General features: G+C 40.8%; 46 protein-coding genes and 2 pseudogenes. 29 read left to right on the top strand and 19 right to left on the bottom strand.

Annotated features, from left to right (window positions below; genetic code table 11):
- The 6 genes from lepB (HWQ36_RS13785) to HWQ36_RS13810 all read left to right on the top strand — a co-directional run.
- On the top strand, positions 1–291 hold a 291-nt coding region (lepB, locus tag HWQ36_RS13785; protein WP_292703434.1), incomplete at its 5' end, for a signal peptidase I.
- A 105-nt stretch (positions 292–396) separates the two neighbouring features.
- The gene (gene lepB, locus HWQ36_RS13790) at positions 397–1,002 is read left to right on the top strand and encodes a signal peptidase I (RefSeq protein WP_292703436.1); all 606 of its coding nucleotides are present in this window, start codon (positions 397–399) and stop codon (positions 1,000–1,002) included.
- A 304-nt stretch (positions 1,003–1,306) separates the two neighbouring features.
- A complete protein-coding gene (locus tag HWQ36_RS13795; RefSeq protein ID WP_292703437.1) occupies positions 1,307–2,089 on the top strand; it encodes an MOSC N-terminal beta barrel domain-containing protein in 783 nt (260 codons plus the stop codon).
- A 600-nt stretch (positions 2,090–2,689) separates the two neighbouring features.
- Positions 2,690–6,250 carry an ATP-binding protein gene (locus HWQ36_RS13800; RefSeq protein WP_292703440.1) on the top strand — a complete coding sequence of 1,187 codons (3,561 nt, stop codon included), beginning with the start codon at positions 2,690–2,692 and terminating at the stop codon, positions 6,248–6,250.
- Complete coding sequence (locus HWQ36_RS13805; protein WP_292703443.1) at positions 6,247–8,082, top strand: EAL domain-containing protein; 1,836 nt, start codon at positions 6,247–6,249, stop codon at positions 8,080–8,082. The genes HWQ36_RS13800 and HWQ36_RS13805 overlap by 4 nt, the downstream gene beginning before the upstream one ends.
- Before the next feature lie 269 nt (positions 8,083–8,351).
- Positions 8,352–9,758 (top strand): response regulator, encoded by a 1,407-nt coding sequence (locus tag HWQ36_RS13810; RefSeq protein ID WP_292703446.1) that lies wholly within the window; start codon positions 8,352–8,354, stop codon positions 9,756–9,758.
- Here the strand turns inward: HWQ36_RS13810 and HWQ36_RS13815 are convergent.
- The 4 genes from HWQ36_RS13815 to HWQ36_RS13830 all read right to left on the bottom strand — a co-directional run bounded on the left by HWQ36_RS13815 (position 9,755) and on the right by HWQ36_RS13830 (position 15,243).
- Positions 9,755–10,090 (bottom strand): XisI protein, encoded by a 336-nt coding sequence (locus HWQ36_RS13815; protein ID WP_292703448.1) that lies wholly within the window; start codon positions 10,088–10,090, stop codon positions 9,755–9,757. The genes HWQ36_RS13810 and HWQ36_RS13815 overlap by 4 nt on opposite strands.
- A complete protein-coding gene (locus HWQ36_RS13820; RefSeq protein WP_292703452.1) occupies positions 10,078–10,494 on the bottom strand; it encodes a XisH family protein in 417 nt (138 codons plus the stop codon). The genes HWQ36_RS13815 and HWQ36_RS13820 overlap by 13 nt, the downstream gene beginning before the upstream one ends.
- 325 nt (positions 10,495–10,819) lie before the next feature.
- Positions 10,820–12,394 carry a response regulator gene (locus HWQ36_RS13825; RefSeq protein WP_292703455.1) on the bottom strand — a complete coding sequence of 525 codons (1,575 nt, stop codon included), beginning with the start codon at positions 12,392–12,394 and terminating at the stop codon, positions 10,820–10,822.
- Positions 12,395–12,435: 41 nt separating this feature from the next.
- Positions 12,436–15,243 (bottom strand): PAS domain-containing protein, encoded by a 2,808-nt coding sequence (locus HWQ36_RS13830; RefSeq protein WP_292703458.1) that lies wholly within the window; start codon positions 15,241–15,243, stop codon positions 12,436–12,438.
- A gap of 109 nt (positions 15,244–15,352) precedes the next feature.
- Here HWQ36_RS13830 and ldpA point away from each other — a divergent pair, with 109 nt between their 5' ends.
- The 4 genes from ldpA (at position 15,353) to HWQ36_RS13850 (ending at position 20,055) form a co-directional block, all read left to right on the top strand.
- Entirely contained in the window at positions 15,353–16,525 is a 1,173-nt protein-coding gene (gene ldpA / locus HWQ36_RS13835) for a circadian clock protein LdpA (protein ID WP_292703460.1), read from the top strand.
- Between the two features lie 156 nt (positions 16,526–16,681).
- Positions 16,682–18,415: a R3H domain-containing nucleic acid-binding protein gene (locus HWQ36_RS13840; protein WP_292703463.1), complete on the top strand. Its 1,734-nt coding sequence runs from the start codon at positions 16,682–16,684 to the stop codon at positions 18,413–18,415.
- A gap of 754 nt (positions 18,416–19,169) precedes the next feature.
- Positions 19,170–19,451 (top strand): hypothetical protein, encoded by a 282-nt coding sequence (locus HWQ36_RS13845; protein ID WP_292703466.1) that lies wholly within the window; start codon positions 19,170–19,172, stop codon positions 19,449–19,451.
- Between the two features lie 235 nt (positions 19,452–19,686).
- The gene (locus HWQ36_RS13850) at positions 19,687–20,055 is read left to right on the top strand and encodes a hypothetical protein (protein WP_292703468.1); all 369 of its coding nucleotides are present in this window, start codon (positions 19,687–19,689) and stop codon (positions 20,053–20,055) included.
- A gap of 135 nt (positions 20,056–20,190) precedes the next feature.
- On the opposite strand, the gene HWQ36_RS13855 is transcribed toward HWQ36_RS13850, so the two are convergent.
- The 4 genes and pseudogenes from HWQ36_RS13855 to HWQ36_RS13870 form a co-directional block, all read right to left on the bottom strand.
- On the bottom strand, positions 20,191–21,384 hold the full coding sequence (locus HWQ36_RS13855; RefSeq protein ID WP_292703471.1) for a Coenzyme F420 hydrogenase/dehydrogenase, beta subunit C-terminal domain: 1,194 nt from the start codon (positions 21,382–21,384) through the stop codon (positions 20,191–20,193).
- A gap of 83 nt (positions 21,385–21,467) precedes the next feature.
- Positions 21,468–21,752, bottom strand: a pseudogene (locus HWQ36_RS13860) (hypothetical protein); the annotation flags it as partial.
- Positions 21,753–21,833: 81 nt separating this feature from the next.
- On the bottom strand, positions 21,834–22,457 hold the full coding sequence (locus HWQ36_RS13865; protein WP_292703474.1) for a TenA family protein: 624 nt from the start codon (positions 22,455–22,457) through the stop codon (positions 21,834–21,836).
- Positions 22,458–22,513: 56 nt separating this feature from the next.
- Entirely contained in the window at positions 22,514–23,284 is a 771-nt protein-coding gene (locus tag HWQ36_RS13870) for a pentapeptide repeat-containing protein (RefSeq protein WP_292703477.1), read from the bottom strand.
- 360 nt (positions 23,285–23,644) lie between these two features.
- Here HWQ36_RS13870 and HWQ36_RS13875 point away from each other — a divergent pair, with 360 nt between their 5' ends.
- Positions 23,645–23,911, top strand: coding sequence for a type II toxin-antitoxin system HicA family toxin (locus tag HWQ36_RS13875; RefSeq protein WP_292703480.1), 267 nt, complete (start codon positions 23,645–23,647; stop codon positions 23,909–23,911).
- A complete protein-coding gene (locus tag HWQ36_RS13880; RefSeq protein ID WP_292703483.1) occupies positions 23,895–24,107 on the top strand; it encodes a type II toxin-antitoxin system HicB family antitoxin in 213 nt (70 codons plus the stop codon). Before HWQ36_RS13875 ends, HWQ36_RS13880 begins: the two co-directional genes overlap by 17 nt.
- 292 nt (positions 24,108–24,399) lie before the next feature.
- On the opposite strand, the gene HWQ36_RS13885 is transcribed toward HWQ36_RS13880, so the two are convergent.
- Together HWQ36_RS13885 and HWQ36_RS13890 are read right to left on the bottom strand one after the other, a co-directional pair.
- Positions 24,400–25,461: an L-histidine N(alpha)-methyltransferase gene (locus tag HWQ36_RS13885; RefSeq protein WP_292703485.1), complete on the bottom strand. Its 1,062-nt coding sequence runs from the start codon at positions 25,459–25,461 to the stop codon at positions 24,400–24,402.
- Positions 25,442–25,717 (bottom strand): hypothetical protein, encoded by a 276-nt coding sequence (locus tag HWQ36_RS13890; protein WP_292703489.1) that lies wholly within the window; start codon positions 25,715–25,717, stop codon positions 25,442–25,444. The genes HWQ36_RS13885 and HWQ36_RS13890 overlap by 20 nt, the downstream gene beginning before the upstream one ends.
- Before the next feature lie 90 nt (positions 25,718–25,807).
- On the opposite strand from HWQ36_RS13890, the gene HWQ36_RS13895 reads away from it, so the two are divergent.
- The 4 genes from HWQ36_RS13895 to HWQ36_RS13910 all read left to right on the top strand — a co-directional run bounded on the left by HWQ36_RS13895 (position 25,808) and on the right by HWQ36_RS13910 (position 30,515).
- The gene (locus HWQ36_RS13895; RefSeq protein WP_292703492.1) at positions 25,808–27,616 is read left to right on the top strand and encodes an ABC transporter ATP-binding protein; all 1,809 of its coding nucleotides are present in this window, start codon (positions 25,808–25,810) and stop codon (positions 27,614–27,616) included.
- A 79-nt stretch (positions 27,617–27,695) separates the two neighbouring features.
- The gene (locus HWQ36_RS13900; RefSeq protein ID WP_292703495.1) at positions 27,696–29,495 is read left to right on the top strand and encodes an ABC transporter ATP-binding protein; all 1,800 of its coding nucleotides are present in this window, start codon (positions 27,696–27,698) and stop codon (positions 29,493–29,495) included.
- Between the two features lie 216 nt (positions 29,496–29,711).
- Positions 29,712–29,966 carry a TIGR03643 family protein gene (locus HWQ36_RS13905; RefSeq protein WP_292703497.1) on the top strand — a complete coding sequence of 85 codons (255 nt, stop codon included), beginning with the start codon at positions 29,712–29,714 and terminating at the stop codon, positions 29,964–29,966.
- Positions 29,967–29,981: 15 nt separating this feature from the next.
- A complete protein-coding gene (locus HWQ36_RS13910; protein WP_292703500.1) occupies positions 29,982–30,515 on the top strand; it encodes a dihydrofolate reductase family protein in 534 nt (177 codons plus the stop codon).
- Positions 30,516–30,651: 136 nt separating this feature from the next.
- On the opposite strand, the gene trxA is transcribed toward HWQ36_RS13910, so the two are convergent.
- On the bottom strand, positions 30,652–30,999 hold the full coding sequence (gene trxA, locus HWQ36_RS13915) for a thioredoxin (RefSeq protein ID WP_292703503.1): 348 nt from the start codon (positions 30,997–30,999) through the stop codon (positions 30,652–30,654).
- Positions 31,000–31,245: 246 nt separating this feature from the next.
- Positions 31,246–31,563: a hypothetical protein gene (locus tag HWQ36_RS13920; RefSeq protein WP_292703551.1), complete on the bottom strand. Its 318-nt coding sequence runs from the start codon at positions 31,561–31,563 to the stop codon at positions 31,246–31,248.
- Between the two features lie 804 nt (positions 31,564–32,367).
- On the opposite strand from HWQ36_RS13920, the gene HWQ36_RS13925 reads away from it, so the two are divergent.
- A complete protein-coding gene (locus tag HWQ36_RS13925; protein WP_292703505.1) occupies positions 32,368–32,577 on the top strand; it encodes a hypothetical protein in 210 nt (69 codons plus the stop codon).
- Between the two features lie 205 nt (positions 32,578–32,782).
- Here the strand turns inward: HWQ36_RS13925 and HWQ36_RS13930 are convergent, their stop codons facing one another.
- On the bottom strand, positions 32,783–33,094 hold the full coding sequence (locus tag HWQ36_RS13930; RefSeq protein WP_292703507.1) for a hypothetical protein: 312 nt from the start codon (positions 33,092–33,094) through the stop codon (positions 32,783–32,785).
- Between the two features lie 587 nt (positions 33,095–33,681).
- Between HWQ36_RS13930 and HWQ36_RS13935 the strand changes: the two genes are divergently transcribed.
- Complete coding sequence (locus tag HWQ36_RS13935; protein WP_292703509.1) at positions 33,682–33,975, top strand: hypothetical protein; 294 nt, start codon at positions 33,682–33,684, stop codon at positions 33,973–33,975.
- A 300-nt stretch (positions 33,976–34,275) separates the two neighbouring features.
- Positions 34,276–35,946, top strand: a complete 1,671-nt coding sequence (locus HWQ36_RS13940; RefSeq protein ID WP_292703510.1) for an ABC transporter ATP-binding protein — start codon at positions 34,276–34,278, stop codon at positions 35,944–35,946.
- 242 nt (positions 35,947–36,188) lie between these two features.
- On the opposite strand, the gene HWQ36_RS13945 is transcribed toward HWQ36_RS13940, so the two are convergent.
- A complete protein-coding gene (locus HWQ36_RS13945) occupies positions 36,189–37,121 on the bottom strand; it encodes a hypothetical protein (protein WP_292703512.1) in 933 nt (310 codons plus the stop codon).
- A 799-nt stretch (positions 37,122–37,920) separates the two neighbouring features.
- On the opposite strand from HWQ36_RS13945, the gene HWQ36_RS13950 reads away from it, so the two are divergent.
- Positions 37,921–39,714 (top strand): FAD-dependent oxidoreductase, encoded by a 1,794-nt coding sequence (locus HWQ36_RS13950; protein ID WP_292703515.1) that lies wholly within the window; start codon positions 37,921–37,923, stop codon positions 39,712–39,714.
- A gap of 107 nt (positions 39,715–39,821) precedes the next feature.
- Positions 39,822–40,049, top strand: coding sequence for a hypothetical protein (locus tag HWQ36_RS13955; RefSeq protein WP_292703518.1), 228 nt, complete (start codon positions 39,822–39,824; stop codon positions 40,047–40,049).
- Positions 40,050–40,746: 697 nt separating this feature from the next.
- On the opposite strand, the gene HWQ36_RS13960 is transcribed toward HWQ36_RS13955, so the two are convergent.
- Complete coding sequence (locus HWQ36_RS13960; RefSeq protein WP_292703521.1) at positions 40,747–41,805, bottom strand: class I SAM-dependent methyltransferase; 1,059 nt, start codon at positions 41,803–41,805, stop codon at positions 40,747–40,749.
- A gap of 290 nt (positions 41,806–42,095) precedes the next feature.
- Between HWQ36_RS13960 and HWQ36_RS13965 the strand changes: the two genes are divergently transcribed.
- Complete coding sequence (locus HWQ36_RS13965; protein ID WP_292703524.1) at positions 42,096–42,296, top strand: hypothetical protein; 201 nt, start codon at positions 42,096–42,098, stop codon at positions 42,294–42,296.
- 227 nt (positions 42,297–42,523) lie between these two features.
- On the opposite strand, the gene glnA is transcribed toward HWQ36_RS13965, so the two are convergent.
- Positions 42,524–43,948, bottom strand: coding sequence for a type I glutamate--ammonia ligase (glnA, locus tag HWQ36_RS13970; protein WP_292703527.1), 1,425 nt, complete (start codon positions 43,946–43,948; stop codon positions 42,524–42,526).
- Positions 43,949–44,306: 358 nt separating this feature from the next.
- Between glnA and apcB the strand changes: the two genes are divergently transcribed.
- Positions 44,307–44,816, top strand: a complete 510-nt coding sequence (gene apcB, locus HWQ36_RS13975) for an allophycocyanin subunit beta (protein WP_069071277.1) — start codon at positions 44,307–44,309, stop codon at positions 44,814–44,816.
- Here apcB and HWQ36_RS13980 read toward each other — a convergent pair.
- The gene (locus HWQ36_RS13980) at positions 44,813–44,935 is read right to left on the bottom strand and encodes a hypothetical protein (protein WP_292703532.1); all 123 of its coding nucleotides are present in this window, start codon (positions 44,933–44,935) and stop codon (positions 44,813–44,815) included. The genes apcB and HWQ36_RS13980 overlap by 4 nt on opposite strands.
- A gap of 149 nt (positions 44,936–45,084) precedes the next feature.
- Here HWQ36_RS13980 and HWQ36_RS13985 point away from each other — a divergent pair, with 149 nt between their 5' ends.
- From HWQ36_RS13985 to HWQ36_RS14005, 5 genes are all read left to right on the top strand, one after another.
- Complete coding sequence (locus HWQ36_RS13985) at positions 45,085–45,321, top strand: XisI protein (protein ID WP_292703554.1); 237 nt, start codon at positions 45,085–45,087, stop codon at positions 45,319–45,321.
- Between the two features lie 252 nt (positions 45,322–45,573).
- Positions 45,574–46,764: a sulfate ABC transporter substrate-binding protein gene (locus HWQ36_RS13990; RefSeq protein WP_292703535.1), complete on the top strand. Its 1,191-nt coding sequence runs from the start codon at positions 45,574–45,576 to the stop codon at positions 46,762–46,764.
- A 195-nt stretch (positions 46,765–46,959) separates the two neighbouring features.
- Positions 46,960–47,799 (top strand): sulfate ABC transporter permease subunit CysT, encoded by an 840-nt coding sequence (gene cysT, locus HWQ36_RS13995; RefSeq protein ID WP_292703557.1) that lies wholly within the window; start codon positions 46,960–46,962, stop codon positions 47,797–47,799.
- Entirely contained in the window at positions 47,786–48,655 is an 870-nt protein-coding gene (gene cysW, locus HWQ36_RS14000; protein WP_292703537.1) for a sulfate ABC transporter permease subunit CysW, read from the top strand. The genes cysT and cysW overlap by 14 nt, the downstream gene beginning before the upstream one ends.
- A 204-nt stretch (positions 48,656–48,859) precedes the next feature.
- The gene (locus HWQ36_RS14005) at positions 48,860–49,123 is read left to right on the top strand and encodes an NIL domain-containing protein (RefSeq protein ID WP_292703540.1); all 264 of its coding nucleotides are present in this window, start codon (positions 48,860–48,862) and stop codon (positions 49,121–49,123) included.
- 191 nt (positions 49,124–49,314) lie between these two features.
- Here the strand turns inward: HWQ36_RS14005 and HWQ36_RS14010 are convergent, their stop codons facing one another.
- A complete protein-coding gene (locus tag HWQ36_RS14010) occupies positions 49,315–50,058 on the bottom strand; it encodes a type I restriction enzyme HsdR N-terminal domain-containing protein (RefSeq protein WP_292703543.1) in 744 nt (247 codons plus the stop codon).
- Positions 50,059–50,156: 98 nt separating this feature from the next.
- Positions 50,157–52,172, bottom strand: coding sequence for a hypothetical protein (locus HWQ36_RS14015; RefSeq protein ID WP_292703545.1), 2,016 nt, complete (start codon positions 52,170–52,172; stop codon positions 50,157–50,159).
- Between the two features lie 632 nt (positions 52,173–52,804).
- Here HWQ36_RS14015 and HWQ36_RS14020 point away from each other — a divergent pair.
- Positions 52,805–53,023, top strand: a pseudogene (locus tag HWQ36_RS14020) (NIL domain-containing protein); the annotation flags it as partial.
- Between the last annotated feature and the right edge of the window lie 55 nt (positions 53,024–53,078).

Raw genomic sequence — 53,078 nt, forward strand, 5'->3', positions numbered from 1 at the left:
TATATTAACAACAAACCCCTCCCAGAAGCTAATTATCTCGCTTCTGGCCAAACCACAGTGATTAATGTTTGCCAATCAGGGCCACAGCCACCTTTTTTGGAAAAACCTCAGACCATACCAGATGATTCATACTTAGTACTAGGTGATAATCGTAACAATAGTTACGATGGACGCTGTTGGGGTGTTGTCCCTCGCCAGAATATTATTGGACGGGCTGTAGTTCGCTTTTGGCCTCTAAATCATGTTGGAGGAATAGATAAAGTACCACCATATCCACAAACAACTCCATAATGGATAATTTAGCTTGATGCTTTTGCTCAAGAAGAATTTAGAACTATTACATTCTTTGCTTGAGCAATCAGCTAGCTTCCAGAAGAAAGCAAAAGAAAATATGATATGCCCAATATCAGCCGTAAGACCATTGTCGAGGGTACTGTAATACTAGTCTTCTGGGCTATTGGTATATATATCCTTATTTTTACCGAAGCTCGCTGGATTCCTTCTGGTGCTATGGAACCCACTCTGCATGGTACGCCAAACCAGTGGGAGGCAGACAAGATCATTGTCGATAAGTTGAAATATAAATTTGCTGACCCACAGCGTGGAGACATCGTAGTATTTTCACCGACGAAAGAATTACAAAAAGAACAATATCAAGATGCTTTTATTAAAAGAGTAATTGGCTTACCTGGAGAACAAGTACAACTCAGAGATGGCAAGGTTTATATTAACAACAAACCCCTCCCAGAAGCTAATTATCTCGCTTCTGGCCAAACCACAGTTATTGATGTTTGCCAATCAGGGCCACAGCCACCTTTTTTGGAAAAACCCCAGACGATACCAGATGATTCATACTTAGTACTAGGTGACAATCGTAACAGTAGTTACGATGGACGCTGCTGGGGTGTTGTCCCTCGCCAGAATATAATTGGACGGGCTGTAGTTCGCTTTTGGCCTTTAAATCATGTCGGAGGAATAGATAAATCGCCACTATATCCATAAATTAACAAAATTAGTAAGTAGGTCGGCGCAATTAAAGCTAACTGGTGAGGGCTGTCATTTGTCCTTTGTCACTTGTACTGAGCGACTTGTGCCGAGCCTGTCCTGAGCGTAGCCGAAGGGCGAAGTCGAGGTAAGTCGAAGTATTAGTCATTAGTAAGGGCTTTAAGCCTATTTATGTTTCGCAACATACTTTGGTTTTTTCGCGCCAATTTACTTAAGGTGGATAAATCACAAAAGAATTCTAGATTTTAGATTGGTGATTTTGCAGTCCCCAATCTAAAATCTAAAATCTAAAATTGCTATAATGCCTTACCTAGCCAAGATTTTACTGTATCCAGTTAAATCACTGGATGGTGTTGAAGTTAATAACGCTGGAGTTCTTGCCAGTGGCGCACTACAGCATGACCGCGAGTTTGCCATCTTTGACGATCGCGGTAAATTTGTCAATGGCAAGCGTCATGCTAAAATCCATTTACTAAGGGTGCAATTTGCACTCTTCAATAGAACTATTTCGCTACAAATTCCAGGCGGCGACTCACAACAAGTTTTTCATCTGGATGATCAACGGCAAGCCCTAGAAGCAACTTTGAGTAATTATTTTGAGTTTGCTGTTACATTAAGGCAAAACTCTCTGATGGGCTTTCCTGACGATACACGATCGCCAGGCCCAACCGTAATTAGTACAGCGACGTTGACAGAAGTAGCTTCTTGGTTTCCCGGTTTAAGTGTAGATGAAATACGCCGTCGGATGCGTGCCAATATCGAGATTGACGGTGTACCAGCATTTTGGGAAGATCGGTTATTTAGTGAACAAGGTGATTTAGTCTCCTTTCGAGTGGGAGATGTAGATTTTTTTGGGGTTAATCCATGCCAGCGTTGTATAGTTCCAACACGCGATTCTTACTTAGGGGAAGCTTACCCAAATTTTCAAAAAATCTTTGCTACCCAGCGACAAGCTACTCTGCCTAATTGGGTTGCTGCATCGCCTTTTAATCACTTTTACAGATTGAGTGTTAATACGCAATTGCCTCTATCCTCAGCCGGAAAAATTTTACAAATCGGCGATAAAGTTGACATACTTCTATAATAAAATTAACATTTATTTATAATAAAAAATACTAAGTAAATTTTCTTGGATTTTTTTTGTTATTAGTATGTATTTGCATGAAAATTTTAAAATTGTTGTAGTTAAATATAGGTTTTTGTGCAAGTTTAGAGGTTTTGAGACTGGAAAATCAAGACCTCAGCAATTTAGAAATTAAATTTACGATTAGGTGCTAATGGCGACCTGAATTTTAGAATGGCATACTGTAGCTTATTGGTTAAATTTCAGTTGTTCTAAGGAAATGTACTGATACATTGCCAGATAAAACTGAGCAAACTAAGCCGCGATGTTTACGACGGGCTGTGACGCTCGACGATTCGCTCTAAGCGAAGCCGTTGGCGTTGCCTCTCTAAGAGTTGGCTTTACGCTGCGCTATCAGCGTCGCAAAATTTGAAAATTGGGGGTTGGACAAACTTAACTAGTCAGACAAGTATCCGAACAAAATTTTTAATGCTTTTTTTATACTCAACTTTCTCAGAGATGTCATGCTCGAAGTGATGACATACCGTAATTTTTTTGGTATTAAATGTAGCTGAAATGGCAAAAATACCCCAAATATATGCTGGGGAAAATTAAACAACAATGTTATCCAAACTTCAGTCTGTCAAATCTCTTAATTGCTTAGTTGGCAAAGTTTACGCCAGGATGCCCTTAAAGTATGTTCTGATTGTCCCCTTTATATTGCAAATTTGTGGGGCGGTAGGACTTGTGGGCTATCTTTCGTATCAAAACGGACAAAAAGCGGTAAGGGAGCTTGCTAGTCAATTAGAAAATGAAATCTGCGATCGCATTGAACAGCATCTTAATAACTATTTAACAACTCCGAAGCAAATAAATCAAATTAACTTAGATGCGGTTGAGTTAGGTATGCTCAACCTTTCTGACTTTAAAACCACCGGAAATTACTTTTGGAAACAAATGCAGGTTTTCAATGTTGGCTACAACAGCTTTGCCAACCCCAAAGGGGAATTTATCGGTATTGAACGTTTAGATAATGGCAAGCTGTTGATTAATGAAGTTAGTCAAAAGCATGGTATTGGGAAACTTTATATTTATGATTCAGACTTGAAGGGGAATCGTCGCCAGCCTCAGCAAGTTAAAGATTACGATCCTCGGACAGAAGCGTGGTATGCAGATGCAGTCAAAGCAGGCAAACCTGTTTGGAGTCAAATTTATCAATGGGAAGATAAACCAGAAGTTTTATCTATATCTTCCAGCTATCCTGTGTACGATAAAACTCATCAGCTTGTTGGCGTGATTAGTGTTGATTTAATCTTGTCGCAAATCAGCAAGTTTTTAGCCAAATTAAACACCGAACAATCGGGTAAAACTTTTATTTTAGAGCGTTCTGGGTTAATAGTGGCTTCTTCTAGCGAACCACCATATAACATCATTAATGGTCAAATAAAACGTCGCTCGGCATTAGACAGTCGAAATTCTTTAATTCGACTCACAACCCAATCTTTGAAAAAACGCTTTGGCAGTCTTGGGTTTGTTGTCGGGAAGCAACAGCTAACTTTTAGCGCTGATGGGATGCGTTATTTTGTACAAGTAAAAAGTTGGAAAGATGAACTGGGTTTAGATTGGCTAATCGTGGCGGTGATTCCCGAAGACGAATTTATGGAGCAAATTAATAATAACACCCGCATCACCGTTTTGCTGTGCATAGTTGCTTTTTTAGTGGCTACAAGAATAGGGATTTTAACTGCTCGCTGGATAATTAAGCCAATTTTACAATTAAACACATCAGCTAAGAAAATTGCTCAAGGTGAATGGGAGCAAACACCAGAAATTCAGCGCTTTGATGAGTTGGGGGAACTAGCCAAGTCATTTGAAACTATGGCAAAACAGATGCAAGCATCTTTTAGTGTTTTGTCAGCAAAGAATGCTCAGATGCAAGTTTTAAATGAGGCCCTATCTGAGAGTCAGAGTCGGCTAACTCAATTTTTAGAAGCTATGCCAGTAGGGGTATTTATTATAGATGCTGAAGGTGAACCTTATTATACAAATCATATTGGACAGCAAATTCTTGGTCAAGGAGCGATCGCAGAAGTTAGCGGCGAACAATTGTCAGAGGTATATCAAGCTTACCTTGCTGGGACAGATCAACTTTACCCCAGCGATCGCCTACCAGTTTTGAGAGCATTGCTGGGGGAAAGCACCAGAGTTGACGATATGGAAGTTCGCCATTTTGACAAGATTATTCCCATTGAAGTTTTGGGCAAACCCATCTATGATGAATCGGGAAATCTGGCTTTTGCGATCGCTACGTTTTTTGATATCACCCAACGCAAACAAGCAGAAAAATTATTAGCAGAATACAATCGCACCTTAGAAGCTCAAGTCAAAAAACGGACTGAAGAGTTCCAGCAAGTGATTGAACAACTGCAAACCACCCAAGAAGAACTAATTCAATCGCAAAAAATCGCCGCCCAAGAACAGCAAGCAGCCATTCGGGAAGCAGCGCGAAGCGCCGCCGCTAACCTCGCCAAAAGCGAATTCCTTGCGAACATGAGCCACGAACTCCGTACTCCACTCAACGCCATTCTTGGTTTCACCCAAGTCATGAGCCGAGATTATACCCTATCTAGCGAACATCAAGAAAATTTGGCAATTATTAATCGGGCTGGCGAACATCTACTTAACTTAATTAACGACATTTTAGAAATGTCCAAAATCGAAGCTGGGAGAATCACATTAAATCACGGTAGCTTTGACTTAATTCATCTATTGAATAACTTAGAAGAGATGCTGTGTTTGCGTGCTGCATCTAAAAACTTACAACTAGTATTTGAGTATGCACAAGACATTCCTAAGTACATAGAAACCGACGAAAATAAATTGTTTCAAGTCTTGCTCAACCTCTTGGGGAATGCCATCAAATTTACTGATATTGGCAGAGTAGCGCTACGGCTGAGATGGGAGCAGGGGGAGCAGGGGGAGCAGGGGGAGCAAAATTCCCCCCATCCCCCTCGTCTCTTCTTCGAGGTACAAGACACAGGTTGCGGTATTACTCCACAAGAAATTGACTTGCTGTTTGAGGCTTTTGAGCAAACCGAAATCGGTAGAAAATCTCAACAGGGAACAGGACTAGGTTTAGCAATTAGCCGTAAATACGTACAACTGATGGGGGGAGATATTACAGTCAGCAGTACTCCTGGTATAGGTAGTACATTTGCTTTTGATATTGAAATTGGTTTAGCTTGTCCTAGAGAAATGCCGACAAACCAAATTAAATCTCAAATTCTATCTTTAGCGCCGACTGAAAAAGCATACCGCATCTTAGTGGTTGACGATGCGAAAGAAAGCCGTCTACTGCTAGTTAAAATTCTTACATCTCTGGGCTTTGAAGTCAGGGAAGCTACAAATGGTCTAGAAGCAGTTAGTAATTGGGAATCTTGGGAACCACACTTGATTTTTATGGATATGCGAATGCCGATTATGGACGGCTACGAAGCTACAAGAATAATTAAAGGTAAACAAATAGGGCATGGAACAGCCAATAGGTTGCGGAGGTTCCCAAAATTTAAACAACTGACATCATCGGGGAGCCAGTATCTTAGCGGAGGGTTAACCGATTCAGGCGACTGTGAGGTTCTCAAAACTGGATGCAAAGCCTCTCCCACACCAGAAGTAGCTGGTGCGGCCATTTTGCGATCGCCATTCGCCCTAGCTCCCCCTTCCGACTTCCTGGAGACAGGGCATGGTTGTTTGAATAAACACACGATCGTTATTGCCCTAACTGCTAGCGCCTTTGAGGAAGAACGCCAGAAGATTTTATCTATTGGCTGCGATGATTTTATTCGCAAGCCATTCACACAGGAAGTATTATTGGAAAAACTGAGCCAACATCTGGGTGTAAAGTATACCAACCAAGTAGAAAACCCAAATACAGCAGTTGCCGATCAACCTACACAGATATTTGTCAGTTTTGCGGAACTCCTGAGTCATTTATCACAAATGTCACCTGAGTGGCTGCAAAAGATCCATTATGCCGCAGCCAGCTGTAGCGATGAACTGATTTTAGAGTTAATCAAGCAAATTCCCTCAGAGAATGTTCAGGTATCCCAAGTTCTCAGGGATTTAGCAAATAACTACCAGTTTGAGAAAATTATGGAATTGACTAAAACAAACATAGAATGAATTACGAGCATTTAGACCCTAATAAAAAAGATATTTTGATCGTTGACGATATGGCGGACAACCTGCGGGTTTTATCCTCAATATTGACAAAGGAAGGGTATAACGTTCGTAAAGCCTTGAACTGGCAAATGGCACTGACAGCAACTCAAACAGTATTGCCGGATCTGATTTTACTCGATATTATGATGCCAGAAGTAGATGGCTATGAAATTTGTCAGGCATTTAAAGCTTGGGAGCTAACAGCCGATATTCCGGTGATTTTTATTAGCGCTTTAGATGATGTTTTTGACAAAGTTAAAGCCTTTAGGGTAGGTGGTGTAGACTACATCACCAAACCTTTTGAGTTTCAAGAAGTTTTAGTGCGCGTGAAAAATCAACTGGCATTGAGATCAGCGCGATTAGAAATATTGAAATTAAATGTAGAACTTGAACATCGGGTAACACAGCGAACTGAGGAGCTAGAAAAAGCTCTCCAAAAACTTCAAAAAGAAATCAATTCCCGCCAGGAATTGCAAAGTAAACTATTAGATATAGCGCTGCATGATTCGCTGACTGGATTACCAAACCGAGTTTTATTTATGAGGCGACTAGACAATGCTCTCAATCGAGCAAAGCAAGAATCTAGTTATCAGTTTGCAGTCCTTTTTTTAGACTGCGATCGCTTCAAAGTTGTCAATGATTCTCTTGGTCATCTGGTGGGAGATGAATTGCTGATTTCTATCGCTTGTCGCCTGCAAACGTGTCTCATACCTATTGATACTCTAGCCCGATTGGGTGGTGATGAATTTGGAATTCTCTTAGAAAATATTACGGATATCAATATAGCAATCCAAGTTGCTGATCGGATTATGCAACAGCTATCACTTGCTTTTAAACTATCAAGATATGAAGTCTTTATGAATGCCAGTATTGGCATTAGTTGGGGCAATAAAGATTACGATCGCCCAGAGTATTTACTGCGGGATGCTGATACGGCAATGTATCGGGCTAAGGCTCAAGGAAGAGCCAAATATCATGTTTTTAATCCAGCGATGCATCAGGAAGCTATTCAGCTTTTAGAGTTAGAAAACGACCTCCGAAGAGCTGTTGAAAGGCAAGAATTCCTGGTATATTATCAGCCAATTATTTCTCTAATTACAGGCAAAATTTCTGGATTTGAAGCCTTGGTGCGCTGGCGACATCCAATTCGTGGTCTAGTTTCTCCTACAGAATTTATTCCTGTAGCAGAAGAAACAGGTTTAATTAATGCCATCAATACTTGGGTATTACAGTCAGCTTGTAATCAACTAAGCATTTGGCAACATCAGCCAGTGACACCAGAACCTCTAACTATTAGTGTCAATTTGAGTGCTAGATTATTTTTACAACCCAATTTTGTAGAACAAATTGACCGAATTATTTATGAAACTAAAATAAATCCTGCATATTTAGAATTAGAAATAACAGAAAGTGTAATTATGGAAAATACTAATGCGATTAAAATAATTTTGCAACAACTAAAACAGCGAAATATAAAGTTGATTATGGATGACTTTGGTACCGGATATTCCTCTTTAAGTTACCTACATAGCTTTCCTTTAAATGCACTCAAAATTGATAAATCTTTCGTAAAACGGATGCAGGATAACAAAGAAAATATGGGGTTAGTACCAGCAATGATTGGTATAGCCAACTCAATGGGCATGAGTGCGATCGCTGAAGGTGTCGAAACAGAAGAACAGTTAGCCCAGTTGAGAAGTCTAAATTGTAATTTTGCTCAAGGATTTCTGTTTTCTGAACCCATAGAACAACAATTGGTTCTGAAGTTGCTTGCCGCAGCACCTCAATGGTAGCTATACAATAAGCACTTGGGAAGAATTTCATTGTTGACGTTCGGCTCGATTATCTGTGCGGGCTATTTAGATAAGCTGCTATAAGCAGGCTATCAGGTTCGCCAAGCTCATAACTGGTCAATAGCTTTGGTAATTGATAAAACTCTCTAGCCTCTGTGGGAGTTAAACTATAAATATAAGTATTTTGGTGAAATCGATCAAAAAATCAGGGTAATTTAAAAGAAGCATTTACTATCCTCAATCATTACAAGCATAGCTTTTGATACATAATGCATCTCAATCAAACTAACCATCAAAAAAAAAATATTTTGGTCGTCGATGATACCCCAGATAATTTGCGGCTTTTATCGGCAATGTTGACTGCACAAGGTTTTGAAGTTCGCAAAGCTTTAAACGGTAAAATGGCACTAACTGCATGTCAAATGGTTTTGCCGGATGTGATTTTGCTGGATATCAATATGCCAGGCATGGATGGCTATCAGGTTTGTCAACAACTGAAGGCTGACGATAAAACTTGTGAAGTCCCAGTAATTTTTATCAGCGCCCTGGATGATGTTGTGGATAAAGTAAAAGCTTTTGATGTTGGTGGTGTAGATTATATTGCCAAACCTTTTCATGGGGCAGAGGTTGTGTTGCGAATTGAAAATCAGATTAATTTACGTTTGCTGCAAGTTAGACTGCAAGAAAAAAACTTTTTATTACAAGAGGCTCTTGACAACTTAAAATCCGCTCAAGTTCAACAGATTCAGAACGAAAAGATGGTGGCGCTGGGGCAGTTAGTGGCTGGGTTGGCTCATGAGATTAATAATCCCATCAGTTTTATTTATGGTAATCTCCAATATGCTGGTCAATATGTGCAAGACCTAGTAAATCTGATTGAAGTTTATCAACAGGAATATCCCAAACCCACGCCAAAAATCCAGCAAATATCCCAAGATGTAGACCTGAATTTTGTGATTAACGATCTACAAAACCTCATAGGTGCAATGTATAGAGGCTCCGATCGGATTCGGGAAATTGTTTTGGCGCTACAACACTTTTCTCGGCATGATGAAGCAGAGATGAAGCGGGTAAATATCCATGAAGACATCGAAAATACTTTGGTGATGTTACAACATCGACTTAGAGAAGCAGCAAACCGTCCCGCAATTATGGTAGTGAAAGATTATGGTAACTTGCCCCTAGTTACTTGTTATGCGAGTGAACTAAACCAGGTATTTATGCATTTATTGAATAATGCTATTGATGCGATAGAAGAGGGAATGGGGAGTAGGGAGTGGGGAGTGAGGAATCAATTTTTAGAAGAGGGAGTGGGGAAGGTGGGGCCCCCTCTGGGGATAAGGGGTAATGGGGAATGGGGAGTGGGGAAGCAATCTTCTACTCCCTACTCCCTACTCCCTACTCCCCAGATTAGGATTCACACAGAGGTGACAGACTTAAATACAATCAAAATTGCGATCGCAGATAATGGCCCTGGTATAGAAGAATCGTTGCGATCGCGTTTATTTGACCCATTTTTTACCACAAAACCTGTGGGCAAAGGTAGTGGACTAGGATTATCTATCAGCTATCAGATTATCGTCCAAAAACACCGAGGAAATATTACCTGCATTTCTTCTGTTGGGCAAGGAGCAGAGTTTGCGATCGAAATTCCCATTGAGCAACCTGAGCGTTAGCCAACAGCAAACTCAGTAAATTGTCTTTTGAAGGGTGAATGAAAAGCCAATACAATATCTTGTTTGGGTATACCTCGATTAGTAAGCTCATTGGCAATACCTCCTTCAGTCCCATCGTGCTGAATCCAAATTTTTTCGTTTTTAATATCTAGATGTAAAATACAACCATATATACGGCGTTTATTTGACCAGCCTGCATGAACAAGTTGATAGCGATCGCGATCGCTATCAAAAATTACTTCAGCTTCAACTTCTTCATTACTAGATTTAAATTGACTGTAAGCCTGTAACAATTCTTTAATTATTTGACGGTATTGTTCTACTTTTGCCATTTGACAATCATCTCCTCTTCTGGGTCGAAAATAATCAGTCGAACTTGGTAACGTTGAATTAACAAGCGCGGTAGTTCTAAACTGAAAAAGGAACGATATGTATCAAAAGGAACTGCTAAATACAGTAGTCTCTGGGGTTTCTCTTCTTCAAGTGCCAGTTGATATTTAAGAAACTGTCCTAAAGCAGTACTAAATTCTGTTGTAGCAGATGGACTCACAAAACTTTTGACTTCAACAGCAATTTTTTCTTCGTCTCGTTCAGCTGCTAGAATTTTCTCTGCACCAAGGTCTATGTACATATCCAATCCACCAAAACGTAGAAAGAAAGGGTCATTGGTAATCAGCCAACCATCTTTTTCTAAAGCGTGTTTTACTGCATCATGGAAAATGTCTTTGGCTGGCATAAATGACTGTTGAGCGGTTGAATTTCATTATGCCTTGAGTTTAGGGACTTCCAAATAAAAAAATATCCCATCGCTTTAAGGGCAAGGGGGCAGGGAGCAGGGGGAGGGAAAATCGTAGTAAAGTACAGAGATTGGATAATTTATTTTTTGGAGTTCCCTTAACTGTTGATTAATCAGTTGTGAAAATACAACACTTTGCTTTTGAAGTGAGGTACAAATGCAGGACTAAAGATCATATATAAAAAGTATCTACTTCCTGCCTCTCCTACCTCCTGCCTCAAAACCCGTAGCTCTTTGCACTTCATGCAAAAGAAAACTGCTGTAATCACTCTGACAGGTTTAACGGCAATTTAACTGTGAACATCGTCCACCCCTGAAAACTGGTAACTTCAATTGTGCCTTGGAGATATTCTACTAACTTCTTCACTAATGCTAAACCTAATCCTGTGCCACCATGTTGCCAGCGATCGCTCTGAGGAATTCGGTAAAATGGCTCAAATATCCGAGCTTGTTCTTTTGTGGGGATTATCACCCCAGAATTACTAATTGTAATTTGAAAGTAGGGAACTTGCAGATTATCTAATATACCAGAATTGATTAGACTTTTTGTGGTGTCGATGAGCCGAACATCCACCGTAATCTGTCCTTCAAGCGGAGTATATTTACAAGCATTGTTGAGTAACTCTGAGACAATTTCGGTCAGGCTGGGCAAGTCTGAAACTAAAGGTGGTAAATTTGGCACAATACTAACTTGCAAAGCTTGTTGCATCGCTCTAGCCCTTTCTTCAAAATACTCGGCAACGTGAGGCAGCCAGTTTTGGAGTTGAATTGAAGTTAATTCCAATGGATAGACATCTGCATCAATCATTCGGATGTGCAGCAAATTGTCTACCAGATCCAATTCTTGTTCGCACTGATCGCGCAGAATAGCTAAGTAGCGGGCTACAGATTCGGATGGAAAAAGTGTGTTTGAATTTAAGCTACCCGGCCGATCAAGAATATTTTCTAGGGCGGAGATTGCCATTTTAATGTTTGACAAAGGCGTTCGCATTTCATGAGAAGTGGTTGCGAGAAAATCCTCTTTCAACTGGTTCAGCCGTTGGAGTTCTGCCACTTGAATTTCTAGTTGTTGGGCACGTTCTGTTGCGAGATTGTGTTCTTCGGTTAGCCGTCGTTGTGTGTCATCCCGAAAAACTAGTACTGCTCCTGTAATCATGCCACTGTTGTCTCTCAGGGGAGTAGCACTATCAGCTACTGGTATAGTTGTCCCGTCTCTAGTAATTAGTAGAATTCGACTGCCTAGATAGATAGTAGTTTCTTGTTGGAGGGCTGCGATAATTGGATTTTGGGCAGGGATCTGAGTTTGTTCGTCAACGAGTCGGAACACCTCAGTTAACATCCGTCCCTTGGCTTCATCCCATCGCCACCCTGTTAATGCTTCACCTGCCTGATTTAGGTACTTGACGCGCAACTCAGGATCGACCACAACCACTCCATCACCCATTCCCCGCAGCACAGAACTCAAAAATTGCTCGCTTTCGTAGCGATTGAGTGCTGTTTGAATGGCAACGTAAAGTTCTTCTTCCTTGATGGGTTTGAGAATATACCCAAAGGGGGATGTCAGCGTTGCCCGCTCCACAGTAATTTTATCAGAGTGACCTGTGACATAGATAACAGGAATTTGCAAATTATGCCAAATTTGCTCAGATGCTTGGATACCGTCCATTTCACCGCGTAACCTAATATCCATTAAAATCAAGTTTGGGCGTAATTCAGTTGCTTTGGCAATTGCCTCTTCTGCGGAATCAAGAATATCTACAACAAGATATCCTAAAGACTCTAAACTTTCTTGTAAGTTGATGGCAAGAATATATTCATCTTCAACAACAAGGATTCGCACTGTCTCCTTTTTATGTGTGTTTGATGGGATGCCAATCATGTTTATGTCCGACTGTTTGTAAAAGTAATTTTGAACTGTGTTCCCTGGTGAGATTCAATTTCGAGTTTTCCTCTTAACTGTTTGACTAAACCCTGAACAAGTGTTATACCCAGTGTTTTGGCTTTCTTGCTATCAAAATTTTCAGGTAAACCAATGCCATTATCTCGAATAATGAGTGTCAAAATAGACTCAGATTCTTGATAAAACTTAACCTCAATTTTCCCTCTAATATTAGCAACAAAGGCATATTTCAAAGCATTGGAAACAAGTTCGTTGATAATCAAGCCACAAGGAATGGCAGTTTCGATGTCAAGGCTAGCATCATCAACTTGAATATCCAGGTGAATCTGGCTGGAATTGACGTTATAAGAATCAAATAAATGAGTGATTAAATCTGGGATGTATTGAGCAAAATCAATATCAGCAAGGTCTTCAGAGCAGTACAGTTTTTCATGGACTAGGGCAATGGAGGCAATCCGGTTTTGGCTATCACGCAAAATAGCTGTCACCACAGGATCTTGTGTCCGTCTGCACTGCATTTGCAGCAAACTGCTGACAATTCCTAAATTGTTCTTTACCCGATGGTGAATTTCTTGAAGTAATACTTCTTTTTCTTTGAGAGAGGCTTTGATTTTTTCCTCTGCTTGCTTATGCTCGGTGATATCTTGTTGGACAGCTACAAGGACGCTGCCATACTCAGGATGGTCAAAAATGCAAGCGTTTGCCCTACACCAGAAAGAAGTACCATCTTTCTTAATGTTATGAACTTCATAAGTAGCTTCACCGTTTTGAATAACGACAGTGCTAATTGCTTGATTCACTTCTTCAGGTGTAGTATGTTCGTTTCCGTAGTTGACAATCGACACATGCTGACCAATTAATTCACCAGGTTCATAGCCAAACATTTGCTCAAATTTAGGATTGGTGTAGACAAACACGCCATCTGTGGCACGAACTAGGCAAACTCCCTCTGCTATGTTACGGGTAATTACTGCTTGCAGTTCTAACATCTGTTCAGCGCGTTTGCGTAAGCGAAGCTCGTCGTAGATATCGCTGATTTCAACTACAACAATGCCCACACTAATAGGTTGATCGGCTTCAGATTGAATCGGAAAATAGGAAGCTAGCCAAGTTCTGATCACACCTGGGAGTTTTAGAGTCTCTCCAGTTATCTCCAAATCCAGAATCGATTCGCCCGTTGTCAAAACATGTTCCAATACCTGCTCCAAGTTTGGTGTCAAATTGGGGAGAATCTCCTGTAGTGTTTTGCCAATATGGGCTGATGCGGGAATACCATGAATTTCTGCTAATGCTTCATTAATAAATGAAAAACGTAGTTCTCGATCAACAATACTTATACCAACGGGTGCGCTATTGATGAAGGCATCTAATAACTTTTGCTTATGAGCCAGTTCTCGCTTTAGAACTTTGCGATCGCTTAGTGCGGCTTGTTGTTCGGTGATATCTCGTCCTTCTGGAATCAACAAAACGACTTTACCTGTCTCATCTAGAAGCGGACGCAGTGAAAAATCGATTGTTGCTACTCGGTTATTTGCACCTAGAACATCAACTTTATAGCGAACAAACTTTCCCTTAGCAGCAAGAGCGATCGCTTGTTTTAATTCTTCTTGAGTTTGTGGTGAAATTGTCCACCAGTGTGCTTCCCAAAAAGGGCGATTGATCACATTTTCAAGCTTAAGTCCGCCAAAACTTAGCATAGTCTGGTTCGCTTCCAGTAAAGTGCCAGATGGCGTTAGCAGTCCTGTGAATTGGAAAGTGTTATTAAAGATAGCGCGGAATCGGCGATCGCTTTCTTGCAACTTGGCAGTGCGTTCTTGTACTTTGACTTCTAACTTGGTGTTGAGGGTTTGGAGGTTGTGGTAAAGTTGGGCTTGTTGAATAGCGATCGCTAGTTGTACCGTCAGTTGGTTGAGCAATTCCACTTCAAATGCCTGCCATTGCCGGGGAGCAGAACATTGATGTACAACAAATAGCCCCCATTCAACTACTGGAGTTGCTATGTTTTCTACCAAAATTGGGACAACTAAATTCGCCTTGACCTGAAACTGTTCTAATAATTGAATATGGTACTCACTTAAACCCGCTTCGTAAATATTCGGACTTGTCCAAATTTTTCCTCTGCGGTATTTTTCCCCCTGGCTTTCTTGAAAACAGGTATCTTCAATCTTCAGTCCCAAACTTGGTTTCCATTCAGGCAACACTGACTCCGATACAATACAACCCTGCATCTGGTGAGTGAATTGATACACCAGTACCCGATCTGCACCCAGTAACTGACGGACTTCTTGAACACTCGTAGTCAGAATATCTTCAAGCTTCAAAGATTTGCGGATATGCAGAGCGATCGCTCCTACTAGGCGTTGTTGTTCCTGCTGCTGTTCTAGCTGCTGCATTAGCTGCTTATGCTTGATCGCCCCATGAATCGTTCGGCAGAAATTTTCCTGGGTCAATTTTCCCTTGACTAGATAATCATCCACCCCACTTTTTATAGCTTGGACTGCGATCGTTTCGTCTCCCTGTCCAGTCAGCATAATTACTGAAATTTGGCGGTTGGAAGTTTGCCTCTGTAACTTAGTGACAAATTCCAGCCCGTCTAAATCGGGTAATCGATAGTCCAACAAAATCACATCCGGTATTTTCCCTTGACAAGCTTGTAGCGCCTTATTTCCAGACTCAAACTCGTAAATATCATAAGTGTAGCGATCGTCCCGCTCTAGGAAGCGTCGATACAAAACTCTGTCTTCAGCAGAGTCTTCTACAAAAAATACAGTTATTGCATTGACTCTCATGGATATCAGCCTCCTAAGAAAGCTGCGGGAGTAGGGAGAAGAATTAATAACTTATGCGAGGTTCAATACAGACTAATATTTTTAGTCGCATAACACGCATAATAGAATAGTGACTGATCTGTTCGTCCCTTTACAATCTCTCAAACAAGGTGACTGGTTCAAGCTCATCTGCGGAGCTAGCTTCCAGCATTTGCCGGCAGTCAGAAATTTAACGTTAGCCTATACTTTGGCGGGCGCTGACTGCATAGATGTTGCAGCTGATCCAGCAGTGATTGCAGCAGCGCAAGCAGGGCTACAAATAGCTAAAACTCTAGCTAAAGATGCCCAAAAGCGAGGCTTTGACTACAAAGGCAACTTACCCTTTTTAATGGTCAGCCTAAACGATGGAGAAGACCCCCATTTTCGCAAAGCAGAATTTAATCCTACTGAGTGTCCTAGAGACTGCCCTAGACCCTGTGAACGGATTTGTCCGGCACAAGCAATCGTGTTTGACATTATCAAAGAAAACTTTTCGGGAGTAGTTTCCGAAAAGTGTTATGGCTGCGGTCGGTGCATCCCAATTTGTCCTTATGGTATAATTTATACAGCTTCATACGTGACAACGCCAGGAGCGATCGCGCCATTAGTAATGTCAACAGGAGTAGATGCCGTAGAAATCCATACACAAGTAGGGCGGTTGGCAGAATTTCAGAGATTGTGGCAAGCAATTTCACCCTGGGCCGATCAATTAAAGGTACTAGCCATCAGCTGTCCCGATGGCGAAGGGATGACTGATTACCTAAGAGCAGTGTATGACCTGATTGCCCCGCTCAAAAGTGCTTTAATTTGGCAAACCGACGGTCGTTCTATGAGTGGCGATATCGGCGATGGCACTACAATAGCCGCAGTGAAATTAGGGCAGAAAGTTTTGGCAGCGAAATTACCGGGATATGTGCAGTTAGCAGGCGGCACAAATAGCTATACCGTTGCTAAGTTAAAGGCAATGGGACTACTTAAAGAGGCAGAGGGGCAGGGAGCAAAGAGCAGGGGGAAATTTTCTTCTCCTTTGCCCCCTGCCCCCTGCCCCCTATCCTCCATCGCCGGGGTCGCCTACGGTAGCTACGCCCGTGTACTGCTGTCACCAATTCTCGAAAAGTTAGAGAATAAGGAGGTAAGTAACACCAATATGAAGGCGACTATTTGCCTAGAAGAAGATGAAGTATTACTTTGGCAAGCTGTAGAACTTGCCCATTCTCTCGTTTCCCAGATAAAGTCATCTCAGAGAAGGGAGAGTGAGCATTAATTAAGCATAATTACTAGGTACAAAAGGATACTGTAATTTATGTTTAATTTATGTTTGTATAGTCAAGGTAGGAGGTTTGAGCATTGAATGAGCGCTTGAGAACAGTTAGAAGCTGAAAGTATCTGATTTACTGTTGTTTCCGTCACCATAGAAAGCATGACGATTACAGACGATCTCCAAAAGTTATTAGACATTTTGCCCCAAGACCTGCAACAAGTACTAGAGAGTCATCCCAAACGAGATAGTTTAGTAGAAGTGGTCTTGGATTTGGGTCGTCGCCCAGAGGCTCGCTTTCCTAATCAAGCTGAGTATCTGAGCGAAATACCCGTTACTCAAGAACAGATAGATGATTGCATTCAACGAGTCGGAATTTTTGGCGGAGATAATCGGGCAGGAATTGAGCAAACTTTGCATCGGATCAGTGCGATCCGCAACCGGACTGGTAAGATTATTGGCTTGACCTGTCGCGTTGGTCGGGCGGTATTCGGAACCATTGGCATGATCCGCGATTTGGTAGAAACTGGTAAATCGATTCTCATGCTGGGTCGTCCAGGCGTGGGCAAAACTACCGCCTTACGGGAAATTGCTCGTGTTTTGGCAGATGATCTGCATAAGCGAGTGGTGATTATTGACACCTCCAACGAAATCGCTGGGGATGGTGATGTTGCACACCCCGCCATTGGTCGCGCTCGGCGGATGCAAGTGGCTCATCCAGAACAACAGCATCAGGTGATGATTGAGGCAGTGGAAAACCACATGCCAGAAGTCATTGTCATTGATGAAATTGGCACGGAACTGGAAGCTTTAGCGGCTCGGACTATTGCTGAACGGGGCGTACAGTTGGTAGGTACTGCCCACGGGAATCAGATCGAAAATCTGATTAAAAACCCTACCTTGGCTGATTTAGTTGGGGGTATCCAAGCTGTGACGCTGGGAGACGACGAAGCCAGACGACGAGGCTCTCAAAAGACTGTTTTAGAGCGGAAAGCCCCTCCTACCTTTGAAATTGCTGTGGAAATGTTGGAACGCCAACGCTGGACAGTACACGAAAGCGTGGCTGATACAGTAGATAATCTGCTGCGGGGTCGTCAGGCTACCCCACAAACGAGAACTGTTGATGACCACGGCAAAATCGCGGTTTCAAGGCAGTTAGCTGTTGTCAACGGTCGCGGTGGACAGCTAGCGACAGTGGAGGATTCTTTCCCACCAGCGCGACCGTCTAATGGCTGGCGTTCTTCTGGACAAATGATTGCACTGCCGCAATTGCCTGTAGAACGGGTGACTGGACGGAGTGAGTTTGATCGATTGCTGGATGAATCCTTCAATTATTCTGAGAGCATTGATTTAGATACTGCGACTAGACAGCCAGGGCCCAATGGTGAAGATTTGCCACTGCACGTTTACCCTTATGGCGTTAGCCGCCACCAACTAGAACAGGTAATTAGCGTGCTAACTTTACCCGTGGTATTGACAAAAGATATAGATAGTGCTGATGCGATTTTAGCACTGCGATCGCACGTCAAAAACCACGCCAAATTACGCCAAATGGCCAAAGCTCGTCATGTCCCCATCCACATGATTAAGTCCAGCACCATTCCGCAGATTACCCGTGGCTTGCGGCGCTTGCTGAACATGGACGACCCAGAAATGGCCGATGACTTAGAATTGCAACTGTTTTTGCACAATGGTAGCGATGATGAGATGGATGCCTTGGAAGAAGCTAGACTTGCTGTTGAGCAAATTGTGATTCCGAAAGGACAGCCAGTGGAGTTATTACCACGTTCTCCCCAAGTCCGCAAAATGCAACATGAGTTGGTAGAACATTATCGCCTCAAGTCGCATAGTTTTGGCGAAGAACCAAATAGAAGATTGCGGATTTATCCGGCGTAACTTCACCCCTAACCCCTCTTCTAGCAGGCTACGGTGTACACACAAGTCTTTGAGAGTTGTCCCACAACCTTTTGATCCCCCCAACCCCCCTTAAAAAGGGGGGCAGAAAATGCCTTATTTTCCCCCTTTTTAAGGGGGACTAAGGGGGATCTCCGATGAATGACTATGCACCAAAACCTACGCAGTATTGGTTAAAGTCTGAGGGAGATTCCCGCATCATCTACAATATTTCAGCAATGCCAAAAAACCCGGTCGTGAAGACCAGGTTTTTGTAGGGCCATATTCCCCCAAGGCTAGTTATAGAAGTTATTTATAATTCAGTGTTCTGGTAATTACTACCAAACTTAGATTATCAATTTCGGAAAATTATCGCCCAATTCTCAAAATATTCTCTCACTTACTTGTGCGATGCTTGCGGTGGGCTACGCCTACGCTCATATCTGCTATTAGCTTGATATCAGTGCGTAGGCGCAGCCCCAATACGGTTCGGTTAGGGTTTTTTGATAAAAATTCTAAATTACAAAGACGCGATAAATCGCCGTCTCTACAATAATCAGTCTTTCGTCTTGACGGCGATTTATCGCTCTCTACTGATTGAAATTGAGATCACAACGTCGGTCTGAGAATTTTGCTATTATTTACCACTTTAAAATATATGCAAATAATTGAAATTTCTCCATTCCAAGCATTTCGCCGGAGTGTGACGACGGTGATGCAAGTAGTTCCGTAGCCCAACCCAGGCATCGCTCGTGCTTTGTTGCGACTGTCTCCAGCCGAACTACTCATACTTGATGAGCCAACAGCAAACCTTGACCCCAAAACAGAACACGAGATTTACAACATTTTGCGTACCCTATCAATGGGAAGAATAGCCGTTGTAGTTAGCCATCGCCTCGCCTTAGCAAAACTAGCAGACCGAGTAGTAGTACTAGAACACGGTCAAATTATCGAGGTAGGCACTCATGACGAACTCATAGCACTAGGCGACAGTATCACTCGATGTTTACTCGTCAAGCTAGTAGTTATAACTGAGTAGGGAGTGGGGGCATAAGGGAGCAGGGGGAGAGGCTTAAGAAGATTTTGCCCTATAGTTCCTTCATTCAAAGTTATATTTTATACTCTTTAAGGTTTTTAATCAGTAATTTAACTTATTAGATTACAAAAAGTTGTAAATAAAAACCGTGTTGACTCTGAAGCCAAAAATGATGTTTATGTTGAATTATTAAGGTATCCAAGCTAACTACTTGATTGTCAAAAATACTGATAAAAAAATGGCAGATGACTTTAATCAAAACCAAACCCCAGATTCTCCTTGGAATCCTTTCCTCCCCACTAAAAGAGATATAAGCAGAACTGAAGAACTAGCAGAAAAAAGCCCTATCGTTGCTGGTGTGTTAACATTTTTTCTTCTCCCTGCTGCCATGATTTATCTCAACAGAGGAGTAAATAATCTGAAAATTCTTGGATATGTATTTGTCACTGCTTTTATAGTAGGCATAGTTTCATACAAAGAAAACGATGCTGAAAAAATGGAAGGAATAAGTAATCTAGTTGGATTCTGTGGTCAAGTAGCTATAATTACTGAGAATGTCAAAGCAGTTACTCTAGCCCGTAAGCGATTAGCTTCTAAGCAGTCTTAATAATTACTAAATATTAAGTACCGTACCTTAGCAGAAAATTACAAACAAGCTTTTACTACTTGGTATATAAGTTTGCCACTAGACAAAAAAGCCTGCTTTTGCAGGCTCAGATATATTTCACACAAACGCGAAACACTACTCCGGTAATTTATATTGCCCAACAATACGCTTGGCAAACTCTGGAACATGCGCTTCTAATTTCTCTGGATGATTTCGCTTTACATACAAATAATTGCGAGTAAAGTGAGAATCAATCGAAAACCGCGCATATTCCAAACCCTTGGGGCCGATTTTTTCGATCACTACACCCATCAATTTTGCTGCCCATAAGGGGAGAGTAACGCCTTTATCGTAAGCAGGAATACTTTGCTGTACAGCTTCCTTGCGGTTGCCTTTAGACATGACTGGTTGAGTGTCTAACTGGTCTTTCACCAAATCCAGCATTTCCTTGCCAGTGTCATTTCTAACTACAATCCATTGCCAGCCGAAGGGTGCGCCCATGTAGCCAACAACTAAATCGGCTAGGGAGTTGACGTAATCAAAGCAACTCATACAGGATGGGGCAAAGACATCTTTAAGTTTGTTGGTCTTCAAGCCAAAAAAAGGCACTGTTTCTGATGAGCCATCTTCATGTTTGAAGTGAACCCGAAAGTCTTGCATAAATTCATAATGCACAACTGTCTCTGGCGATCGGCTAGTTGTTTCTAAGAATTTTTGCAGTCCGGCGCGGTTAACGTTATCTACGCAGGGTGTACCCAAAACATACAGCTTTTCTAAGCCCAGTTGTTTTTCTACGGCTCGTAATGCCTGGATTTGACAACCAACACCAATTACCAACAACCGCTTCATCCCCGATTTTTCTATCTGTTCCAATACGGAAAGGTTGGGGGAAAGTGTTGGTTTATTTACCCGCGCTGCTAGTATTTCTTCTGGAGTTCGGGCGATGATGGGCATGGGTTGAAAGCGGTCTTCTTTGGTGTTTTGCACACAGACGACACCTTCAACTAACCCGCGATTAAGCATTTCAATGGCAATGCTGCTAACAATACCCGTCCATTGTGCGCCTTCGATGGGCTGCTGTTTTCGCGCTGCCATCATGTCTTGATGGACACCAAAGTATAGCTCATCAGGATTGTCGAGATGGCGCGATCGCGTGTGCGTTTCTGCTTCTAGTTCGCCTATTTGCTGATTAATAAAAGCGCAGGCTTCCTTGACATAGTGAATATAATATGTATCACATAGTCCGCACTCGCTACAAAGTTCTTTAGCAGGGCGGCGGCTGGTAGGTTTTAAGGCTTTGGCTTTTTTGTGAGGAGAAACTGAGGTCATATAAATTTTTTGTTTTATCCAGTAATCGCTTTTATTACAATACCTTTACTAGCTATGAATTCTCTCCCTCAAAAAGAAAGCACTCAAAAAGGGAAGAACTGGAGCAAGACTGAGCCAAGACTTCCCAAAAAGTCAAGGAAACTAGGGCTACCAGGGCTTACCTTATCATTTACAGGTGTTTGCAGTTCTTTAATAAAAGCTTGGGCTGTTTGTGTTCCAGGGCTATTATTTTGGGATGTAAACAATTTTTCAGCAACTTGGGCATCTTGGAATGCACCTTGTCTATCTAGTATTTGGTAACGGGCGACACCACGAGCTAAATAAGCACCCGCATATTCTGGTTTAATAGCGATCGCTTGATTAAAATAAGGCTTAAAACCCTTACTAATGACCAATGACAAAGGACAAATGACAGCCTTAGCCAGTTAGCTTTAATTGCGCCGATTTACTTACTCCAAAATCCACGCAGCCTGAAAAAAGTCGCGCTCACAAAACATAGCATAACGGTAGGTTGAATACACAATAGGATTGGTAGTGGCATAATTGTCAACCAGACTTTCTAATTGTTTTGTTAGTGGTTGAAAGTCTGCGCTGCTGTAAGTACGAATCCAGTCTGCATATTGATGATTAGGAATACCGTTATCAGCTAACTGTTCTCCCAAAAAGGCATACAAACGCATACACGGAGACATCGCCGCAGCAGTTAAACCCACATCTGAACCCCAAGCAGTTGCTAACAAAAAGTCAGTATACCGACGGGTGGCGGCTCCTGGTTCCACAGAATGCAAATTGACTCCCCACTCAGAAGCATAGCCACTATGCAGTCGCAGTTCTTCTAAAACTCCACTAGCTAAGTTATGAAATGTGGTGAAACCTAACCAGTCTGGTGCTTTGGCTGCGGCGATACTGTACGCACGGGCAAAAGCTTCTAAGAAAAAAGCATCTTGCCCAACGTAGTAAGCAAATTTCACCTGCTCAAGAGTACCATCGCCAATGCCTAGAACGAAAGGATGCTCTAGGCAAGCTTGGGCTAAGTCTTGATTTGCTGACCATAATTCGTTAGATAAAGTCATTTGTCATTTGTCACTTGTCATTTGTTATTATCCCTCTGTTGTTTCAACTCTCACCCTCAAAAAGGGAAGAACTGGAGTAAGACTGAGCCAAGACTTCCCAAAAAGTCAACGAAACTGGGGCTACCAGGGCTTACCTTCTCATTTACAGGTGTTTGCAGTTCTTTCATAAAAGCCTGGGCTGTTTGGGTTCCGGGGCCATTATTTTGGGATGTAAACAATTTTTCAGCAACTTGGGCATCTTGGAATGCACCTTGTCTATCTAGTATTTGGTAACGGGCGACACCACGAGCTAAATAAGCACCCGCATATTCTGGTTTAATAGCGATCGCTTGATTAAAATAACCGATTGCTTGCTGTTGGTTGCCTTTTTGGCCTTCTGCTACACCCAAAGCATAAAATTCTTCTGGTGAAGCAATTTGTGATGGTATACCAACTGCACCTTGGAAGTTAGCACCATTCAAGTAAGCACCATTCATTTCTGCATTTGCTAGATAAGTATTTCTCAAATCAGCACCCGCTAAATTTGCCCCACTAAATTTAGCTTCGCTCAGGTTAACACCAAATAAACTAGCGCCACTCAAGTTTGCACCCCGCAAATCTGCACCGCTCAAGTTTGCACGGCTAAGATTAGCACCTGTGAGATTAGCCCCGCTCAAATTGGCTCCAGATAAGTCAGCCATTACTAAACCTGCATTTGCCAAATCACAGTTTTGACATTGCTTAGTTGCCAATAATTGTTTAATATGTTCAGAATTTGCTGCTTGTACGCTTGTTGTCAAACTAATCGTGGTTAAAAATGCGGCTGCACCTAGAATTCGGTTCTTCATATTCGCGTAATATTTTTTACTCAATATTCAACACTAACTGAGACGGATTTATACCTCAGCATTATGATATGAGCAATCTTAACAATTTGACCTCTGTAGTTACCTATATTACTTGTAAATTTGGGTATAAGGGTTTGAAGTTAGGTTTAATACACCGTGTTTGCCGAGGTATACCTTCTGTTGTGTCTGGCATGCGATCGCATTTCTCTATTTTATAAACAAGCGATCGCATTGTAGAAAAATAATCAAGCTATCAATATCACGTATCTAAATCAAGGGACAAAAAGAAAGATTTGCTTTTGTATTCCCTGATTTTAAATAAATATGAGACTATAGAAACATTAAAGCAGTCAGAAAAACGTGAGTCAGCAAGACAAACTCTTAGACAAAATTCTCTCTGGGACTTCTGATACAGACATCCCTTTCGCCCAACTGTGGCAACTCTTATATACACTAGGCTTTGAGGAACGTATTCGTGGCGATCATCGGATTTTTGTCAAAGCCGATGTTGAAGAAATATTGAACCTGCAACATAAAAAAGGAAAAGCCAAAAGCTATCAAATTAAACAAGTTCGGGCAGTGATTCTCAAGTATAAGTTAGGAAGCAAAAATGATGTTTCGGTATGAAATTATTCTCTACTGGAGTGAATTAGATCAAGCCTTTATTGCTGAAGTCCCAGAATTATCAGGTTGTTCTGCTGACGGCAATACCTATCAAGAAGCCCTGCATAATGTAGAATTAGTTATGCAGCAATGGATAGAAACGGCTAAGGATTTAGGGCGTTCAGTTCCTCAACCTAGACCGCGTTTGATGTACATTTAATTGATACACAAACCAAGTCAAACTGATTTTTCAGTATCATCATAAATATTTGACATCATCTGCCATAATCATATCTATAGCAGTCTTAAATCATTCATGAAAAGTTAGATCCCCGACTTTTCACGGTATCTGGAAAACCTCACTTCTATTTCTCTCTTCCTTTAAGGAGAGAGACTTTGAATTTTCCCCCTTCCCGCGTCGGGAAGGGGGTTAGGGGTTTAGGTTTTTCATAGTCTTTTCCACATGACGTGAAAAGTCAGGATCTAGACACCGCAAAGTATAATTTAAAAAGTTAGTTACTGGCAACCTTACAAATTACCATGATATGTGATTTGTATTTGTCAGTACTATATTGAATAAGTTGCAGCCCAGAACGTTCTAGTTCTTGCAAAAGTTTAGGGATTTCATATTTATGATGTCGCCAAATAGTAATTTCTTCACCTTCAAAGATTTCAACCTTTTTATCTATCCCCATTCGGCTGAAATTTATAGTGTAATCATGATTAAATCTCATATTAGCAACTATACTATCGGTTTTTGAATCATACTTTCTCACCAATTCGCAATCGTCAGATTTAATCCCAACCTTGTTTTTAACCCATCCATATATTTCTTCTACATGATATTTGCAGCCACCTCTGACGTTTCCATCCCATTTGGAGTTAGAGCCAATTTCATTAGTGAACACTAAGAAATCATTTTTGTTCATGCTCTCTCTAAAGTTTTTGAATACCTCATCTCTATTTTGGTGGTTTCCAATAGTAACACCTAAGTGGAAAAATATTTTTGCTGTATTGTCAATTTCAATATCAGCTTGATTTTGGAATAAGGTTTTTGGTACACAATTCTTTTCTATATCAATTGTGGAACTGATAAATTCGACTTTGGGAAACCATTTTCTAAAATTATTCCTTGAGAAAATTAGCAATTCTTCACTAATATCTAAAGCAACATATTTATTAACCTTATCCAATTTATTAAGTCTTTGAATAAAGTCTTTAACTGGATATGAATTTCCTGCACCAACATCTACTATGTTGATTTTCTTGCCACTTGGAATATTGTCATTAAAGTATTTAAAGTTATTTTTTAAAAGCTCAATTTCTACATTTGATGCTCGATACCATCTAGGAATGATATATTTTTGATAAAAATCATCCCATATTTTTGCGCCTCTACCTTTATAAGAATACTTTAATGGGATTTCTCGTCTGATTTCTAAAGCACAAATTATGCCTAAAATTTCTTCTTCAGAAAAAAGAGAGTAGAACTCAGAACTTGGCTTTGCTGTGCGACTGATAGCGGTTGACATATCTGAGGAAACTTGGGAATTGTCATGAAAATTTTGAGCCATTATTGTTCTTTGGTTTTCTTCGGTATTTAAATGGATTAGCCGCAATTGCCAAAGATGTATTTTCCCATGCCGTCGTCCCCAAATTTGAACCAAAATTTAAACTTGTCAACAAAAGGAAAAGGGCAGGGGGCAGGGAGTAGGGGGCAGGGGGCAGGGAGCAGGGGGAAATCCCTATACATAAATGTATTTGCTCTGAAACCCTTGTGGCAGTGATAATTTCACTTTCTTTCCCACTGCCCCCTGCTTCTTCAGTCACTATAAATAGATCCCATATTCCCCATTGATCAGTTGTTTTTTTACAATCAAAGTGCGAGATAATTTTCCAAAGATAGAGGGGTGAATTTCAGTGGTTCAGCAACCAAAACTCCAGGAAACTTCGTCGATACAGTCAATGCAGCGTGTGCTGAAAAGTTTAACCACTTACCGATGGACTTCGCTAGGAGCATTGGTCAGCCTGTTGCTATTGACGATCGCAAATGCGGTGACTCCGCAACTATTTCGATGGGGAATTGATCAGGGCATTAGACAAAAAAACCTGCAAATTGTGCTATACAGCGCCGCCTGGATGGTACTCGCTGCGATCGCTCGTGGTTTATTTAACTTTGGACAAAGCTATTTAGCAGAAGCAGCCTCTCAGGGTGTGGCTTATGACCTGCGAAACAAGATTTTCAGCAAAATTCAAAATCTCAGTTTCAGCTATCATGACCAGGCGCAGACTTCTCAACTGTTAACCCGTGTCACCAGCGATATTGAGCAAATCCGTACCTTTGTTGGCACTAGCTTAATTCAGGTCATTGGTGGAATTGTCACACTGGTAAGTATTGCAGTAATTTTGCTGGTGATGAACTGGAAACTAGCGCTGATTACCCTAACAGCAGTGCCAATGTCAGCATGGTTGATGGCAAGATTTGTCGGTCGGAATAACAAACTTTTTCGGCAAGTACAAGAGCAACTAAGCGACCTCAATGCCGTATTGCAAGAGAACTTGTTAGGAATACGGGTGGTGAAAGCCTTTGTCAGGGAATCAACCGAAAGGTCGCGTTACACGACGATGAATGATGGTCTAGTGAAGGCAAACATGAAGACCATTAACGCCATCCATAATACCTTCCCTTTTATCTTTCTGCTGAGTAACTTTGTAACACTGGCGGTTTTCGGCTACGGGGGAGCGCAGGTAATTGGGCGTAGATTCACCATTGGCGAACTGGTGGCGTTTAACTCCTACCTAGCGTTGATTCTCCAACCTATTTTGTTGATTGGATTTGCTGCACCTGCGATCGCTCAATCAGCCGCTTCCGCCGAACGAGTCTATGAAGTTGTCGATGCAGAAATAGAAATTCGCGATCGCCCCGGTGCTGTTCCCTTTGACACCTGCGTTGGTAGAATCACCTTTGAAAATGTTTCTTTTCGCTATCCAGGAGCCAGTACTGAAACTCTCAAAGAAGTTTCCTTTGAAACCAAACCCAAAGAGCTAATCGCCGTTCTAGGAATGACTGGCTCCGGGAAAAGCACAATTATGAACTTGCTTGCCCGCTTTTATGATGTCACAGGGGGAGCAGTTCGCATTGACGGACGAGATGTAAAAGATTTCACCCTCAAAAGCCTGCGATCGCGGATTGGTATTGTATTTCAGGAAACCACCCTATTCTCTGGCACAATCCGTGAAAACATTGCCTACGCCAAACCCGATGCAACCCTAGAGCAAGTAATTGAGGTTGCAAAAACCGCACAAATGCACGATTTTATTATCAGTTTACCCGATGGCTACGAGACGATTGTGGGTGAACGGGGCGTAGGCTTATCTGGTGGACAAAAACAAAGAATTGCGATCGCTCGAACCTTACTAACCGATTACAGCATTCTGATTTTGGATGATAGTACCTCAGCCGTGGATGCCAAAACTGCTGCCCATATTCAAGCCGAACTAGATGGCTTAATGCGCCAAAAAGCTTGTACAACTTTTGTAGTAGCTCAACGCATTAGCACCGTCAAGAATGCCGATCGCATTTTTCTCATGGATAAAGGGCGATTAATGGCCCAAGGCACTCACGAGGAATTGATGGAAACCAGCCCCCTCTATGGTGCGATTTTGGAATCTCAGGTAAAGGCGAAAGAAAAAAATGATACAGATACTAACATAAATAGTATTGCTTGAGATTTTTATAACAACCTTGTAATCCAAAATCCCAAACTTGTACTGAGCGCAGTCGAAGTATCTAAAATCCAAAATTGCTATGACAGGCACTATTCCCGTTGTTGTATCACAGCAGAAGAGTAAGCAACTTTCTACCCTGCGGCGCTTTTTGCAATACCTGCTACTTTATCGCAAAGAAATTCCCATCGCCCTGACATTAGTATTTATTGGCGCTGTAACCCAGGCAATTGGGCCATTTTTTCTCGGTTGGTCAATCGATCACCTAATTGAAAAAGGTAATTTACAGGGACTCCTGCTATTACTAGGGCTACTAGCGTTGAACTACGGACTTGGCATTTTAGCAATCCGGGGTCAAATTATTCGAGTCGGCTGGATTATGCAGCGATTGCTGGCTCAACTGAGGCAAGATATTTTTCTCAAAATCCAAAGTTTGCCCCTTAGCTTTTTCGATCGCAGCGAAGCGGGCGATTTAATGAGCCGTCTGCTGAATGATGTTAATACTGTGAATCAGGCATTTGGACTGACGATCGCCCAAATGCTGGGCAACATTTTCAGTTTGGTCGGTATCATCATTGCCATGCTCTCAATTAACCTGCAACTCGGCTTATTGAGCAACCTGGTTGTACCACTGATGATTTTCACCACAAGTTTGTTTGCACGTTGGGCAAGAGCCAGGTTTCGCGTTACCCGACAAACCATTGGGCAGCTTTCCGCCAAGTTGGAAGAAGATATTGGCAGTGTCAGAGAAGCACAGGCATTTAATCGGGTACAGACGAACATCGCCCAATTTGACGTTCTAAACGCTGCCAATCGTGATGCCAACGTCGAAGCTGTAGCAATAACTTCGGCCTTTTTGCCCTCCATCGATTTTCTCAACACACTCGCAACCGCAGGTGTGCTGGCTTATGGTGGCTATCTGGCCGTCACTGGATCTGTGACAGTGGGTGTGGTGACATCCTTTTTACTTTACGTTCAGCAGTTCTTCCGTCCTATCCAGATTCTCAGCCAGTTTTACACCCAAGCTCAATCTGCCTTCGCCGGATTAGAGCGAATCTTTCTACTACTAGATGAACCGTCAGAACTCAAAGATGCACCCAATGCGACAGAAATGCCGCCGATTCAGGGGGAAGTGAGATTTGAGAATGTCAAGTTTGGCTATAACCCAGATCAATTGGTTCTCAAAGGGGTGAATTTACAAGCCTATCCAGGGCAGATGATTGCATTAGTAGGGCCGACCGGTTCGGGAAAAAGTACAATTATTAACTTGATTTTGCGCTTCTACGATGTATCTGGTGGTGCAGTAAAAATTGATGATATTGATGTGCGTAGTGTTACTCAAGCAAGTCTGCGCCGTCAAATTGGCATCGTTTTACAAGATAATATTCTGTTCAGTGGTACTGTCGCCGAAAACATTGCCTTTGGCGCTCCCTATACTAGCCAAGCTGACATCGAAGCAGCTGCACAACTGGCAAATGTACATGAGTTCATTACCTCACTACCACAAGGCTATACAACCCAATTGGGTGAACGAGGAGCGCCCCTGAGCCAGGGACAGCGACAATTAATTAGTATTGCCCGTGCGGTGTTAATTAACCCGCGAATTCTGATTCTTGATGAAGCCACCAGCAGCATTGACACGCGCACAGAAGCGCTAGTACAAAGTGCGATCGCTCGTTTGCTGCAAGGTCGTACCAGTTTCGTAATTGCCCACCGCCTCAGTACAGTTACCCAGGCAGATCAAGTATTAGTAATTCAGCAGGGACAAATTGTAGAGCAAGGTACTCACGCCGAACTCATCGATCGCCAAGGTGTCTACGCCAACCTCTATAGTCTACAACTGGGTGCAGCAGACACAACGGTTCTTCAAAACGAAAAGTAAAATATATATAGCACTCCTAAATCATTCGTGAGATTTTGGGATTCTGTTTTTATTCTCTTTTCCTTGGCGTACTTGGCGTACTTGGTGAACCAGCGCTGTAGGCGGGTTTCCCACCGTAAGCGACTAGTGAACCCGAAGGGCGGTTCGTCCTCATTCCATTTCTCACAATACAGATAGGATTGCTATAGCTCAAATTTACCAATTGTCAGAAAAGAAATGAAGCTACCTAACCTCGATTCAGAAACCATCGATCGCATCATTGAGATGGCATGGGAAGATAGAACATCTTTTGATGCAATTGAGGCTCAGTTTGGGCTGCTGGAAAAACAGGTCATTGCCTTAATGAGGCGCGAAATGAAAGAATCTAGTTTCCAAATGTGGCGAGAGCGAGTTACCAAACGCAATACAAAGCATTTATCTAAGCGAGAATTTATTGCAGGTCGATTTAAATCGCACAATCAAAAAACGTAACTAATTGAAAGTAAAATGACAAAAGTTACACTTTATATTGCAGCTAGTTTGGATGGTTATATTGCTCGCAGCGATGGCGGAATTGATTGGCTATCAATCCTTGATATAGATGAGGAAGACTACGGTTACACTGCTTTCTACGAATCCATTAATGCTATTGTTTTAGGCAGCAATACTTATGAAGTAGGGCTGGGTTTTGATGAATGGCCTTATCCGGGGAAGAAATCATTTGTTTTCACCAAACGCCATCTCCAATCTGACCGCGAGGACGTTGTGTTTGTTTCTGATCCAGTCAAGAACGCCTTAGCAAATATAGAGGCTCAAGGTTTTGAAAATATCTGGCTAGTTGGTGGCGGAGCATTAATCAATTCATTTCTTCAGCACAGATTGATTGACGAATTTATTATTTCAACTATTCCAACTATCTTAGGTGGCGGCATACAGCTTTTCCCACCGCCTACCCCAGAAGAAAAATTGGAACTGATTAACTCACAACAATATTCTAGTGGTTTATTTCAATCACATTATAGACGAAAAGAAAAGCCTTAAAAATGTACAATTCATCATTATGCTTCAAGTGGTGAGAAGTCCGATGCTCAAAACTTCGGGAAATTTAAACACCACCTGAAACGTTAATGCCGTTATTAGGCATCCGGTAAAAAGCCTTTTTAATTACGAATTAAGTTTAAACAACCTCAAGAAGCTTCTGAACAGCATCGCTAAACTGCTCGTAAGGAGAAACTCCCACGATGGTTTCTGCTAAAATGCCATCTTTGAAAATTAAAACTGCTGGAATACTGCGAAGACCGAATTTTTTGAAAATCGGCTTATTTCTGTCAACGTCTACCTTAACGACTTTGGCGCGGCCTTTGTATTCTTGGGCAAGTTGCTCCATCAAAGGACTAACCAGCCGACAGGGGCCACACCAAGTAGCCGTAAAATCAACAACAACAACTTTCTCTTCACTTCCATTTAAAACAACATCAAATTCACTTTCTTCAAGATAAGCAACTATCTGAGTATCAGCAGACATTTTTTAATTCCTTAGTATTAAACTAAAATTGCAGCAAAAATCTCACTATACAAACTATACCTCCTTCTGTCCGTCAGGTTCACCAGTCACCTGTATTGGAAAATCCCCGCCACTGAGCAAAATTCAGTAGGGGGGATTTAATAATCTTACGTCTGGTGCGTATGCGTAGCCCGCACTTCGACTTCGCTCAGTGACCGTCGTAGACATCGCACCTAGCAACCTACCTAATCCAAAAACCTTACACCTTCAAGATTTAGAAGCATCATCTCGATCAAACAGTTCTAACAATCCAATAGTGCCTACAAAAAAAGTATAAGTGGCATATTGCATTGGCATCTTTTTTCTTGAAGGTGCATAAAAAGCTGCTATAATACCCAGGGTAAAATGGCACGTCATGGCAAAACGCTCAATCCAAAAAATTGGATTAAGGCTGCTGGGGATATTACTATTAGTTATTAATGCATAAATATTCCACGATTCTAATCCAATTGCGCTAGTTATAAGAACTGTAGATATAAGTTTTACCGTTGTAAAAATGTTTCTCTTTATAAGTTTTAAGTTCATGCCGTTCACAAAACAGTTGTTGAAAATTATCTACAAGACTCTATGAAGTAACAGACAAGTTTATCTGTGGGAACCTATGCAAAAAATATCTCAAAATCTTATTTTCCCATATTCTCTGTGCCTAGCTTTTCTGTTACTCATGCGTAAATCTTATATATGTTATCTAAAATTCCCCTTAGAGGTTGTTTGAAAAGTGGTTAGCTGTGATTTTAGGCACTTAATTGATCCCCCTACCCTCCCTTAAAAAGGGGGGAACCGGAATCAAAGTCTCCCAATTTATCGGGGAGCCACTGCGGTCTTGGGGTCTCCCCAAATGAAGCAAGTGGCGTGGATTTAGGGGGATCTAAACGTTTTGCTACCGAGAAGAGGACTTTTCAAACAACCTCTTAAGTCAACCAATCTTATATCATGATTTCCATTTTTGTAAAAGCCTCTAAAAAAAATGGACATGGTGTATTAAGTCTGCTATACCCGTAAACACTATGAGTAATGAAAATTAATTCACCAGATATTTAAAAAATGATAAAAGTGTGGAATAATACACTGGTGATAAATTTAATCGAAATAAGGGTCAGAAGTCAGGACGGGCTAAACCTTAGCTATCCGCTAACAGAATAATGCCTCCGGCACACTCTGCGAACAGAATAAATTCTGTACGACTGGCTGATAGCGCAGCTTAAAGCCTGCGTCATAGCAACTTTTAGAGAGCGTCTTAATTCTGACCGGAGCTAACTGAAATGTCTCCGGCTCCACTTCTGAATTCTTCTTCAATCCCCTTTAGATATTGATAAAAAATGTAAAGCTATGATTGCTCAACATTACAATTCAATTCACCTTGAAAATGACTTGCTTCAAAAAATCCAAATTAAAGAAAATCAGTTAATAATTGCACAAGAATCTAATATGATCCATGTAGTAGAAGCACTACAGAGTCAATTATTAAAGTTGCAGTGTCAATTATCAGAGCCGCAAGACGTTGAAGTTCAAGCGTTGATGAGTTTGCTAGACGAGTAAAATTGTAACTTTTTGTTACAAACTTTATTTAAAACACAAAAACTCTGTTTTTGGAAAGCAGAGCATATTTATTGTGATGCCTGAAAGTGCAATTTATGTGCGATATCTCAAAGCGATCTAAAGTATCAGTATCATAGAATCACAATACTTTTTACTTAGATAACATATAGAACTCAAATTTGATTTTTGCGAAGCTAGGTACAACTCAAAAAGGTTTTTGCTGAGTAGGTGGTCTTTTAATCTGCTGTACTGAATCAATCTTAAGAACAGGTTTAATTGAGCGCAGTTGCCTTTGCCTAAGAATTTGGATTTCTCTCTCAATCGAATCTTTTCCTTGCCTAAAAAAGTCTTGAGAATTATATGGAACTAAATCACGGGATAAACTTTGAGCTTGTGCAGGAGTTAAACTAGGAAGGGGTTGTTCAGCATTTGCAGAAGTTTCTACAGCTAGCAAAAAAGCTGTAGAAACCAGCAAGAGTTGGATTTTTATACATCTGGTTAATATCAGGTTTAACATGATTGATATATCTGTTGTGTAAATGCTGCTTCAAACCATCTTCTGGTGGTCTTACTATAAACAAGGTACACTTATTGGCTTGTTAATTACCTCCCGCAAATGGGTGAATTAATCAGGTGAACTACCTTATTAAATATCTGGAACTGGCTGATATAGGAAATAGTTCTGTTAGCTTGGGTCGCACCCTTGGGAATGATACTACTAGTCTGTCAAATTCATTTTGAGGTTAGAGAGACGCGATAAATCGCCGTCTCTACAGGTAATTTATCCATCAATTATTTATTGACAGACTACTACTTGGGAGATGGTGTCGATACACTTCAGTGATACTGCTGTAGTATAGACTTCCGTCTGTAGCAGCCAATACTAAATCCTATAATTGTATTTTATACAGGTAGCATTTACTAAAATCAGACAATTATCAACTGAGCTATTGGCTTAACATAAGACTCATAGAGTTTATGCTTGCTAATTGTTAAATTATATTTATATAATTTACACTAAAATATATCAGTATTTTAACTGTTGTCTTAACTGTTAATACTTACTTAATATGTAGCACAATCTTTTGCATTATCTTATTCATTGTGAAATCTCTTCTACAAACTTACTTAGAACAAGAAATCTGGATATTAGTACGAGATAAGTGGTACTTCGCCACAATTATTGGAGTTTGGGATGATTTGTTATGGTTTAAACATAGAACTTACAACAAAGATACAGAGGAAGATACTCTCTGGGAAATGGTTGTAAAAATCAGTGAAGTAATTGCTATTGATAAAGTTAGGTCTGTTATTAGTAGAAAACCAGATGTGCTTATTTCCCGGCTATTAGAAACTGAGCAAGGCACAAATGAGCATCATCAAGATTATGAACATTAGTTAGCTTAATAGTAAAAATACTTGCTTGTCTCTTACATTAACTGATAAAACTTGAGACAAGCGGTATAAATAAGTATCATAAAGGATTACCTAAGAAAATAAAGATATTTGCACAAAGAAGGTTTAATACTAATCTGATAGACTATAGCGGTTCCCAGTTGAGTGAGGTACAAAAACCCCACCCCCAACCCCCTCCCCACAAGCGATGAGAGGGGGCTATGAAGTACCTCATTTGATTAGGAAAAGCTATATCTTAAATTTGAAATTATAAAAACTGGTAGCCAGGGCTGATAACTAACTATGAGTGAAGCCTTATTCTGTATCGAAAATCTGCGAGTTGCCTATCCTCAACGGAGTGGAGAAGAGGCAAGCTGGGCGGTTGATGATGTGTCTTTCACCTTGCAACCAGGTGAAAAAATGGGATTGGTAGGAGAGTCAGGTTGTGGTAAGTCAACTATCGGACGGGCAGTAATGCGTTTATTACCAGCCTCTAGTCGGGTTGAGGGAGAGGTGACATTTCAAGGACAGTCGGTGTTTGACTTGATGCCTAACCAGTTGCGGAAATTTCGAGGAGAGGCGATCGCATTAATTTTTCAAGATCCCATGACACGCCTCGATCCTTTGATGACGATTGGTAAGCATTGTATCGAAACTCTTCAGGCGCACTCACCAGAATTATCAACGCGGTCAGCAAAAGAAAAAGCACTTGCTACTTTGGCGAAGGTGAATATTCCCGCTAGTCGCTGGAATCAGTATCCCCACGAATTTAGCGGTGGAATGCGCCAACGGGTGGCGATCGCTTTAGCTTTACTCCTCAACCCCAAGTTGATTGTTGCCGATGAACCCACCACCAGCTTAGATGTCACCGTTTCGGCGCAGATATTGCAAGAATTAACTCGCCTGTGCGGTGAAGAAAACATGGGATTGTTGCTGATTTCTCACGATTTAGCAATGGTGGGTGAGTATTGCGATCGCATTGGCGTGATGTACAACGGCAAAATGGTCGAAATGGGTTCTACAGAAACCGTCTTTAGACAACCTCAACATGAATATACGCGATCGCTCTTAAAAGCAGCTTTACACATTCAAGCAGTAAATGATGATGGAGAATTGATAATTGCCAATGACTCAGAAAAGCAATTACCGATTATTAATAAGCAATCTCCAATTTTGAGTATTACAGAACTCAAGCAATACTACACCATAGAACCTAACTTTATCGAACGGCTGTTTAACACACAAGCGCAGACAATTAAAGCAGTAGATGGTATCAACTTGGATATTTATCCAGGAGAAATTCTCGGCTTAGTCGGTGAATCAGGTTGTGGCAAAAGTACACTATCACGAACAATCCTGCAACTAATTCGTCCCACCAGTGGCAAAGTTAAATTTTTAGGACAAGATTTAACTACACTCTCGCCTCAAGAAATTCGCTCCTCACGGCGACAAATCCAAATGGTTTTTCAAGATCCCCATGCTTGTCTCAATCCAGCGATGATGGTGGGACAAAGTATCGCCGATCCTTTATTTATCCACAATTTAGCCGGCCCTGTTAAGGCAAAAGAACAGGTTTTGTGGATGCTAGAGAAAGTTGGATTAACACCCCCAGAAGTATATTATGAGCGTTATCCATCAGATTTATCTGGGGGACAACAGCAAAGAGTTGCGATCGCTCGTGCTTTGATTACTCACCCTAAACTTCTGATTTGCGATGAACCTGTGAGTATGTTAGACGCTAGCGTGCAGTCGCAAGTGCTAGATTTGATGTTGCAATTAAAAGAAGAATTTGAGTTAACTTATCTGTTCATCACTCACGATCTCTGGTTAGCTAGATTTTTGTGCGATCGTATTGCCGTAATGAATGGTGGCAAAATTGTCGAACTCGGTTTGACAAAAACTATTTTTACCAATCCTCAGCACCCTTATACCAAAACATTACTAGCTGCTGCCCCTTTACTAGCACGCGCTTAACTCAACAAAGTGAACAGGGTGATTTCATACAACCAGATAAAAAATAAAACTGGGTTTCAAAGCCTCTTGACCTTTCGGGGAGAGGTTTGGAGAGGGGTAAAAAGCCATGCTACAAAACGAGAAATCAGAATTTATGTATTTTTCTTTTTTCGTATGAAACCATCCTACTTAACTCAACAAAGTGAGGAGTTATGAATTACTAACTCCCACCTCTTGTACAGACGCGATTAATCGCGTCTCTCCTAATTCCCCTTAAGTAATTTAGTTGCTTCTCCACTCGAACCATATAGTTCAACAAATCTTTTAAATAACAATGCAGTCTCGTGATTTGAAGCCCCGCTCAAGTTAAATAAACGCCCTATATTTTTATCCGCTAAAGCTCTTAGATACGGCAAATCTTCAAATAGTGTCAAACAAGAAGCAAAATGCAATATTATTTGTAATAATGGCTTTGGCCACTCTAGGTCACTATATATATCTACAAAGAACTGATGTTCTGAGTCATTTAATGGAAAAGCATTAAATAAAACAATTATCCTTTTGTTATTGTAGACTGGAATACTCAATTCAACAGTGTAGGGAGTATGTAATATTAAATCTACCTCCACAATCGGTTGCCGCCAAACTCTCAAAGGATTAGCTGGCGAGTCTAATATCGTTTGGAATTTAATTATTCCACCAGTATTAGTGGGCTGAAAGTGGATAACTTGGAAAATTTTCAAGTTATTAAGGCTAAAATTATGAACTGTTTCTAAATGCTTTAAGTTCAATAGATGGTAGATTTGGCAAAGATAAGGAAACGGTAAAATATACTCCTGGCTAATCATGTGGAGCTTTTTTAATTGAAGCTTGTTAGCTTGAGTACGAGCGAGATATTCTTGATATTGGCTGATCCCTAAATCATTACTGTTGAAGCTTTCGTTAGGTTTGAGATATAGCCAACTCACAAAAAAGAAAGAGGCTGTAAATAGCTGAAATATTTCTATATAAGATAAATAACCATCAGCAAATGCAGCTATACTTCTATCGGTTATTCCGAAAAGCCAAGATGGAATACCAAATATCCAGATATTACTTTTAATTTTATCTATAAAAAGTGCTATTTCAACATTTGAGACATTCCTACCTTGATTTCCACTTAAGTCATCATTATTTTTTAAACACTTAGAAAACATAATTTGAACTTACTTAATACTAGTAATCTATAAAATCTATTTATATTAATTTTAAATACCAATCCCTAGCCATAACCTCTATCTTTAGCTGTATATACAAGTTGTATTTATTTATATCCATTTAAAAGAGTTCTCATAAGTCTGGCTAAAAAATTCAAGCCCTGATTAGATGTAATACTAAACCCTATACATATCCAGCTATCAGAAAATTCTTTGTAAGTCTTGCTGTTAAAGGATTTAAGATTATATTCTTGGATTTATGTATAAATTAAAAGGAACAAATTTGCTACAAGCTTTCTGCTAGCTGAGTACAAAAATTGAAATTATCTAACTTTTACAAAAGTGGTATATAGATAGATAAAAAGTTTATTTTTCCTGACATAAGAAACTTATCTAAGTAGGGCAGTGTGAAAAAATCAAACTATGTAAATATAAATAGGATTACTATATCTATTGAGGTAATACCAATTTAATGTGAAGTTGCACATATCTTGATCCCCCTAAATCCACGCCACTTGCTTCATTTGGGGAGACCCCAAGTGGAGCGACTGGCGTGGGCTAGGGGGGATCGAATTCTATGCAGCTTCATAAAAAATTGGTATAACAGAGATATAGGTGCTTGTATAGCAATCCTAGATAAATTATGAAAATTTGCGGTGTTTAGATCCCCGACTTCTTTAAGAAGTCGGGGATCTAATTTTTCACGAATAATGTTCAGTATCTGAAAAATAAAATAATTTATCTGTTTGATGCCAAGCTATCTGGGGAGAATATAACAAAACTCCAGTGAGGTTAAGCAATGGTTAATCAGACATACACAGTTGATGTCTTAGTTGTCGGTGGAGGAACTGGAGGTACTGCGGCTGCTATTCAAGCGGCGCGACGGGGAGCCAAAACGATTTTGGTGAGTGAATTTTCTTGGTTGGGGGGAATGCTAACTTCGGCTGGGGTGTCTGCACCCGATGGCAACGAATTAGAAACCTTTCAAACGGGTTTATGGGGTGCGTTTTTGCAGAAATTGCGGCAACGACAGCCCGAAGGATTAGATAACAGCTGGGTAAGCTTTTTTAGTTACGATCCTCGAATTGGGGCAGAGATTTTCGCAGATTGGGTGGAGGAATTGCCAAATCTGCACTGGATTTCTGGACAAGTGCCAATAGATGTTTACCGCCAAGGTGATTGTATTACTGGTGTGCGCTTTGCTGATTTTGCTGTCACAGCCAAAATTATTCTCGATGGCACAGAATTAGGAGATTTATTAGCTTTAGCTGAGATACCTTACCGTTGGGGCTGGGAATTGCAATCTGAGTGGGGAGAACCAAGCGCCCCAGTAGCTTTTAACTCTTTCACCCAGAGATATCCTGTGCAAGCGCCCACTTATGTAGTGATTATGCAAGACTTTGGTGATGCAATCGCACCAGAAATTCCGGCTGCCCCTAACTATAATCCATCCCAGTTTGCAAATGCTTGGGATGGCTATGGAGCAGAGACATTTTTGAATTATGGACGTTTGCCTGGTGGCCGATTCATGATTAATTGGCCAATCTGTGGCAATGACTACGGCCAAGGAATAGGGCGGCTGATAGAGTCAGATGTGTCCAGAGGTGAATTCATCCAAGAATCTCGCTGGCACAGCCAAAATTTTGCCCATTTTATCCAAAATCAGCTTGGTCGTCGCTATGGTTTAGCAGAAAAAGTATTCCCTCACGCCTCTACAGCTTTTGCACTACATCCCTATTACCGGGAAAGCCGCCGCTTAGTGGGACTAACTACTGTCCGAGAACAGGATATTTTGCCGATCGCCGGCGGAAGAGTTGCATCTATATTTAATGATGCGATCGCCCCTGGCGTTTGCGAAGCGATCGCAGTTGGTAACTACGCCAATGACCATCATTATCCTGGTGTTCAATTCCCACTGCAACCAAAATCTATCCGTTGGGGCGGACGTTGGACTGGGACACCCTTTACAATTCCCTACAGTTCACTAATTCCAGCCACAACAGATGGTTTCTTAGTTTGCGAAAAGAACATTTCTGTCTCTCACATTGCCAATGGCGCTACCAGATTACAACCTGTGGTTATGGGCATTGGTCAAGCAGCAGGTATGGCGGCGGCGATGTGTGTTGAGTTAGACTGTCAGCCGAGGGATTTACCCGTTAGATCCCTGCAAACAGCTTTATTAGAGGATAATCGTTCAAAAACAGCAATTATTCCTTTATTTAATCTTCCACCCAATCGTTCGGATTGGCTGCACTGGCAACTGTATTACTTAAATAATCCACAAGCCTATCCAGATAGTGGTTATTGCCCTTGCCCATCGGAGAATGAGTACCCTGACTCTATTTTTGACAAGGCATTAATTCAGGAAAGTAACTGTTTCAAAGGTATTTTTTCCCGCTTGGAACAGCAGGAATACAGATTTGCTGTCACAGCACCAGCCGCATATCAAGGACAAAATTGGCAGCTTGTGACTTTGCGATCGCATATTGACGAGCAATTACGCGCTTACTCCCACGAACAATTAGTTACATTGTGGGGTCGTTACAATCACTTTGGTAACTGGTTATTAGTCGAACATTTAAACGGAGGATAAGAAGAGTTTATTTTCAGTAAAACAGAATACTTTTTGATGAATTGTCCGGATATTAATCAAAAAGCTAAGTATCAGTGAAGTGGAGAGTTCCAAAATAGACATTCGCTATGCGTGCTGCCATTTCACTTTTAGTATCGAGTCTGGTGTTCGGCCCCTTAGCTTCTAACTGCCAAGCAATGGTCAATCACTTATCAACTGGGCTAATTTCCACGCCTACTTCAGAACAGTGGCTCTCGGCAGCATCTGAACAAAATCCAGATGATGCGCCACGTCATCGCGGTAGTGGGCGTAGGGAAGTGACGCAAAAATTCGGAAATACCTATGTTGTGGTTTAACTACCGTAGGATAATGCCTGTTTTTCAAAAAAAACCAAAGTTCCAGAAAACACGATGTTGTGCTAACATACTTGACACAGCTTTTCTGACAGAGATATATACAGTTGACACACGAAAATCTTCAGCGATCGCTTAGTATTTCAACTGCAAGCTTTGTATATCATTAGTTGGTCTTAATCCTGGCGATCAAAACGCAAATCAAATTAAGTGCCTTGATCAACAGCATGAACAACTCCTCAAAAGCTACATAACTGTTGCTCATATTCGGTGGGAAGCTCCACGTCTCAATCCTCAACGGCTCTAGAAATAGATGTTATTTAGGCTATCAGTTAATCTAAAGCACATCTAATTCAAACATTTTGCTTGTTGAGAAAATAGTCTTAAGGCAACTTCACTTGATTCCCCAATATCTTTTCTTCTCATACATTGAGTAACTGGTTTCTATCTGAGCAACTAATGGATATTCGCTTCAACGCTTGTTTAGCGTCCTTTACCGAAGCATAAAATCCCTTTCGTTCCATTTGAGCTTATCTAGTTCTCCTCGCAGATGGTTTTCGACGAAATAGATATTAAGAAGGATCTGCCAGAACATCTCACTCATCTTAATTATTCTACACTCAAGGACAGATGCAAAATTTTGCATCTGTCTTTTTTAGGTAAAGTTTTCTTAAAGAAAAGGCAATGAAGAGATATTGTCTCAAGCTGGCTTATGAGCAATAAAATATTTGCTCATAAAATGGACTTGCATTTCAATATTCTCAAAACCTACTCTCTGTAAACGTTCTACTAAGTTATCAGTGGTGTAATGCTTGTAATAGGGTTCATGGAAAGCTTCATGGAAAAAGTCCATCATATATTCCAACTCAGGCGAATCACTCAACTGAATTGAGTCACAGATAATAAAGACTCCGCCTGGTTTTGTTACCCGAAAGCATTGCTCAATAACTGTCTGACGTACAGATGCTGGTAACTCATGGAAGAGAAAAACAGAAGTCACAGCATGAAAATAGTCATCTACATAAGGCAACTCTTCGGCATTCCCTTGCAAAAGTTGCGGCAGTTCTCCGGGAATTTGGGATAGTAGTTCATTTGCTTTCCGCAAATAAGCTGGTGACAAATCTGTGCCAAACAGAGATGCTTGCGGCAAAGCTGCCCGAATTAACTTTAAAGTCCGCCCAGTTCCACAAGCTACATCCAAAATACGGGCTTGCCGTGGTGCAACCGAATCAATTGCTTTCAGCCCTTGCTTGAGAGGAGCGAGAATTCGCCGCCGCATCACATCAGCTGCCCCACCAAAAAGAATTTCTACTTGTAAGTCATATAAGTTGGCTGACAAGTCACTTAAATAGCCATTGCTTTGGTGATGGAAATTCTGTACGTAGTAGCTGGGATAACCATCTATGTCAATTTCGGGCGAAAAATCTTGGTAATTCTGTTGTTTAATCCGCTCCCAGCTTTGAGGAAAATCTAGCCACACCAGAGGATAGTAGGAAAAAAAGTCTTGCCAGGGGTTATCAAACAATAAACTTTCGGGATAGACACCTTTTTGGGCATCTTGCCAGTCTGTTTCCAGCAGCTGGTTCAATCTCTGTTGAAGCTTGACTGAAAGCTCATTTGGGATGGGTTTGGTCTTTTGTTCAAGTGTCGGATACACCAGGTTCCTCAACTGTGAACTGAATATTTTGTGAGCCAAACCAAAGTAATTTTTGCTCTGCTGAAAGGTCTGATAAGTCAGCTTAGTTAAACTCTCAGGCATAAAAATAGCTTAAGTTTTGATGAATTCTATGTAAATAATTGTAACGAAAAATTACCTCCTGTTGGAAAAGTAAAAGTTCCCAGGAGAGACAAATCTGAAGCCAGATGATTTTAGCCATCAAAGGTAAATTAAGGAAGATTTTTCGAGCTTTGGGGACAAATGCCTAGTATTGTCAGCAAAGGCAAATATAAATTTATGCAAAAAGTAGCTTATGTTACAGAATTTTTGTTATATTAGTCTTGTAAGAATAGCGAAAGTTATATATTCACAAAATAGAGAGGACTATAGTTATGTCTATCGCAGATAAATCTCGTGCATTAATGGTGCGTGAACATCAGCAAGTCAAGAATCGCCAACAATCAATGCTGATGCGGGCTGCACAAGAACTTGGTCTTCCTGAAGAAGCATCCCATTACTGGAACCCAATTCAAGGGAAGGTAGATGCTAGCGCTCGGATGATTTATGGGCCCAGCCATGCTTCTATGAGCTAAGTTTCAAGAGTTTTAAGCTGGATTTTTTGAGTGAATATCTCAACTGGCAACTCTGGAAATAAAAAGCCACCCTGTACTCTAGGGTGGCAAAACTTATTAATTTTAGTTACAGGACTTACGCAAACAATAGCCGAAAAGAATCATTTTCTTCTTAGGGCAATTCATGAATTGCCCCTACAGCGTCTGGTTTTGCGTAAGTCTTAAGTTAGATACGATTCTTAATTTAATTAAGCATCGTAGTAGAGGTAAAACTCATAAGGATGAGGACGTAGTTGTAACTGCTTAACTTCATTACCTAGCTTGTAGTCAATCCAATTTTCGATAAAGTCTTCCGTGAAAACGCCTGATTCGGTCAAGAAGGCGTGATCTTTTTCTAGTGCTTGCAACGCCAATTCTAAAGAACCTGGAGTTGAAGGAACCTTTGCTAGTTCTTCTGGAGAGAGTTCATAGATATTCTTATCTAAGGGTTCACCAGGATGGATTTTGTTCTTGATGCCATCAAGACCAGCACAAAGCATTGCAGCAAATGCCAAGTAGGGGTTAGATGTAGCATCTGGACAACGGAATTCTAAACGCTTGGCTTTGGGGTTAGTGCCAGATAGAGGAATACGGATAGAAGCAGAACGGTTTCCTTGGGAGTAAGCTAAGTTTACTGGTGCTTCATAACCAGGTACTAAGCGCTTGTATGAGTTAGTGCTGGGGTTGGTGATTGCCAGCAGCGCCGGCGCGTGTTTGAGAAGACCACCAATGTAGTACAACCCCATGTCGCTCAAACCAGCATACTTATCACCTGCAAACAGAGGTTGGCCGTCTTTCCAGATGGACTGGTGACAGTGCATTCCTGAACCGTTATCGCCAAAAATTGGTTTTGGCATGAAGGTAACGGTTTTGCCGTGTTTTTTAGCAACATTCTTGATGACATATTTGTAAATCATCAACCAGTCAGCCGCTTCGATCAACTTACCAAATTTGAAACCCAGTTCGCACTGACCACCAGTAGCAACTTCATGGTGATGTTTTTCAATGGGCACACCTAATTCTGCCATCGTCAGCAACATTTCTGTACGGATATCTTGAAAAGAATCCGTTGGTGCGACTGGGAAGTAACCTTCTTTGAAGCGTGGTTTGTAGCCCAAGTTGGGTTTTTGCTCTGTATCGGCTTTACCAGAATTCCAAGCACCTTCTTCGGAATCTAAGAAGTAGTAGCCTTCGTTAGCAGTTTGTGCAAACCTAGCACTGTCAAATATAAAGAATTCAGCTTCAGGGCCAAAGAAAGCTGTGTCACCAAGACCAGTGGAAATCAGGTAATCTATTGCTTTTTGAGCAATAACCCGTGGGCAACGATTGTACCATTCGCCTGTGCGGGGTTCTTTGATACTACAAATTATACTTAGCGTTGGCACTTCCATAAATGGGTCGATCCAAGCAGTGTTGGGGTCGAGTACCATCGTCATATCCGATTCGTTAATCGCTTTCCAACCCCGAATGCTGGAACCGTCAAAAGGTACGCCATCAGTGAACGCAGTCTCATCAATTTGGTTTTGGTACAGTGTGAGGTGCTGCCAAGTCCCTACTGTGTCGATGAATTTGAGATCAATCAGTTGAATTTTTTCATCTTGAATTCTCTTCAAGAGTTCTTGTGGTGTAGTCATTGTTACTCCTTCTCTACCAATTTCCTAAAGTAAACCAGAATCTTACATTGCATCCTAACCCTGCTGATCTCAATCAGACCGTGACACACCAGAAATATCTTAAATAGTAGACATTAGCAGATTTTGTAGCTTATGTTACAGATATCTGGATTATCAGGTTATATTAACCTTTCAGCGATCATCTGTATAAAACTGGAAAGTTCATCATATAGGGGGTCAACTTTGGCATAGAATCCTTAAATAGTGGATAGATTGTTTTTGTGCCGAATCTATTTTAAATAGCACAAAAATTTACTGGTGCATAAGTGCAGCCAAATAAATATCAAACCATAAATAGCAAGGATTGGGAGAAAAAATAATGCGCGATGCGGTAACAAGTTTAATTAAGAATTATGACTTAGCTGGTCGGTATTTTGACCGGAATGCGATCGATAGCCTAAAGTCTTACTTTGACAGTGGTACAGTCCGAGTCCAAGCGGCGGCAGCGATAAATTCTAATGCGGCTGCACTTGTCAAGCAGGCGGGTTTGAAGTTATATGAAGAACTGCCAGAATTGATTCGCCCCGGTGGAAATTCTTATACCACTCGTCGTTATGCGGCTTGTCTGCGCGATCTAGATTACTACTTGCGCTACGCTACCTATGCGCTAGTTGCTGGGAATACAAATGTATTGGATGAGCGTGTGCTGCAAGGACTGCGGGAAACTTATAATTCTTTAGGAGTGCCTATTGGGCCTACGGTTCGCGGTATCCAGATTCTCAAGGATCTGATTAAGGAGCAAGTAGCAGCCGCAGGTGTGGTTAATACTGCTTTTGTGGATGAACCATTCGATCACATCACACGCGAGTTGAGCGAGATAGATATTTAGATTTTAGGTAGGCGAGATGTCTGCCCCGACATAAACATAAATAGCGATCGCACTTTTGTCTTTGTTGGGAAAGAGCGATCGCTTTTTTGATCCAAGTTTTCGCTACTAAAGGGCAACATCGCGCTAATTAATAGTATCTGAATACACCTAATTGTTTTTGACGAGCAACTAGAGAGGATTATCAGATGGATAAGCTAACTCGGTATCGTGAAATTTTGAATATGCTACTCACAAACCTGCTAACGGTCAAATAGAGACAGAAGCTGTAATTGACTCAGAGCGAGACCACTACGAAGTGTTACATATCGGTTGGGATGGAGTGCGCCGCGTACATGGTTCGGTGGTACATATAGATATTATTAATGATAAAGTGTGGATTCAATATGATGGTACTTCCCAGCCAGTTGCTGAGGCATTATTAGAAGCGGGTATCTTGCGCGAAGATATTGTCTTGGGTTTCCATCCCACAGAATTACGACAATACACGGACTTTGCTATATCTTAATTACCCACATTTATTTATGGAGATTCCTCCTGTATCCTGCCTTCTACCTCCTACCTCCTGCTGTTGATACATCGGCTAGTTGAAAATAAAAGCATTGTAATTCCTCAGATAATTGGTAGAATCACCATATTCTTGATGAAGAATGTGAGGTTTATTGGTGTTTGCAACTAGTTAGATGTAATCATCCAGTATGATAAACACTATATAACTGTATTCCCATCAGTTATCTGTAGATTTAGTGGAGGAAATAGAATGAGTTTGTGGCAACGCCCACTGAAAAGATTACAAGCGATGCTTCCGGTGGTCACTGAGCGCAGCCGAAGTGCGGGCTACGCCTACGCTGAACATGGAATATATCGGTTCAGACTAAATTCGCTTAAAGGCTTTGTATCACTCTTTTTAGTAGGGACTGTATTGAGTGTGGCGCTTGCCGCCTGCTCTGGTGGAGGAACTGGGAGTAATTCTTCCTCTGAAACCCCTAGTGCTACTCCTGTGGCTGCAAGCAAAGATAATGTTGAACTAACTCTGGTTTCCTTTGCTGTCACCAAAGCGGCTCACGAAGCAATTATTCCTAAATTTGTAGAACAGTGGAAGAAAGATCATAACCAAACTGTCGTCTTCAAGCAAAGCTATGGTGGATCTGGTTCCCAAACCCGCGCTGTTATTGATGGCTTGGAAGCAGATGTCGTCCACTTGGCACTAGCTGGAGACACCTCAAAGATTGAGAAGGCTGGATTGATTCAGCCAGGATGGGAAAAGGAAGTTCCCAACAATGGTATTGTCTCAAAATCAGTTGCAGCATTGGTTACACGTCCAGGTAATCCTAAAAACATCAAGACCTGGGAAGATTTATCTAAAGACGGTATAAAACTAATTACCGCCGATCCTAAAACATCAGGGGTTGCTCGCTGGAATTTCTTAGCTCTTTGGAATTCAGTGATTAAAACTGGTGGAGATGATACTAAAGCGACTGAGTTTGTTACCAAAGTGTACAAAAACGTGCCTTTGCTAACTAAGGATGCTCGTGAAGCTACTGATGCATTTTTCAAGCAGGGTCAAGGTGATGCCTTGATTAACTATGAAAATGAGATTATCTTGGCAGAACAAAAGGGTGAAAAGTTGACTGCGATTATCCCTGATGTCAATATCTCCATCGACAATCCCATCGCGGTGGTAGACAAAAATGTAGATAAGCATGGGACTCGTGAGGTTGCCGAAGGTTTTGTCAAATATCTATATACTCCAGAAGCTCAACAGGAGTTTGCAAAATTGGGATTCCGACCGGTGTATGATACTTTGACTCTAAGTAAGGAAGTTGCAGACAAATTCCCCAAGGTGAAAACTTTGGGTACAGTTGCAGACTTCGGCGGTTGGGATGGAATCAATAAGAAGTTCTTCGCAGATGGAGCTATTTTTGACCAGATTCAAGCCAAGAAAAAGTAATTCGTAATTCGTAATACTTCGACTTCGCTCAGTACAAGTTCGTAATTCGTAATTGAAGGACAGAGTAACTAACTTGCTTACGGCACGCTGCGCGAACTGTTGTGGGGTAATAATTACGAATTACGAGTACTGACAAAAAACTTTTTTTGAATTTTGAATTTGGAGCGAAGCGACGTGACGACTGTATCTCCTTCTGTGGAAATTGAACGCAAAACGCCATTTTGGAAGAAATTGGGGCGGGTTCCGTGGACTTGGCGAATCACCATAGGATACCTGACGGTGATGTTGTTTATCCCTATAGTTGCTATGTTCCTGAAAGCGAGTACGGAACCTCCGGCGAGATTTTGGGCGATCGCAACTAGTGATATTGCATTAGCAACATACAACGTAACTTTTGTTACAGCAATATTTGCGGCTTTACTCAATGGCGTATTTGGAACTCTGATTGCTTGGGTTCTGGTTCGCTACGACTTTCCCTTAAAACGCTTGATTGATGCCACAGTAGATTTACCCTTTGCCCTGCCAACTTCGGTAGCAGGGCTAACCCTGGCAACAGTTTACAGTGATAATGGCTGGATCGGGTCGCTACTAGCACCACTGGGAATTAAGGTATCTTTTACCCGCACGGGAGTAGCGGTGGCAATGATATTTATCTCACTACCCTTTATTGTGAGAACTGTACAACCCGTACTTCAGGAAATGGAACATGAAATTGAAGAAGCATCCTGGTGTCTCGGCGCTTCTCAATGGCAGACCTTCTGGAAAGTAATTTTGCCACCTTTATTTCCGACAATTTTAACTGGTGTTGCCTTGGGTTTCTCCCGTGCAGTTGGAGAATATGGATCAACTGTAATTATCTCTTCCAATACGCCCTATCAAGATTTGATCGCACCTGTGCTGATTTTCCAACGGTTAGAGCAGTATGACTATTCTGGTGCAACAGTAATTGGCATAGTTTTATTATCAATTTCGTTGGTATTGCTGTTGGCAATTAATTTCTTACAAGCATGGGCAAGGAGATATGACACTAGATAAGCCAAGTTTTCATTCATCTGTATCTGATACAGCCAAGCCGAAAGAACAAAAGAGTTGGGTTCCAATAGTTTTAATTGGTATAGCGATCGCCTATTTAGCCCTAGTTCAATACATCCCTGCAATCAACGTTTTTGTTCAAGCCTTTAGCAAGGGAGTTGGGCCATTTCTATCCAACCTGACGCGACCAGCTTTTCTCCATGCAGCTTGGCTGACACTGTTGCTGGCTGTAATTTCTCTGCCTTTAAATACAATATTTGGGCTATGTGCAGCTTGGGCGATCGCTCGTCATAAATTTCCTGGACGCGCCATAGTCTTAAGCATTATTGACCTGCCCTTTTCCATCTCGCCCGTAGTCGCAGGATTGATGATTGTGCTACTTTACGGACGCAATGGATGGTTTGGCCCTTGGCTCCAGGCACATGATATCAAGATAATCTTTGCCTTTCCAGGTATGGTGCTGGCTACAGCCTTTGTGAGTATGCCCTTCGTGGCGCGGGAAGTGATTCCCGTTTTAGAGGAATTTGGTAAAGATCAAGAAGAAGCTGCTAGAACTCTAGGTGCAAAAGATTGGCAGATATTTTGGCGTGTCACCTTACCTAGCATCCGTTGGGGCTTACTCTACGGTTTAATTTTGACCAATGCTAGAGCAATGGGTGAATTCGGGGCGGTTTCGGTGGTATCTGGCAATATTGCTGACCAAACCCAGAGCTTACCACTGTTTGTAGAAGATGCTTACAAACAATATGAAACCGAAGCTGCCTTCTCTGCGGCTGTACTGTTGGCGTTGCTAGCAGTAGTAACTTTAGTGCTAAAAGAGATTTTAGAACGTAAAACCCGCATTAAAGATGTTGAATAGTTAGCTTTTGGGCATGGGGCATGGAGAAGAAGCAGGGGAGCAGGGGGACTCGGGGCCCCCTCTGGGGATAGGGGGAAGAGGGGGCAAGGGGCAAGGGAGAGAATACAAAATTACATCTTTCTCCTCTGCACCCTTCCCCCTGCCCCTCTGCCTCTTCCTCATCCCTCCCCCACTCCCCACTCCCCTCTACGGCTAGTAACAATCATGTCTAGTAACACACCTACCAATAAACGGATTCGACTCAGAATTCCTAAAGACTATCACCAGGAACCTGTGATTTCTCGCCTGGTGTCTGACTACAACCTGACTGTGAATATCACAGCAGCGATTTTGGGAGCCAATGCTGTCGGGGATGGTTGGTTTGACCTGGAATTACAAGGAACAGATGCACAAATTCAGAGTGGACTAACCTATCTCCATGATTTGGAATTAGAAGTCTGGGATGAAACTGAAGCAAGTGATTGGTAAGGTTCTAGCAACACATAGTGGGGACGCACAGCTAGCTGCACGCCCTCATGCCTAATATAAACCCTCTGGTTTTTTCGACTTTTCACGATATCTGGAAAACCTCACTTCTATTTCTCTCTCCTAAAAGGAGAGAGACTTTGAATTTTCCCCCTTCCCTTGTCGGTAAGGGGATTAGGAGGTTAGGTTTTTCTTTAATAAGTGATAGAAATTAGTTTTTCAAAATCTTGTGATTCAAAACTTGATTGTTTTTTGGAGTCTTTACCACATACATCATAGTAGACTTTATTTCCTTGCATATTGAAGAAATATCCTTCTATTTCAGCTTGCTGTTGTTTAACTTTAAAAACTACTGTATTAGTTGTATAGTTCCCATATCTGCTAATCAGATAAGCAAAACTATCAAAATTTCCGTTTTGAGCTTTTTTAAATTCTAATAAATCATCATCATAATCATTATTATTAATTTTTAAAATTAATGCCTGTATGTCTTTAAGGCTTTTAAAAGGATGAATTTCAAAATGGTCATTTTTTCTATTAAAGGCGATAATTTCATGATAATTATACAAAATCCCCAGGTAACAACAAGCATTTTTTAAATACCTTTGAATCTGATTATAATGATTTTTTAAATTCACACCTTCTCGCTTTACTTCCACAATTATCAAAGGATATTGATGTGGCTTAAAATCATCATTATTTTGCTTTTTGTATATTTCTATATCATGATTATTAGCCTCAACTGCAATATTAATGATATCTGGAAATAACCTACTTTCTTTAATAAGAAAATGAATAAATATTTGTCTAACTAACTCCTCTGGTCTTCCATTAATTGGAATTTGTATTCCCCTAATCAAACATTTTGTATATTCTTGATAATCTTTTTGATATCTGCTGAGTTTTGTGGTTATTTCTTGTTGTAGTAAATCAGTCATATATCTTTTGATAGCAACTAATGGTGGATAAAATAGCTTTATGGAGACAATTATATTGTGCCCTAAACTGTGTATTAACTGTGCAATTGAAAAACTGCCTATTTTTCCCCAAAAAAGCCTAGTATTTTGCTAACTAGTTCTTTCCAATGATCTTCAGCTTTGTTTTTTAAGAATGTATTTAAGTTTGTCTCTTTTTCCAGTTCTCGCTTAAGTATCAGACATACATTATCTGTAAAAGTTTCCCCTTTCTTCTTTTCCTTACCTTTCTCAGCAATTAGAGCATTCCAAAAATCAGAATCTTCGCTTCTAGGTAATAGTTTATTCTTGACTTCTTCTTCAACTTCTCTGCCTACTTCGTATATAAACTCGTCATATAAGCCGTAGAATTCTTTGATTAATTCAGGGATAAATGTCTTTAAAGATTCATTCGCAGAGGTAAGATCATTCAGGATATCTTCTAATTCCTGTTTTACTTCTTTGGTAAATTTTTTCAGCATTTTATCTTCATCTATTCCCTCAGCAACAACCTTCGCATCGTAATATATATCTATATCTCTTAGCTCATAGTAACCAAACATTTTATGGATCGCGTGTTTAGTATTCCATGCCGGATAAACTGTGCGATAGTATTTATTAACATATTCATCAATAAAATTATCAAAAATAAAACTAGACGTTCTTTTACTCAAATAACGTAAACTCTTTATCTTCTCAATAGCATTTTCAATTGCCTTGATTTCTGATTCGGTTAAAGCACCACCATTTTTAATTTTCGCCGAGCTTTCTTTGATAGCATTAATTTCATCTAATAAAATATTTCGCCTACGTTCTACTACACCCGCTATAGCTTCGATAAATTCATTTTTATCTGCCTGTACATCTTCTTTTTCGTAATTTTCATTTAGCTTAACTATATCATCGTTATAGTATCTCAAGGAATCATAGAACAAGATATTGTCTTTGAAAAAATCTAAATTCAAATTTTTGAATGTAGCTTGAACTTGGTCTTGTCTAATTTTAATTCCTAAGTCTCTATCTTCATCAGATCCATGCACTCTTTCAGGCTCCTTTTTCCGAGGTAATACCAAGGTCACAAATCGATGATGAAAGTCTTTGGATTTAGATGTAAGATGATAACCTATTAATTTTCTAATATTAGCTTCAGGAGCATCATTAAAGGGAGTTACAAAGAGACAGATGGTATCCTGACTGTCAACATATTTCTGCAAGTCTTTACGAATTGGGTTCTCATCAAGTCCTTTAGTATCAACGACTGAATCGAACTGAGACAAGTTTGAACCAGATAAAATATCATCGCTCAGATAAAGATATATTTTCCTTGGAATAGCAAACTCTTTTAATTGAACATCATTGATGTCAGCAAAGGTATTTTTTATCCATTCTTGCTCATTATTCTGATTGTCAAACTCAATTTTAGTAGTAGTTCTAGCTTCGATTTTTGCGTTATTTAATGCAGTCTTTCTCAGAAGTTCTGCTCCTGATTCATTAAGTAATTTCTTTGCTTGATCAGTTATTAAAATGTCTTTCTTGTCACCATCATAGACTGTTTTAGAAGTTATCTTAAGTTCTGTAACGTTCCTAATAGCTCTCTCGATTTCTTGGGAAATTATTATTTTATCCTCTGACTGAGGATTGTCTTTATTGGCAATAGAATCGCAGAAATCAAAAATAAGATTTTCCATTTCATCAACTGTATAAGGCTCTATTTCTATGTAAGTTTTTTCAGATGCCTTAATAATTACTTCACATATAGTAGTTCTGCCCGCTCCCGTTGAGAGTAACTCTTTAGTTTCGGTTACATTTTTAATTCTGCCATTAATTGTCTTGGAAACCTTAAAGTCACTTATTAAGTTAAAAAGATGACAGATGGCTGTAGTTTTACCTTTACCAATAGTACCTATAAAAACAATTTTATATTTATCTATACTAATAATTTTCTCGATTTCTTCTAATCTTTCTAACTTTGAATTCAGGTTATTAATGCAAATATACTTAGGTATATTATTCTCTAAAACACCTGATAGCTTACTGATTTCACGTCTTAAATTTTGCTTCAATAATGTAATTTCTTCTTGCGCCTGTGTCGTCAACATACTGTTTCCCTATCTTCGATGCTATTTACTTGATATCTGACTTTTCACGTCATGTAAGCCCACGAAAAACCTAACCCTCTTGCCGACGCGGGAAGGTGGAAAATTCAAAGTCTCTCTCCTTTTAGGAGAGAGAAATAGAAGTGAGGTTTTCCAGATACCGTGAAAAGTCAGACTTGATACTTGCAGTATGCCCACTATGAGATAATATCTAACAAAATTCTGACAACACTATCTAACCTGACTTTGCTAACCCTGCAATCACTCGGTAATCAGTATCGCCCTCTAGTTCTGATTCCAAGATAATGACGATATCAACGAACGGACGGATGCAACAGATTCTTAATTGGTTTGGCGTTAAAGTACTCTACATACATTGAAGCAAATGTAAGTAAATTTGCTTATTGTGTATTTACGGTCTTTGTGATAACTTCCTTTACATAATAATTAAATACACTAATACTATCGAGTTAACGGAGTTTAGCAAGAGCCAAAAAGATGAAAATCTCTATAAGGCTGACATTCAACCAGGCAAAGTTGAGTTTCAGGGGCGCGGCATCAGCAAGATTCTCTGCCGAACCAAAAAATTGCGTAGGCGCAGCCCAACTTAGGCATCGCTATTGGGAATTCATCTGATGTTTCAGAGTAAATCTGTAGAACCTGCTTCAGTCCAAAGCCGCATTCTCGTACCTCAGAGGTATCACAGGCAACCTGTAATCTCCCGGCTGGTGTCTCGTTATGGTTTAACCGTCAATATCAAAGCTGCATCCCTAACATCCGATAGTGACAGCGATGGCTGGTTTGATTTGGAACTTTCGGGAAATCCGCAAAAACTGACAAATAGCTTATCTTACGGTTCTTGTCAGCTTTTGGTGATGATGAAAGGTTACGCGCTTTAAGGCAGAAGGC

Source organism: Nostoc sp. NMS2 (assembly GCF_017115105.1).
Taxonomy (GTDB): Bacteria; Cyanobacteriota; Cyanobacteriia; order Cyanobacteriales; family Nostocaceae; genus Nostoc.

Excerpts from the sequence above, each read along its gene's own strand:
- lepB (WP_292703436.1), top strand. The coding sequence starts at position 397 with ATGCCCAATATCAGCCGTAAGACCATTGTCGAGGGTACTGTAATACTA.
- HWQ36_RS13795 (WP_292703437.1), top strand. The coding sequence starts at position 1,307 with ATGCCTTACCTAGCCAAGATTTTACTGTATCCAGTTAAATCACTGGAT.
- HWQ36_RS13800 (WP_292703440.1), top strand. The coding sequence starts at position 2,690 with ATGTTATCCAAACTTCAGTCTGTCAAATCTCTTAATTGCTTAGTTGGC.
- HWQ36_RS13805 (WP_292703443.1), top strand. The coding sequence starts at position 6,247 with ATGAATTACGAGCATTTAGACCCTAATAAAAAAGATATTTTGATCGTT.
- HWQ36_RS13810 (WP_292703446.1), top strand. The coding sequence starts at position 8,352 with ATGCATCTCAATCAAACTAACCATCAAAAAAAAAATATTTTGGTCGTC.
- HWQ36_RS13815 (WP_292703448.1), bottom strand. The coding sequence starts at position 10,090 with ATGGCAAAAGTAGAACAATACCGTCAAATAATTAAAGAATTGTTACAG.
- HWQ36_RS13820 (WP_292703452.1), bottom strand. The coding sequence starts at position 10,494 with ATGCCAGCCAAAGACATTTTCCATGATGCAGTAAAACACGCTTTAGAA.
- HWQ36_RS13830 (WP_292703458.1), bottom strand. The coding sequence starts at position 15,243 with ATGAGAGTCAATGCAATAACTGTATTTTTTGTAGAAGACTCTGCTGAA.
- HWQ36_RS13840 (WP_292703463.1), top strand. The coding sequence starts at position 16,682 with ATGACGATTACAGACGATCTCCAAAAGTTATTAGACATTTTGCCCCAA.
- HWQ36_RS13850 (WP_292703468.1), top strand. The coding sequence starts at position 19,687 with ATGGCAGATGACTTTAATCAAAACCAAACCCCAGATTCTCCTTGGAAT.
- HWQ36_RS13855 (WP_292703471.1), bottom strand. The coding sequence starts at position 21,384 with ATGACCTCAGTTTCTCCTCACAAAAAAGCCAAAGCCTTAAAACCTACC.
- HWQ36_RS13865 (WP_292703474.1), bottom strand. The coding sequence starts at position 22,457 with ATGACTTTATCTAACGAATTATGGTCAGCAAATCAAGACTTAGCCCAA.
- HWQ36_RS13870 (WP_292703477.1), bottom strand. The coding sequence starts at position 23,284 with ATGAAGAACCGAATTCTAGGTGCAGCCGCATTTTTAACCACGATTAGT.
- HWQ36_RS13880 (WP_292703483.1), top strand. The coding sequence starts at position 23,895 with ATGATGTTTCGGTATGAAATTATTCTCTACTGGAGTGAATTAGATCAA.
- HWQ36_RS13885 (WP_292703485.1), bottom strand. The coding sequence starts at position 25,461 with ATGGCTCAAAATTTTCATGACAATTCCCAAGTTTCCTCAGATATGTCA.
- HWQ36_RS13900 (WP_292703495.1), top strand. The coding sequence starts at position 27,696 with ATGACAGGCACTATTCCCGTTGTTGTATCACAGCAGAAGAGTAAGCAA.
- HWQ36_RS13905 (WP_292703497.1), top strand. The coding sequence starts at position 29,712 with ATGAAGCTACCTAACCTCGATTCAGAAACCATCGATCGCATCATTGAG.
- HWQ36_RS13910 (WP_292703500.1), top strand. The coding sequence starts at position 29,982 with ATGACAAAAGTTACACTTTATATTGCAGCTAGTTTGGATGGTTATATT.
- trxA (WP_292703503.1), bottom strand. The coding sequence starts at position 30,999 with ATGTCTGCTGATACTCAGATAGTTGCTTATCTTGAAGAAAGTGAATTT.
- HWQ36_RS13920 (WP_292703551.1), bottom strand. The coding sequence starts at position 31,563 with ATGAACTTAAAACTTATAAAGAGAAACATTTTTACAACGGTAAAACTT.
- HWQ36_RS13925 (WP_292703505.1), top strand. The coding sequence starts at position 32,368 with ATGATTGCTCAACATTACAATTCAATTCACCTTGAAAATGACTTGCTT.
- HWQ36_RS13930 (WP_292703507.1), bottom strand. The coding sequence starts at position 33,094 with ATGTTAAACCTGATATTAACCAGATGTATAAAAATCCAACTCTTGCTG.
- HWQ36_RS13940 (WP_292703510.1), top strand. The coding sequence starts at position 34,276 with ATGAGTGAAGCCTTATTCTGTATCGAAAATCTGCGAGTTGCCTATCCT.
- HWQ36_RS13945 (WP_292703512.1), bottom strand. The coding sequence starts at position 37,121 with ATGTTTTCTAAGTGTTTAAAAAATAATGATGACTTAAGTGGAAATCAA.
- HWQ36_RS13950 (WP_292703515.1), top strand. The coding sequence starts at position 37,921 with ATGGTTAATCAGACATACACAGTTGATGTCTTAGTTGTCGGTGGAGGA.
- HWQ36_RS13955 (WP_292703518.1), top strand. The coding sequence starts at position 39,822 with ATGCGTGCTGCCATTTCACTTTTAGTATCGAGTCTGGTGTTCGGCCCC.
- HWQ36_RS13960 (WP_292703521.1), bottom strand. The coding sequence starts at position 41,805 with ATGCCTGAGAGTTTAACTAAGCTGACTTATCAGACCTTTCAGCAGAGC.
- HWQ36_RS13965 (WP_292703524.1), top strand. The coding sequence starts at position 42,096 with ATGTCTATCGCAGATAAATCTCGTGCATTAATGGTGCGTGAACATCAG.
- glnA (WP_292703527.1), bottom strand. The coding sequence starts at position 43,948 with ATGACTACACCACAAGAACTCTTGAAGAGAATTCAAGATGAAAAAATT.
- apcB (WP_069071277.1), top strand. The coding sequence starts at position 44,307 with ATGCGCGATGCGGTAACAAGTTTAATTAAGAATTATGACTTAGCTGGT.
- HWQ36_RS13980 (WP_292703532.1), bottom strand. The coding sequence starts at position 44,935 with ATGTTGCCCTTTAGTAGCGAAAACTTGGATCAAAAAAGCGATCGCTCT.
- HWQ36_RS13990 (WP_292703535.1), top strand. The coding sequence starts at position 45,574 with ATGAGTTTGTGGCAACGCCCACTGAAAAGATTACAAGCGATGCTTCCG.
- cysW (WP_292703537.1), top strand. The coding sequence starts at position 47,786 with ATGACACTAGATAAGCCAAGTTTTCATTCATCTGTATCTGATACAGCC.
- HWQ36_RS14005 (WP_292703540.1), top strand. The coding sequence starts at position 48,860 with ATGTCTAGTAACACACCTACCAATAAACGGATTCGACTCAGAATTCCT.
- HWQ36_RS14010 (WP_292703543.1), bottom strand. The coding sequence starts at position 50,058 with ATGACTGATTTACTACAACAAGAAATAACCACAAAACTCAGCAGATAT.
- HWQ36_RS14015 (WP_292703545.1), bottom strand. The coding sequence starts at position 52,172 with ATGTTGACGACACAGGCGCAAGAAGAAATTACATTATTGAAGCAAAAT.